The following is a 57,671-nucleotide window of genomic DNA, read 5'->3' as shown; positions in this document are numbered from 1 at the left end:
GTGTAGCCCGTGCCGGTGAGCGTGGCCGTGCCCTCGGGGGTCCACAGCCGTTCGGCGACCATGCGGCCCTCGGTCAGGGTGCCGGTCTTGTCCGTGGCGAACATCGTGACCGAGCCGAGCGTCTCGACGGCGGGCAGGTTGCGGACGATGGCATGCCGCGCCGCCATCCGCCGCGCGCCCAGGGCCAAGCCGAGGGTGACCACCGCGGGCAGCGATTCCGGGACAGCGGCGACCGCGAGGCTGATCGCGGTGACGGCCATCGACTCGGTCGGTTCACCGCGCAGCAGACCCAGGGCGAACACCACCAGACACAGGCCGACGACCACCGCGGCGAGCACACGTCCCAGATGAGCGAGTCTGTGCTGCAGCGGGGTCGGGCCGGGGCGGTCCTGCATCAGCGCTGCGATCCGCCCCAGGGCGCCGGCCGCGCCGGTGGCCGTGACCTCGGCGAGAGCGCGGCCACGCATGACCACTGTCCCACCCTGAAGCAGATTGTCGGCGGTTGTCTCACCCGTCGGATCGAGAGCGGTCTTGTCCACCGGTACCGATTCGCCCGTCAGGGATGCCTCGTCGACGAGAAGGCCGGATGCCTCGTACAGGACGGCGTCGGCGGGAACGATGTCCCCCTCGTCCAGCAGGACGATGTCACCGGGCACCAGATTCGCCGAGGCCACCTCGCTCTCCGACCCCTCGCGCAACACTCGCACGGCCGGTACGGACAGGTCCGACAGGGCGGTGACGGCCCGGTCGGCGCGGATCTCCTGGACGACGCCGACCAGGGTGTTGACGGTGACCACGAAGAGGATGACCGCCGTGTCCGCGAGATCCCCGGTCAGCGTGGTCAATAGGGCGGCGGCCAGAAGCACCAGAATCAACGGGTCGCGCAGTTGGGTCACCACGCGAATCCACACCGGTGTCCGCCGTGCCGGTGGCACGATGTTCGGGCCGTATTCGGCAAACCTCTCGGTCACCTGCTCCCGGGTCAACCCATACACGACAACGGGTCGTTCCGCGAGTGGAGCCGAGGACGCCGGAGGCACCCGGGGCGTGTCTGACACGGTAATTCGTCACCAATCAGTCGGATCGCCTGCGGTCCGAGGACGCGCAGGAGTGCTGGACGACAGCCTGGCCGCTCCCCGGAGCGACGGTGTGGCGCGGCCGGGCGGATCATGGTGTGCGCGAAAAGGGTCGACCCGGGTTCCTGTACCACGCGGTCGGACACTCTTGCGTGAACGTCAGTTTGCCTCGTCGTCACTCTCGCGCGGCACGACGACGACGGGACAACGGGCGTGGTGCACCAGCCCGTGGCCGACCGAGCCGAGCAACATGCCCTTGAAGCCGCCCAGTCCGCGGGTGCCGACCACCACGCACAGGGCGTGCTCGGACGCCTGGACCAGGGTGTGCACGGGGTGGCCGAGGACGACCTCGCGTCGTACTGGCACGTCGGGGTACTTCTCAGACCAACCGGCGAGCGTTTCCGCAAGACGGATCCGGCCCTCTTCGACCTCCTCCGCGTTTGTCACGGCGCCCACCACGGGGCTTGCGAAGAATGGACGAACCTGGACGGCCAGTACGGTCGCGCCGCGCAGCGAGGCCTCCTCGAACGCGAAGGCGACGGCCCTTTCGGACACGCGTGATCCGTCGACTCCCACGACGACCGTCCAGGGATCGTCTTCGACGTGTTCCGGATCGCGGACGATCACGACCGGGCAGGTCGCGTGCGCGACCACAGGAACGGCGATGCTTCCGGTGGTCAGCAACTCCTTGATCGACGACAACCGGCGCGATCCCAGGACGACCATGGCGGCGCTCGCAGCCTGCTTCCGCATGACGGCGCCGGGTTCTCCGTCGACCAGCAGTTCGGTGATGTCGAGTCCCGGATGGGCGCTCAGCGCGAATCTGCGCGCCTCTTCCAGCGTTTGCTGCCCGGAACGTCGAAAGATCCCACTCCAGGTCTCCCACGGCTTACTCATGTCCGGGTCGTGCTCGGCGCCGGGGGGCCAGTCCAAAGCGTGCACCAGGCGTAGCCGAAGTCCGCGGCGTTCGGCCTCGCCGGCTGCCCACAGGACCGCGATTCGGGCGGCGTCGGTGTTCTCGACCCCGACGATCACGGGCGCCGATTCTTCGAAGGTGATCACCACGCACTCCCTTCCGGGCGAGCCGGCTCGGCGCCGGCTCTTTGGACCGACTCTGCTCGCGCCGCCCGGCGTCGAGCAGGGCCGTTCGGCCCGGTCGGTTCGGCAAAGGACCCTTCGCCGAACGACCCGGGGCGCCACACCGCGACGACCGCGACCGCCGGCACGAGACGACACATAGCACCCGACCCCTGCGAACCGAGCGCTTCACGGCCGCTCGGCCCGCCACGGGCGGACGACTGCGGGCAAGTGGCGAGGATCGATTGCCGGCGAGAGGGTGGAGAAGTCTTCTCGTTTCCGACCCGGGAGGTCGTGAAACCTGCTTCGGAACCGCCATGAGGTCGCTTCGCCCGATGAGAGCACCCGTCGGTGAGGCCCCGGCTCCCATCCGGCGCATCGAAAAGGACACGTTCATGTTCCACCACCGCGTCGAATCCCAGATGACCGCCGATGTGGTCACCGTCCACTCCGACACCCCGTTCAAGGAGATCGTCCGAGTCCTGCGTGAACACCGGATCGCCGCAGTCCCCGTCCTGGAGGGAGACGAGGTCGTCGGCGTCGTCTCGGAGTCAGATCTGTTGCACAAGGAGGCCGATCGGGAGAGCGCCCCGCACTTTCCCTTCCGGGTGATCGTCCGCCGTACCGAGCGGGTGGCGCGAAACAAGGCCCGGGCGGCGACCGCGGGGTCGCTGATGACCTCTCCCGCCGTCGTCGTGGAACCGGACGCGTCCCTTTCGGATGCCGCCCGGCTGATGGAACGCCACCACGTCACGCACCTGCCGGTGGTGGACGGGTCGGGCCGACTGCGCGGCATCGTCGGCCGCAGCGACCTGTTGCGGATATTCCTGCGCGCCGACACACGCATCCATGACGAGATCCGCGACGGCGTGGTCCGGGACACGATGTGCGTGGATCCGAACACCGTCGGCGTCGGCGTGACCGACGGGATCGTCGACCTATCCGGCCAACTGGAACGCAAGTCGCTCATCGCCATCCTGGTCCGCCTGTGCCGAGGCGTCGAGGGTGTCGTGGATGTTCGCGAACACCTCACCTACGCCCGGGACGACATGCTCATACGTCCTCCCATGGTGCCTCCGCTCAACGGCCCCGAACCCCACCGGGCCTGACCGACCGTGTCGGGACAGGCCCGGTCGCAGGAGGCCGTCGGACACGTCGGAGCCCGTGATGTCGGGGGCCATTCGGCCCTGTTCCATGTGTGTGCGCGGCGCAGACTGGGTGTGGCAGATGGAAGCCGTCGAACCGGAGGTGAGCCCGATGGTTGCCGCAAAGCACTGGACCGTCGACATCCACCTGAGCGAAAAGAGTGGCCCGGACGACTTCGAAGGCGGCGAATCGGTACGTACGTTCGCCGAGGCACGGTTGCACACGCGGGACGACACATCGGTTCGCGGTTGGGGACACGCCCGCAAGAACCCCAAGGACCGGGATGTGCCGGAGATCGGCGACCACCTGGCCGCCGCCCGGGCACTGTCCGATTTGGCACACCGCCTGCTCGACCTGGCCGCCCGCGACATCGAGGCGGTCACCGGGTCGCCTGCGGCCGTGCACGATTGAGCACCCTCCCGTGACGACACCGCCGACGGGCGTGGCATCCGGGCAGGCGATGTCGGCGTCGGTATCCTCCGGGGAACGTCGTCACGACAGGGAGGACGCTACGACCGAGAATCCGACGACGAGGGAGCCGGTGGCGTGGATGCACCGGAGAGCCGACACCGTAGGTGATTTCTTCACGAGTGGTAGCGCGGGTGACCGGCTTACGGTACGTGTGTGCGTCACACAGTTGTGCACACCGTGCTCGGCATCATGAAGCCCTCCTCACGAAGGAGGCCCATGCCGCAGCCTGCCGCCATTCTCGGGGCGATCGGTCGACGCCTGGCAAGGGCGGCGCCCGGAGCGGTGGCGCTGCGAGGGTACGAGCCGAAATACCTGCGTGACGACTTGTTGGCCGGTGTGACGGTCGCGGCCTATCTCGTGCCGCAAGTCATGGCCTATGCCACCGTCGCGGGCCTCCCGCCCGTCGCAGGCCTCTGGGCCATTCTGCCCGCGATTGTGATGTACGCCCTCCTCGGGTCGTCGCCCTTGCTGTCGGTCGGTCCGGAGTCGACCACCGCACTGATGACCGCGACGGTGGTGGGTCCCCTGGCCGCAAGCGACGCCGGGCGCTACGCGGTCCTTTCCGCCACCCTCGCCATTCTGGTCGGGATCCTTGCCCTCGTGGCGTGGCTGGTGCGGTTCGGCTTCGTCGCCGACCTGCTTTCGCGTCCGGTGCTGATCGGATACCTGACGGGACTGGCAGTGATCATGATGGTGGATCAGTTGCCTGTACTCACCGGTGTCCCCGTGGAGGGCGACGGGGTCGGTCCCAAGTGGCGTTCGTTCGTGACGAACTTGTCCGTTGTGCACTGGGAGACGGTCGGCATGAGCGCGGCAACGCTGGCCTTCCTCTTCGGCGTGGCGCACTTTGCCCCCCGATTCCCGGCCCCGTTGCCTGCTGTTGCGCTGGGCACCGCGCTGGTTGTCGCCTTTCGCCTGACGGATCACGGGATCGACGTCGTCGGCGATGTACCGACCGGGTTACCCGACGTCTTCACACCCGGCTTCGGCCAGACACGTGACTTGCTGGCGCCTGCGGCCGGCATCCTGCTCGTCGGGTACACCGACGTGATGCTCACCGCGCGCGCGTTCGCCTCAACCGGTGGCAAACCCCGCCTGGATCCGAATCAGGAGCTGCTCGCCATGGGCGCGGCCAACCTCGGTTCCGGTGTGTTCCAAGGTTTTCCGGTGAGCAGTAGCGCCAGCCGCACCGCGCTGGCCAAGTCGGCCGGTGCCCGGACGCAGCTGTACGCGCTCACCGCCGGGGCGGTGGTCGTCGCCGTGCTGCTCTTTCTCGGGCCCCTCCTGACGAACATGCCGACAGCGGCTCTCGGTGCACTGGTCGTCTTCGCCGCTGTCCGGATGATCGACGTGGCGGGATTCCGGCGCCTGATGTCCTTCCGACGGCGCGAGTTCCTCCTGGCGTCGGCCTGTCTGGTGGGCGTCTTGGCGCTGGGCATTCTCTACGGCGTCCTGGTGGCCGTCGGCCTGTCCGTTGCCGAGTTGCTGAGCCGCGTGGCACGACCGCACGACGCCGTCCAGGGAATCGTGCCGGGCATGGCGGGCATGCACGACGTCGACGACTATCCCGGAGCCCGAACCATCCCCGGTCTGGTGGTATATCGATACGACTCGCCGCTGTTCTTCGCGAACGCGGAGGACTTTCGGCGCCGCGCGCTGGCCGCGGTGGCCGAGGAGACACACCCGGTGTCGTGGTTCGTGCTGAACACCGAGGCGATCGTCGAGGTCGACATCACCGCCCTGGACTCCCTCGAGTCCGTGCGGGAGGAACTGGACAAACGCGGTGTGATCGTTGCCCTGGCACGGGTGAAACAGGACCTGCGCACGCAGTTGGACGCCTACGGCCTCACCGCATCGATCGGTGCGGATTGTTTGTTCCCCACACTGCCCACCGCCGTCGACGCCTATGACCAATGGTGCCGCGAGCACGACGGCGGGCGGCAAGGGTAGGCCTCGAGGCTTCGAAAGGGGAATCCACGTGCGACAGGAGAGTTCCGTTTCCGGAGGAATCAGACATGGTCGGTGAGTGCGATCACCAAGTCGGCGAAGTCCTCCGGTGTCTCGGCGTCGGCGTAATCGATTTCGTCGAAGCGCCCGCCTGCCCGTTCGCTCAGCGCCTCCAGGAAGCCCAGGAAGTCGAGCGAGTCCATGTCGAGTTGCTCGCGCAACGACCTGTCGGGTGTCAATGCGGACACGTCCGCTCCCGGGACCGCCGCCTGGGCCGACTCCCGAACGAGTGCCAGCGCTTCCATTCGGTTCACAACGCCTCCGGGTGCTTCAACAAGCGGTCGACCGCGGTCAGGAATCGGGAGCCGGTCGCCCCGTCCGTCGCCCGATGGTCCGCGGAGAGCGACGCGGTCACGGTCGGGTGCACACCGAGGAGACCATCGACCGCGACGGGTCGTTCGGTGACCCTGCCGAAACCGACGAGTGCGACCTGAGGTGGGTAGATGACCCCGAAAACGGCCTCCGCGCCCTGCTCGCCGAGATTGGTGACCGTGATCGTGGGATCGGCACTCTGCGTGCTGCGCAGGCGCCCGGCGCGAGCGCGCTCGACGACCTCGCGCAGTGCGGCCATCAGCTCGGGAAGCGGCATCCGGTCGGCCTCCTCCAAGGCCGGGGCGACCAGGCCCCCACCGCGCAGGGAAATCGCTACTCCCAACCGTACCGTCGGGCCGGGCACGAACCTGTCGTCGATCCAGAACCCGTTGAGTTCCGGCACGCGACCTGCCGCGACAGCAGTTGCCTTGAGCAGCAGCGCGGCCGGCACCACATGCTCGGCCACCGGTCGGCCGCGGTTGTAGGCGCGCACCCAATCGACGGCCCCGGCCAGGTCGATGGTCGTGGACAGGTAGTAGTGCGGGATCTCTCGTTTGGCGCGGCTCATGAGCGCGGCGATCGCCGTCCGCATGGTCCCCGGCCGGCCACGTACGGGCGTGGCGGGCGCCGCGGCCGTCGCACGCCCCACGCTCACGGGAGAGTCCTTCTCCCGTGCCGCCGCGCGTACATCGTCCGCCTTGATCGTGCCATGCCTGCCACTGCCGTTGACGGCGCGCAGATCCACTTCCAGTTCCCGTGCAAGCCTGCGTGCCAACGGCGACGCCGCCGGACGTTCGTGCGCGGCAGTGCCCTCTCGCGCGTAGTCGGCAGCCTCCCGGACGTCCGCACGGGTCACCCGCCCACCCGGACCGGAACCGTGCAGCGCGGCCAGGGGTACCCCGAGTTCGTCGGCCATGTGCCGTACGAGCGGTGACGTACCGATCGGTGAGGTGCCACGAGAGAGGGGTGACTCCGCTTCGGCTGCCGTGCGCCGATCGTGTTCGGGGGGCGGCGACCCGCCGGGCTTCGACGGCTCGCCGGCCGGCAGGGACGCCACGGCCGGGGTGCTCGGCTCAGGAGACGGTTCCCCGGACGTCTCGATCACAGCCAGTGGAGTTCCGACCGGCACGGTTCGACCCGGCTCCACGAGCAGGCGCGTGATGGTTCCCGCGTCGAAGCACTCGACCTCGATGGCGGACTTCGCGGTTTCGACGACCGCGACGACGTCGCCGCGGGCCACCCGATCGCCTTCGTGGACCAGCCACTCCGTGAGCGTGCCCTCGTCCATGTCCGCGCCCAGGGACGGCATCGTGAACTCCGGCATTCAGCTCACCGCCCGGTGCACGGCCGCGACGACGTCCTCCACCTGGGGGATCGCGGCCTGTTCGAGCTGGTGGGCGTACGGAATGGGAACCTCCGCCGTGCAGACGCGTTCGATCGGGGCGTCGAGTTCGTAGAACGCAGACTCGGCGATCCGCGCCGCCACTTCGGCGGCGAGCCCGCCGCTGCGCCAGCACTCCTCGACCACGACCGCACGGTGCGTGCGGGCGACTGTGGCCAGGATCTCCGTAGTGTCGAGCGGACGCAGGGTGCGCAGGTCGAGTACGTCGGCGCTGATGCCCTCCGCGGCCAATGTCTGCGCGGCCGCCATGGTCCGGGGCAGACAGCCCCCGTAGGTGATGAGCGAGACGTCGGTACCGGATCGGCGCAGCCGTGCGGAATCGATGTCAACGGCAGTCCGATCGGGATCGAGGGCGTCCGCGAGGTTGTACAGACCGGTGTGCTCGAAGACGACCACCGGGTCTTGGCAGGCCAGCGCGGCGGCCAACATGTGACGTGCGTCCTCCACGGTCGCGGGCGCGATCGCGCGCAGCCCCGGGATGTGCGCGTACCACACCTCCAGGCTGTGCGAGTGCTGCGCACCGAGTTGGCGTCCGGCACCGGTTGTGGTGCGGATGACCAGCGGTACCCGGATCTGCCCGCCGGACATGTGCTGGATCGCGGCGGCCGTATTGAGGATCTGGTCCATCGCCAGCAGACTGAAATTCACGGTCATGATCTCGACGATCGGCCGCATCCCGGCGATGGCCGCGCCGATGCCCGCTCCCACGAACGCCGACTCGGACAGTGGCGTGTCGCGGACGCGGTCGGGACCGAACTCCTCCAGCAAGCCCAGGCTCACGCCGAAACAGCCGCCATACGCGGCCACGTCCTCACCCATCAGGAATACCCGGTCGTCGCTGCGCATGGCTTCACGCATGGCCTCGCGCATCGCCTCGCGGTACGTGGTCCGGGCCTCCTCGTCGGGCTCGGATCCGTTCTCCCGCGACGCGGGCGCGGCCTTGACCTCGCGCTTGTTCCCGGTCGCCCCCTTCGAGCGCTTTCCGGCCCGCTTCGGTACGGCACCCGTCGGTTTTCGGCCCGTCATGTCCTCACCTCCGGCGGGGTGGTGACAAAGCGCAGAAGATCGTCGACCGGTTCCTCGGGTGCTTCCTCGGCGGCTCGCACCGCGTCGGACACTTCCTGAGCGACCCGATCCTCCAGGTCGTCGAGGTCGGTGTCCTCATGCGCCCCGGCTGGCCGCAACCCTGCGGCCAGCATGGGAATGGGGTCGCGGGTCTTCCACCACTCGACCTCTTCCTTCTCGCGGTAGCGGTCCGGGTCGTACATCGAGTGCGCCCGAAACCGGTAGGTGCGGGCCTCCAGGAAGTGTGGGCCCGCGCCCCCGCGGATGGACGCCACCGCCCGTCGCGTCGCGGCTTCCACCGCCACTACGTCCATGCCGTCCACAGCCCACGCGGCCATGCCGTAGGAGGCGGCGCGCATGGCGAGGTCGGTCTGGGCGTGTTCGCGGGCCAGGGCAGTGCCCATCGCGTAGCGGTTGTTCTCGCAGACCAGGAGCAGCGGCAGGCCCCACAGGGCCGCGAGGTTGGCGGTCTCGTGGAATTCGCCTTCGGCGAAGGCCCCGTCCCCGAAGAAACAGCAGGTGATGCCTTCCTCGCCGCGCATCTTGGCGGCCAGAGCCAAGCCGGCCGCCAGAGGCAAGCCCGCACCGACGATGGCGTTGCCTCCGTAGAACCGCCGCTCGGCATCGAAAAGGTGCATCGAGCCGCCTCTGCCACGGCTGCATCCGGTGATCCTGCCGAACATCTCGGCCATCACGGCCTGCGCCGGAACACCCTTGGCCAACGCCTGGCCGTGTTCGCGGTAGGTCGCCACGACCGCGTCGTCGGGCGCCAACCCGGCGTTCACCCCCACCGCGACGGCTTCCTCACCGATGTACAGGTGCACGAAGCCGCGGATCCTGGCCGAACTGTAGAGCTCGACACAGCGCTCCTCGAAGCGGCGGATGAGCAGCATCCGGTACAGCAGGTCCCGAAGGTGTTCGCGATCGTTCATCACGGCCTCGCCAAGGTCGAGACGTCGCCCTCGGGCAGGCCGAGTTCGCGGGCCCGCAACAGCCGCCGGACGACCTTGCCGCTGTTGGTCTTGGGAAGATCCTGGTCGAACTCGATCTCTCGGGGGGCGACCGCCGGGCCGAGCCGGGCGCGTGTGAAGGCGAGCAGTTCGCGTCGCAGCCCGTCGGTGGGCGCGAAACCGGGGCGAAGGGATACGAACGCTTTGACGATGGCTCCGGCCAGCGGGTCCGGGCGGCCGACGACGCCGCTCTCCGCGACGGCGGGGTGCTCCAGCAGCGCGCTCTCCACTTCGAACGGCCCGATCAGATGGCCCGCGGATTTGATGACGTCGTCGGCCCGACCGACGAACCAGAACCAGCCGTCGGGATCCTGCCGGGCCAAGTCGCCGGTCAGGTACCAACCGTCGGCGAAGCATCCGTCGTACCGGTCGGGTTCGTGCAGGTAGCCGCGGAACATCGAGGGCCACCCGACGTGCAACGCCAACTCTCCTTCGATATCCGGCTGGTCGAGCACGATGACCTTCCCGTCCGTGACCTCGACGCGGCCGTCCGAGCCGCGTCTGAGGACTGCCGCGGTCACTCCGGGCACGGGCCTGCCCATGGAGCCGGGTCGAATGTCGCACGCGGCGAAGTTGGCGATCATGATGCAGCCGGTCTCGGTCTGCCACCACGTGTCGTGAATGGGTTGCCCGAGCACGTCCCGTCCCCACAGGACCGCCTCGGGGTTGAGCGGTTCGCCCACACTCGCCACGAAACGAAGCGCGGACAGGTCGGTCCCCAGGGGGAGATCGCCGGGCCGCTGCCGTGGCGTCGTGCGCATCAGCATCCGAATGGCGGTCGGAGCCGTGTACCAGACGGTCACCTTGTGGTCGGTGAGGATGCGGTACCAGCGGCGGACGTCGAAATCCCCTTCGTCCACGACCACTGTCACTCCGCAGGTGAGCGGCGCGATGATGCCGTACGACATCCCGGTCACCCACCCCGGGTCGGCCGTGCACCAGTACACGTCCCCCGGGTGCAGGTCCAGCGCCGTCAGTGCCGTCGCGTGGTGGGCGACGACCGCCTCGTGGACATGGACGGCGCCTTTGGGAGTGCCGGTGGTTCCGCTGGTGAAGTGGAGCAGGGCCATGTCCTCGGGGCCGGTCGGAGCTACTGCGCCACCTGCGTGGGCGGCTCCCGTCAGCAGGTCGTAGGAGAAGACGCCGTGTGCCTGCGGGACGTCGGGCCCGACGATGAGCACGTATTCCAACCGCGGCAGTTCATGGCGCCGAGCGGCGACCTTGCGCTGGTACAGCGCCGTCGTCGTCACCAGCACGCGAGCGTCGCCGAGCCGCAGGCGTTCGCACACCGGGTCCGGACCGAAGGCGGAGAAGAGCGGACACAGGACACTTCCGTTGCGCAGCGCACCGAGCACCGTCGCGAATAGTTCGGGGCAGCGATCGAGGAGTGTGAACACTCTCTCGCCTCGCCCGACCGCGAGCTTCGTCAGCACATCGGCGAACCGGGCCGAAGCATCGCACAGCTTCGCGTACGTCCAGGTGCGGACTCTTCCGTCGCGCGCGACGACACGGATCGCCTCGTGGTCTCCCCTTCCCATCGCCACATGTCGATCCACTGCCTCGTAGGCGATGTTCAGATCCCCCGACGGCCGGCCGCCCAACTCCGCGCGCGCCGTCCCCCAGTCGAACCGCCGTACCGCGGCCGAGTAGTCGGGCATGTTCGGCACGACCGGGAAGAGGCCGGCCTTCGGGCTGATCGGCGCCGTCATGACCGCGCCCGAACCGGAGCACCGACCAATTGTCGGCAGCGACCGATCCGCCGCCCGTCGGGATACCGGCGCAGATCGCTTTTCGTCCCCGAGCGCTGGGCTGCTCGCGCAGTACGCATGGCTCACTTCCGAAGAGTCGTGCCCTTTACTCCACCCTGCGACGCGGAGGCGGCCGACGCCAGCGGGCGAGTCATAGGCGGCGGCGCACCGGCGGTTCCCGGAGGTGGGCCCGATGACGGGTTTCGTGTTCGAACGCGCGGACGTAGGCAGTTCACAGGGCCGAACGACCCTGTGCGCGAAGCGGTCATGAGCGGCATCCTGAGTTTGGCGGATCGCGGGAGCCCCGCCACCGCCGTGGACCACGGAAGCCACAAGGGAGCGGCGTCATGAAGGCACAGGTAGGCGACTGGGTGGTAGTCGAGTCTCCGCACGTGGGTGAACCCCGACGTGTCGGCTTGGTGATCCGGGTGGATCACACGGACGGTACGCCGCCCTACATGGTGCGCTGGACCGAGGACGATCATGAGTCATTGTTCTTCCCCGGCCCCGAAACGCACGTCGAGAAGCCCGAGGCGATGCTTCGGCCGGTGACGCGTCGATGACATAGGGTTCGACGAGCCTCTGCCGACGTGGCTCAGGCTCTACGGCGTCGCCGGCCCGTCCGACACGCCGGCGGCCCATCGGCGCAGGATCAGGCCCCGGGGCTCCGACCGCGGTGGCCGAGGCACGGGAGCAGGCGGTCGGCGCGTGGCCTGACCCCGGAAATTGCCCGGAGCTGTGGCGGAGCAGCTCGGTATACCCGAAACGGGACGACGACCGACTGTCACACTCGGGATGGGAGAGGCGACATGCACCACCGAACGGTTGCGGAATGTATGACCAGAGAGGTTGTCCGCGCGCGGCCGGACATGCCGTTCAGGGAGATCGTTCAACTGTTGACGGACAACGACGTCACCGCAGTGCCTGTGGTCGACGAGTTGGGCCGTCCCATGGGTGTGGTGTCCGAAGTCGATCTGTTGCGCAAGTCCACCGCCCGGGCCGATCTGTCCGGCGTGAGCCCGATTCCGGATCTGGAGGCCTGGGAGCGGGCCAAGGCAGAAGGGATTCGGGCCGAGGAACTGATGTCGGCTCCCGCGGTGTGCGCGCGTCCGGACTGGACCGTGGTCGAGGCGGCTCGCCTGATGGCAGTCCAGAACATCAAGCGGTTGCCCGTCGTGGACGAGGCGGACAGGCTTCAGGGCATCGTCAGCCGTGCTGACCTGCTGCGCATCTTCCTGCGAGGTGACGACGCCATCCGGGAGGAGATCGAACAGGAGGTGCTGCGGCACACACTGCGCCTCGAGCCCTCGCAGGTGACGGTCGAGGTCGACGAGGGTCAAGTCACCCTCGGTGGATCCGTCGAGTTCAAGAGCCTGATCCCGGTCATCGAGCGGCTGTGCCGGAGCATCGACGGTGTGGTCTCCGTCGTCGAGCACATCGCCTACCGCACCGACGATGGACCAGGTTTCGCCGGCGGCACGTGAGACACACCGGCATCGGGCGGAACCGGGGCCGTCGGGGCTTGCGCCGATCGGGCCGCTCCGAAGGTGTGACCCGCGCGTATCTCGTTCGAAGGCCGGCGGACACCGGCACTTTCGGCCCATGCGCGACTCGCCGAGCTGGGCCACAGTGGAAGGACGAGCGCGCGGTTGTGCCGCGAGGATGCCCAAAAAGCCCGGCACGTGCCACACCCGACGGGTGTATCGGTATCGCCGGACCGGCGACCGATGGACGCCGCAGCCGCCGGAGGGCCGTGGTTCGGCTGGTGCCCCGGAAGGGAGTCGCAAGTGACGAACGACCCTGGCGATGGATGGCAGTTCTGGATCGACCGCGGCGGTACCTTCACCGACATCGTGGCTCGACACCCCGATGGTCGACTGTCGACGCACAAGCTCCTGTCGGAGAATCCCGACCGCTATCGCGACGCCGCGGTCGAGGGCGTGCGTACGTTGCTCGGACTGTCGCCGGAACAGGAGGTTCCGGGCGGCCTGGTGGACTCCGTGCGCATGGGTACCACGGTGGCGACCAATGCCCTGCTCGAGCGCACCGGTGAGCGGACCTTGCTGGTGATCACGCGCGGTTTCGGGGACGCACTGCGGATCGGATATCAGAACCGCCCCCGCATCTTCGACCGACGGATCATCCTGCCCCGGCCGCTGTACGAGCGGGTCGTCGAGGTCGACGAGCGCATCACGGCCGACGGCACGGTGTTGCGCCCGCCAAATCTCGACCTTCTGGCCGTTGAGCTGCGTCGTGCGTACGACGATGGCCTTCGTGCCGTTGCCGTCGTGTGTTTGCACAGCCATCTGCACCCGGCGCACGAAGAGGCGATCGGAGACCTCGCGGAGCGCATCGGATTCCCGCAGATATCGCTGTCCAGCGAGGTCAGCCCGCTGATGAAGGTTGTGCCGCGTGGGGACACCGCCGTCGTCGACGCCTATTTGTCTCCGGTGCTGCGCCGGTATGTGCGAGAGGTGGCGGACCGACTGCGCGGCGTCCGCCTGATGTTCATGCAATCCAACGGTGGCCTTGCCGAAGCCGGGCATTTTCGGGGCAAGGACGCGATCCTGTCCGGCCCCGCCGGTGGCATCGTCGGCATGGCGCGGATGTCGCAACTGGCCGGCTTCGACAAGGTCATCGGCTTCGACATGGGGGGCACCTCGACCGACGTGTCGCACTTCGCGGGCGAGTACGAGAGAGTGTTCGCCACGCAGGTGGCGGGTGTACGCCTGCAGGCCCCCATGCTGGACATCCACACCGTCGCGGCCGGGGGCGGTTCGATCCTGCACTTCGACGGCAGTCGCTATCGAGTCGGTCCGGATTCGGCGGGCGCAGCTCCGGGCCCGGCCTGCTACCGGGGCGGTGGACCGCTGACTGTCACCGACGCCAACGTGATGCTCGGTCGTATCCAGCCCGCCTACTTCCCGCATGTGTTCGGGTCGGGCGGCGACCGGTCGTTGGACCGCGCCGTCGTGCGCCAACGGTTCACCGAAGTGGCCGAGGACATCCGGGCGCACACCGGTGACCGACGCTCGCCCGAGCGGGTCGCCGAGGGGTACCTGCAGATTGCAGTGGCCAACATCGCGGAAGCCGTCAAGCGCATCTCCGTGGAAAAGGGACGCGACATCACCGAATACGTGCTCACCACATTCGGCGGTGCCGGCGGGCAGCACGCCTGCGCGGTGGCCGACTCCCTCGGCATCCGCACGGTCCTGGTACCACCCATGGCCGGGGTGCTCTCCGCGCTCGGCATCGGCTTGGCGGACACCACGGCCATGCGCGAGCAGTCTGTGGAGGTTCCTCTGGAGGAAGCGATGGCGCGAGTGCGTCCGGTCGTCGATGAACTCGAAGCGGCGGTTCGCGCCGAACTCCTCGACGAGGGCATCCCGGCCGACCGGATCCGAGTGTCGCGGCGCGCGCGGTTGCGATACGACGGCACCGACACCGCCCTGCCCGTCGAACTGGCCGATGTGGCCGCCATGACCGAGATGTTCCAGGCGCGCCACCGCGCGGCGTACTCATTCCTCATGGAGCGTGCGATCGTCGTCGAAGCGCTCCTGGTCGAAGCGATCGGCGCCACTCAGCCACCCGACCTCGGCCGCCTCGGCGAGACGATCTCGAGCGACGAGGCCGAGGATCCCGATACCGTTTCCCTGTTCACGGACGGGGCGTGGCGTGACGTTCCCCTCCATCGACGGGAACGGATGGGCTCCGGCGACAGTGTGACCGGTCCGGCGATCATCACCGAGGCCAACGCCACCACCGTCGTGGAGCCGAACTGGCAAGCAACCATGACCACCAACGGCCACTTGGTCGTCGAGTGTGTGGGCGCCCGGGCCACGGCCGGCTTCGGAACCGGCGCCGATCCGGTCCTGCTGGAGATCTTCAACAACCTCTTCATGTCGATTGCCCGGCAGATGGGAGCGCGACTGGAATCGACCGCCCAGTCCGTCAACATCAAGGAACGGCTCGACTTCTCGTGCGCACTGTTCGACCCGGACGGCAATCTCATCGCCAACGCCCCGCACATCCCCGTGCACCTGGGATCGATGGGCACCACGGTCAAGGAGGTGATCCGCCGCCGGGCCGGAGCGATGAAGCCCGGTGACACATACGCCGTCAACGATCCCTATCACGGTGGCACCCATTTGCCCGACATCACCGTGGTGACCCCGGTCTTCGAAGAGCGAAAAGACCCCGCGGACGCCGCCGTCAGGAAGATCCTGTTCTTCCTCGCCTCCCGCGGCCACCATGCGGAGATCGGGGGAACGACTCCCGGCTCCATGCCCGCGAACAGCCGTGAAATCCACGAAGAGGGCGTCCTCTTCGACAATTGGCTACTGGTCGAGAACGGCAGACTTCGCGAGGCCGAGACCCGGCAACATCTTGTGGAGGCCGCCTATCCGTCCCGGAATCCGGCCACCAACCTCGCCGACCTGCGCGCCCAGATCTCCGCCAACCACAAAGGCGTCGAAGAAGTCGGCAAGATGATCGACCACTTCGGTCGCGACGTGGTCCAGGCCTATATGCGCCATGTCCAGGACAACGCCGAGGAGGCGGTTCGCCGAGTCGTCGACACCCTCGACGACGGCGAGTACCACTACGAGATGGATTCCGGCGCGTTCATTCGTGTGAGAGTCTCGGTGGATCGCGAACAGCGCACCGCGACAGTCGACTTCACCGGAACCTCGGGGCAGCTCGACACGAACTTCAACGCACCGACCTCGGTGGCGACCGCTGTCGTCCTGTACGTCTTCCGGACGCTCGTCGCCGATGACATCCCGCTCAACGACGGCTGCCTGCGTCCGTTGCGGATCGTCATTCCGACCGGCTCGATGCTGGCGGCGTCCTACCCGGTCGCGGTCGTCGCGGGCAACGTCGAAACGTCCCAGGCGATCACCGGCGCGCTCTACGCCGCCATGGGCGTCCAGGCCGAGGGATCGGGAACGATGAACAACGTTACGTTCGGCAACAGGCAGTACCAGTACTACGAGACGATCGCGTCCGGGTCCGGGGCCGGGGCGGGGTTCGACGGCGCGTCCGTCGTGCAGACCCACATGACCAACTCACGGCTGACCGATCCCGAGATCCTCGAATGGCGCTTCCCGGTGCTGCTCGAGGAATTCGCCATTCGGCACGACAGCGGTGGTGCGGGACAGTGGCGCGGCGGCGACGGCGCCGTACGCAGGATCCGCTTCCGCGAGGCGATGACCGTGAGCACCTTGTCGGGCCATCGTCGGGTGCCGCCGTACGGCATGGCCGGCGGGGCGCCGGGCGCTCTGGGTACCAACCACGTCGAACGAGCGGACGGAAGCACCGTGCCGATGGCCGGCTGCGATTTCGTCGATGTGCGGCCCGACGACGTCCTCGTGATCGAAACACCCGGCGGGGGTGGATACGGGCCCGGTCGAATGGGGGAACTTCCTCCGACGCCCTCTGCGGTCAACGCTCGCGTCGTCGTGGATCGGTCGTGATGAGCGAGGTCACCATCCGGCTGACGTCCGACGCGGAAAGGATTCCGACGAGCCGGATGCCGTCGACGACCAGTATCCGGTGCTCGGGCCCCGGCTCCAGCCGGAGCAGCAGGTCGGACAGCGGATCGTCCGGAGCGGCGACGGCCACCCGAGACATCGGCAGCATGATCCGACCCACGGTGACCGAGTCCCGATCGGTTTCCGGCACGTGTTGTGCGGCACGCAGCGTCAGCAATCCGACCGGGGTCTCGGCGTCGTCGGTCACCGGGAACGCCGAGTGCCGGTACCGCGTGCCGCGCAAGAACTCGGCAACCGTGAGTCGCTCGGATATCGTGACAGGCTCCCGCGACATGGCGTTGCGCACCGGAATCCCGGAGAGAGTCTCCCGTAGCTGGGCTTGGCGTCCCTCCGCCGTCGAGGCCGCGATGAGGAACCAGCCGATCAGCGCCAGCCACAGTCCACCGAACGTATCGCCGTATACGGCCAGGAACAGGCCAAGGAAGATCAGGACCCAGCCGAGTCCCCGGCCCGCCGCGGCAGCTCCGGTCGTCGCGCGCAGTCGGTTGCCCGTGCGCCACCACAACAGCGCACGCAGCAGTCGGCCGCCGTCGAGCGGTGCGGCGGGAATGGAGTTGAACAACGCCAGCAGGACGTTGACAACCGCGAGCCAGGCCAACGCCTCGACCAGCGGATTCGCGCCGGAGACCGTGTTGAGCAGCCACGCGGCGAGGCCGAAGAACACGCCCAGAATGAGGCTGACCAACGGACCGACGCCCGCGATCCGCAACTCGACGGCGGGCGTGGATGCCTCCCCTTTGAGTCGGGACACGCCGCCGAGCAGCCACAGAACGATGTCCTCCACCTCGATCCCGTTCCGCCGGGCGACCACGGCGTGCGCCAACTCGTGGGCCAACAAGGACGCAAAAAACGCCAGGGCGGTGATCACACCGACCGCCCAGTAGACAACCTGCGGGTGCCCGGGGAGGGCATCGGGGAGACGGGTACGCGCGAGCCCGACCGTGATCGCCGCGAAGATGACCACTACGCTCCAGTGCACCCCGATCCGGACCCCGGCGAGCCGCCCCAGTGGGAATGTCGCCCGCACGGTGTTCTCCTTCGTCGTACGCGGCTCGAACAGGACGCACTGTCTTCGGAGACGGGGTCGTTACCCGGTCCGGCGGATCCTGATCGCGCGGTGCGCGGTGTTGCTTCGCCGCCGCGTCCTCCTCGCCCGATTCGATTGAACCGCGCCTTCCGGAAGAGGGAACAGGGCCGAACGGCCCACCCGCCCCCTGCGGACACCATCCTTTCCTGGTGGGGTGCCACGAGGAGCGGCCATGCGATGAAGAAGCGTGGGAGTTCTCCGCGATGATCGAAAAGTCCGGTACTGCGGCCAAGAGTTCCGCGAAGAAGGAACGCACGACCGCAGCCCCGCGAACTCGCCGACCGCGATGAAGTCGTCGAAGACGCCGTCGGCCGAGAAAGGGGCGAAACGGTCGAGATCTCCGTCGTTGAGGGCTTCGAATACCGCGCGTGCCACCGCGGCGGATGTTCGCGGCGCTTCGGAGGCCCTCATGGCTGCTCCGGTCGAGGTGAACGCAATAAGGCGACTCTGTGCGTCACGACACTTCCGGCATCACGCGGTTGCCCGACCGCGCCATACGGGTCCAGGATCGCGAGGCGTCCCAGCGGAGCCGTGGCCGTTGAAGCTCGCCATGTTCGGGCGCGGCGGGCGCGATTCCCAGTAGTGGCGTGCCGTCTGTCGGCGGCGGCTCGCCCCCGGCACGCAGGCTGCTCACGGTTGAGCAGCATCCACGCTCACGGGACGATGGGGAGGTGAGCGTGACGACGATCACGGGCATCGTGTCGGTGTCGGACGAACGGCCGGAGCCGGCGACGAACGACACCGACGACGGATGTGGTGGTGTGGGCGGTACATGCCTGACAGAGCGGCCCCGGTGACGTCCGCCGGCACGCGCATGGTTGTGGCTGCCCGGAGACCACCAGGCTCGAGTCCGATCTCGCCGAACGCCGACCATGAGGGGCCCGCGGAGGTCCGATGACTGACCCAAGCGCGCAAATGCCGGACCCGACGTCTGCAACCGGATCGGGACCGTCGGCCGGCTCCGCCGAGCCGGACCCTCGCGAGCCGCTCCTGCGACTGCTCCGTGATCTGCGATGCGGCACGGACGGTGTCAGCGAGCGCGAGGCCGCCCGGCGCTTGGTGGCGTACGGCCCGAACAGGATCAGACGTCGGGGCAAGCGCTCCTGGTGGCGCGACCTCGGGGCCCAGTTCGTGCACCCCCTTGCACTGCTGTTGATCGGTGCGGGGCTCTTGGCGTTCGCGGCGGGGACGCCCGCGCTGGCCGGCGCGATCCTGGCCGTGGTCGTTCTCAACGCCGCGTTCGCCTTCGTTCAGGAACGCCAGGCGGAGCAGGCGGTGGAGGCACTCGGCCGCCTCCTTTCCGAGCAGGCCCGGGTCGTACGGGACGGGGTGTCCAGGTCCGTGGACGCCGCGTCGGTTGTTCCCGGTGATGTCGTGCTGCTCGCCGAAGGCGATCGGGTCTGCGCCGACGCGCGCGTCGTCGAGGGTTTGGTGGACGTGGACATGTCCACGCTCACCGGTGAGTCCGTGCCGGTGACACGCGGCTCGCAGCACGCCGTGGGTACTCCACCTCTGCTCGAGGCATCCGATCTCCTGTTCAGCGGAACCGCAATTGTCGACGGCACGGCTCGCGCGCTCGTGTATGCCACGGGCGACCACACCGAACTCGGCCGGATCGCCGCTCTCAGTCACCGCGTGAAGCGTGAGAGCAGCCCTTTGGAAATGCAGGTCAAGCGAGTCGCCTGGATCATTGCCGCAGTGGCGACAGGCGTGGGCCTGGCCTTTCTGCCGTTGGGTCTGTTGGCGGGACTCTCCCTGAAGGACGCGTTCCTGTTCGCGGTAGGTCTGCTGGTGGCGAACGTGCCGGAAGGGCTGTTGCCGACCATCACTCTCGCGCTCGCCGTCGGCGTGCGGGTACTCGCGCGTCGGGGCGCGGTGGTGAAGCGACTGAGCGCGGTCGAGACACTCGGTTCGACATCGGTGATCTGTACCGACAAGACCGGCACCTTGACCGAGAATCGCATGCACGTGTCCCTCGTTCGCGGTGCAGTGGCCGCAGCAGACGTTGTTCCAAGGCCGGGGTTGCCCCAGGAGTACCGGCACCTGCTGCAATCCCTCGCCACCTGTACGACGGCTGCGGTGGCCGTCGGCGATCGGCCGGCGATCGGCGATCCGATGGAACTCGCCCTCCTCCGAGCCGCAGCGCACGGTGACACGCGCGTGGATGAAACCGTCCGGGATCGCGATCGGCTCCGCCTGTTCCCCTTTACCCCCACGCTGCGACTGATGTCCACGTTGACGCCCGACGCCGACCACAGGCGGCTGGACGTCAAGGGCGCTCCCGAGGCGGTACTTCCCCGCTGTGCCACGATCGCCGACGATGGCGTATTCCGGATACTGACGGACGAGGATCGCCGGCGTACCGAGGCAGCGCTGGCGGAATTCGCGGGACGGGGACTGCGTGTCCTGGCGTCCGCGGATCGCGTCTTCCCTGCGGATGGGCCTGTTCCCGAGCACCGGGAGGACGCGGAGCACGACTTGTGCTTCCTCGGGTTGGTCGGGTTGGTCGACCCGGCCCGGCCCGAGGTCCCGGAAGCCGTACGCAGATGCCACGAGGCGGGCCTGAAGGTGCACGTGGTGACGGGAGATCACCCGGTCACCGCCACCAGCATCGCCCGTGAGGTGGGCATCGGTACCGAGGGCCTTCGTACGGTGACGGGAGAAGAGCTCGAGGCGATGTCCGAGGCGAGATTGGACGAACTCATCGGGAGTGGTGACGAGATCGTCTTCGCGAGGTCATCGCCCGAGGCGAAGCTGCGTATCGCGGACGCGCTGCGAGCGGTGGGACATGTGGTGGCCATGACGGGCGACGGCGTCAACGATGCGCCGGCACTGCATCGTGCCGATATCGGCGTGGCCATGGGGCGAAGTGGGACCGATGTCGCTCGCGAGGCGTCGACGATGGTGCTCACCGACGACAATTTCGCCACCATCGTCGCGGCGATCGAAGCCGGTCGCCGCGTCTACGACAATGTCCGCAAGTTCATTCTCTACATCTTTGCCCACCTCACTCCGGAAGTGGTGCCCTTCCTGGTGTTCGCATTGTCCGGCGGGAAGATTCCACTACCGCTGACCGTCTTGCAGATCCTCGCGATCGACCTGGGCACCGAAACCTTGCCCGCACTTGCCTTGGGGCGAGAGCCGGCCGAACCCGGCCTGATGAACCGGCCACCGCGCTCGCGCAAGGAGAGCATCATCCGCGGCAATCTGCTCTTCAGGGCTTGGGTGTTCCTCGGGCTCATCTCCGCGGCGTTGGTCATGGTGGCGTTCTTCTACGTGTTGTGGCGTGCCGGTTGGGAGCCCGGCGATCCCACAGGTTCGGGACATCCGTTGCACGACGACTACCTCCGGGCCACCAGTGCCACCTTCGCGGGCATCGTCGCCTGCCAGATCGGCACGGCTTTCGCGGCCCGCACCGAACACGCCTCGCTGCGCTCGGTCGGGGTGTGGTCGAATCCACTGCTCCTATGGGGGATCGCGTTCGAGATCGCCTTCACCGCGGCCTTGATCTACATCCCGCCGTTCCAAGCGCTTTTCGGCACATCGGCACTCCCGGCGGACGTTCTGGCGCTCATCGCGTCCTTCCCGTTCATCGTGTGGGGCGCCGACGAATCGAGGCGTGCCAAGCGTCGACGTCGTTACGCCACCGGCGGGGGCGTTCGCTGAGGTGAGCGGGCAGAACGGCCCATGCGAACAGCCTCGTGTTCGAACTGCTGCGTAGATCTCGGCGGCACGTGCTCGCGCGGCGGGACGGCCAGGCTTTGCCGATCGGTTGCTCACCGGATGGCAAGCGGCGGTGCGGTGACGCGCCACCGGGACAGCCGGGTCGGGCTCGTATGTTGTCTTCGGCGAGGTTTCCCTTCACGTCCTGCCCGGCGGCAGCACGGCCACAGGGCAATGCGCGTGGTGGAGAACGCCGTAGCTGACGGAGCCGAGCAGCATGCCCCGGAATCCGCCGAGCCCGCGGGTACCGACCGCCAAGAACAAGGCGTGCTCGGATTCCCGCACCAGAACGCGCACCGGGTGCCCCAACGCGACCTCGCGACGCGCCGTTACGCCCGGGTATTTTTCGTGGTATCCGGTGAGCGCCTCCTTCAGCCGATGCCGTCCCTCCCTGATTTCGTCGGCGTCGGCCGCCGCGGACGCCACGGACCCCGGATGCGGGTTGCGGACATGTACCGCGAGCACCTCGGCACCACGCAGTGAAGCCTCTTCGAAGGCGAACGCCATGGCGTGTTTCGACAACTCGGAGCCATCGACGCCGACCACGATCGTCTCTGCCACACCCGAGACGGGCTCTGGGGCCCGAACCACCACGACAGGGCACGGAGCGTGCGCCACGACCGGTACGGCGATCCCACCGGTGGTCATCAACTCTCGCAGTGAAGACAGCCCGCGCGAGCCCAGGACCACCATGCTCGCGGTACGTGCTTCCGCACGCAGGACATCGGCCGGAGCGCCGTCGACCAAGGCTTCTTCAACGCGCAGTGCCGGATGCAGCCCGACAGCCAGCGCGCGGGTTTCGGCGAGCGCGCGTCGCCCGGGGTCCTCGAATAGTCGGCGCCATGTTTGCGTCGGCTGCCGCTCGGCCGGGTCCCGATCCGCATCCGCCGGCCAGTCGAGCGCAGATACCAGACGAAGTGGCAGTCGGCGTCGATCAGCCTCGTCCGCCGCCCATACAACGGCCGCGCGTGCGGAGGGGGTCGCCTCGACTCCCACGACGATCGACTCGCGTCCCTCTGAGGTGGACATGTCGTACTCCTTTCACGGCGGCCGGTCCAACACGGCCCCGCCTTCGACCCTGCTCCGGGCGACCCGGATCGAACAGGGCCGTTCGCCCCATGAAATCCGGACTCCCGGGAGTCTTGGAACGGGGGACATGAGCCGCTCGGCTCACGGCAAGACGACTGGCATGGGACCTTCGGCCCTGATCCGGCGCCACTCGGCCCTGTGGCTCAATGTCCGGGTGCGCGACGGTGAACGTCGAAGGCAAAGGCATCCGGCCCGGCCGGACGGGCCCGAACCCCTCAGCCGCGGAGCGAAAGCCATGAGCGACACTTCAGCGATCGGGCGCAACGCGGGGCACTCTTGGGTGGTGGGCCGTCCCGGGCCGATCGACACCCAGCCCCTCGATTTCGTGGAACGCGAGTGGGCACAGCCGGGTCCGGGCGAGATTCTGGTGCGGGTGGAGGCATGTGGTGTCTGCCGTACGGACCTGCACCTTGCGGAGGGTGATCTGAAGCCGCATAGAGCGAACACCGTACCCGGGCACGAAGTGGTCGGCGTAGTCGAGTCTGTGGGGATGGACTCGACGCGCTTCGTCACCGGCGATCGCGTCGGCATCGCGTGGCTCCGTCACACCTGTGGAAGGTGCTGCCGCTGTCGGAGCGGCGCGGAGAATCTTTGTCCCGATTCGAGGTACACCGGTTGGGACGCAGACGGCGGATTCGCCGACCGGCTTGTGGCGCCGGAGGATTACGCCTACGCGCTTCCCGTCGATCGGGCCGCCGAGTACTTGGCGCCGCTGCTGTGTGCGGGGATTATCGGCTATCGGGCCCTGCGGCGCGCCGACCTGCCACCCGGGGGCAGGCTGGGCGTCTACGGTTTCGGTGCGTCCGCCCACCTCGCCGCACAGGTCGCGCTTGCGCGAGGTGCCTCCGTACATGTGATGACCCGCTCTGCGGAGGCCCGCCGACTGGCTCTGGAACTCGGGGCCACCTCCGCCGGAGATACCTACGACAAGCCCCCCGAACCATTGGACTCCGCCATCGTGTTCGCTCCGGTCGGCGAGATCGTGCCGACCGCCCTGGCCGCGCTCGACCGGTCCGGAACCGTGGCGATCGCGGGTATCCACCTGACCGACATTCCGCCGCTGAACTACCAACGGCATCTGTTCCACGAACGCAACCTGTGCAGCGTGACCGCCAACACCCGCCGGGACGGGATCGAGTTTCTCCGTCTTGCGGCGGAGATCGACCTTCAGGTGACGACGACGCCTTACCTGATGAGCCAGGCCGACCGAGCGCTCTCGGATCTCGCGGCCGATCGTGTTCGCGGCGCGGCGGTCCTGCTCGCCGGTTGATCGGATATGGGAGGAAAACCCGTGCCTACCATTCCTCGTTACCTTCGGAAACCGGGTGGCCGACAATGCGGTCGACCGGACAGGGCCGAACGGCCCCGTCGAATCCCATCGTCCAGAGCCGATGGCCCCTTTGCGGCGAGCGCGTTTACGGCCGACCCTGGAATCCTCGACAAGAAAGAAGGAGCCGACAGCCAGGCAACCCACTCGAAGGCGTGCACCTCGACGGGGGCGAACGTACTCGGCCTTTTGACGATCTCGCGCACGACATCCGACCGGAACGGGTGAACCATGTCCACGACACACACACGCCCAGGAGAACCGACCCACATCCCGACGGCTCGAGAGGCGATGCACGGCCCGGTCGTCGGGGTCGCCGCCCATGACACCCTGTGGCAGGCGATGGATCGCATGCTCACCGCCCACCTGCGGCATGTCGCCGTCGTCGAAGACGGTCGTGCCCTGGGTCTGCTGAGCGACCGCGATCTTGCGTCGGTCTGGGCCCTCGACCCACTCGGTCTGAAGCACCGCATAGCACGCGATGTACTCGGAGTCGACCCCCCCTTCATCGCCCCCGATCTGGATGTGATCAGCGCGAGTCGACGCCTTCTCGAGGCCGGGATCGACGCCCTTCTGGTCGTGGACGCGACGGATCGCGCCATTGGTGTACTGACAGACCACGATCTGCTCGCAGTGATGGTGGATCTTTACCAGGGCCGGGAAGGTCATGGCGACCATACGGCCAGGCATTCGATGATGTCGCCCGACTGAACCCGGTGGGAGGACGTCGGCATCGACTGCCCGATTCGGGCCGCGCACGCCGCTCCACGCTTTCTTGAGCGCTATCGCCGACGGAGACCGCGCAAGTGGAGCGCGCGGCACGAGACGCCCGTGGGGGAGTAACGCCCATGAATGAGGACCGCGTCCTCGTCGTCGACGCCGGATCATCGACTGTGAAACCGTCCATGCTCGACCCGCACGACATCGTCGCGTGCACGTCGGCCGTCGAGTGTCCGGACATCAACCCGGACGGTGCCATCTCCGGGTTTCTGCGTTGCCTCGAGTCCATCGACCGACGAGTCGGACGCGCCGATAGCGTCCTGTTCACCCAGGAGATCGACCGGGCCTGACCGAGTTCGACGGCGTCGGACCCGATGTCGCATGCCGCGAGTCTGCGGCACTCACACCGGGCGGCATTCGTGGTCGATCTGCGTGATGCGCCGCATCCGCGCGGGGTACGGTATCGCGGGGCAGCACTTCGGCGAATTCGCTTGGGGGTGAGCGGGCTTTCGGCGTACCCCGGGTTGTCGGCGACGCACCGATTCCGAATCACCGGGCCACATGGCCCTGTTCGAGGATGAGCCCGCCGTGCTGTCCTGGTATCCGGCGACGGCTCTTCTCTCGCCGGCCGCGTTGGCGGGCCGGTGGAAACCCAGGAGGTGGCAGCTGTGCCACGCATCAGGATGGCCAAGAAGACGGCGCGTCGGCGGACTGTGCCGGCGCCGGACTTGCGCACCCCTTCGGGACGACTTCTGTCTTTTTGATGGGCACGAGTGCCGTCGGGCGCCTTTCTCCGCTGGTGGCCTCGGCCACCGCGAGTCGCCTGAGCGCCGCATGCTGAGCGCCGCCCTCAGGCTGTGGCGATCATGCCGCGACAGCGCCGGAATTCCAGGCCGAGGCGGAATGCGATGCGCCTTGCAGCCAGACGAATACGTCCTGTACAGGGCGCGTCGCTGCCGGAGTCTCGATACGCGATCCCGTGCCGTTCGCCCGAGTGCGGTCGGCGCGGACCCGCAATCCGGCCACCCAGCGGCCGGCGGTTGCGTAAGAGCCAGTACGGGCGGGTCTCTCCGAGCCGGATGACCCGCCCCGTAACCAAAGCAGGAGCGATCATGACCAAGAACACGCTCGATCCCATGGCAGAAGACATCTCCCAACGCCTCGACGCGGCCGAAGCGCGTGTGCAAGCCCTTGCCCAGGCGCTTCGTGCCTTGGCCGACGGCCTGGAACAGAAGCTCACCGAGGAGCCCGAGCGCGACGCCATGACACGTGGGGCCCGGCTGGCGCACGAGATTCTGCTTGCTCAGGGGCTGTGAAAGGAAGGAAAGACCGTGAAGGTTGCCTTTCCGCACCGCCGCACGCCCGGCCCGGCCTTGGTCAGCGCTTGCCGACACTTGTCCAGCCGAGCGCGCGCCAGCGGCGTCGTCGATTCCTCAGGAGGCGACAATGGACATCCTCGTCGCGTATGCGACCTGCCACGGGTCGACCCGCTCGGTCGCCGAGCGCATTGCCGCACGGTTCGTCGAAGCTGGCCATCGGGTCGATCTCCGGCCTGCGGCCGATGCTCCGCAGAACTTGCGGTACGACGTGGTGGTGGTCGGTAGCGCCATCCACAACGGCGACTGGCTAGAGGACGCCGCCGAGTTCCTCCACCGCTACGCAGCCGAGCTTGCGAGGCGCCGCGTGTGGCTGTTCAACGTGAGCCTCGCTTCCTCCCTCCACGGGCGGCGGGGACGCTGGCTCGCGGCGCACGTGAGGGAACCCCCGGCGGTCGCCAGGGACCACGTCGTGGTCGACCCCCAGGACGTGCACTCGTTCGCAGGGGTCCTCAAACACGAGCACGTTTCCGCACTGTCGCGCCCGCTCCTCTGGGCGTGCGGCGGTCGTTTTGGAGATTTCCGGGACTGGGCCGCGATCGATGACTGGGCCGTCGGAATCGCGGCGGAACTGGTCAGGCCCGTATCACGGTAGGCCTATGCCATGATCTCGCGTGCGCCTTCCGGCGACCTCTGTGGTGAGCCGCGGGGGACCCGATGCCTACCGGACCGCGGGACGCGACCTACACACTCGACGCGCCGTCCCGGAGGCCCGCGACATCGGCGTCATCCGACATCGCCACACATTGTCCACGGTGTTGGTTACGGGCGCCGCCTCGACGCGCGACACCGGGTCGACGTACCCCCAGGGGGTATTATGCAGCATGCGTCCGCGCGGAGCGGCCACCTTCCGATACCCACACATGCCTACCGATAGGGATGACGCCATGCGCTACGACCGGACCGTCCGTCTCGATGCGGACTTCGCCACCACCGTCACCGCCGTCCGCGAGGCCCTTGCCGCGCAGGGCTTCGGGATCCTCACCGAAATCGACGTCACCGCCACCCTGAAGACCAAGCTCGGCCACGACATGGAGAATTACCTGATCCTCGGCGCTTGCAACCCGCCGCTTGCCCTCCGAGCCTTGGACACGGACCGCACCGTCGGCCTCCTCCTGCCTTGTAACGTCGTGGTCCGTGCCGATGGCGAGCACACCGCGGTTCAGGCACTGGATCCCGGCGTCATGGTCACTCTCACCGGCCTGCCCGACCTCCGGTCGGTCGCAGAGGAGGCCACCCGTCGCCTCGATACCGCCCTGAGCAGTCTCGAAGCCACCGGATGAGCGTCGTCGGTGAATGGCGGCGGTGACGCGAAACCGGGCCGCGGACGCCGCTGGGCGTCACCGCTCGGCCGTGCGTACACGCACCTTGGGCGCGGGATCGCATTGCAGGACGTGATCGGCAAGAAACGTCACGCCAACGGAGAGTAACGCCACACCTCGCGTGAGCACGCCATCTCCCTGCCCTGACAGGGGCGTTCTGCGGTCGAGGCCCCGAACCGGGTCCTGTGCAGCCCTCATACCAGGCCGTTTTTCGGAACTGCTCGATGACTCGATGAGCAGGACGTTGTCACGATCGGCTCCGGCCGACGCGGTGGTCGAACGCTCCCGACGGATCAAGTTGCTGCACGAGATCGAGGCGGAGATGACCGCCGCCGCGCGCCGCGAGGTGATCGCGGCCCGGAGCCGGCGCGGAGTGGCCGGTGCACAAGGCCCAGATGACGGCGATCACGACGACGCAAACCTCTGCCGACCAGCGAGCGCAACCGGCAGCATCCGCACCATGGTCAGGCTGATCAGCGCGTAGACAATCAGCCGCCGAGTCGGATGCTGAAGTGCCGGTCCCAGGATCATCGCGCCGAATATCAGAAGACTCGGGGGGCGAGCAACAGGCCGAGACGCTCGGTGAACTCCATGCTCTGCCCGGGAGTTGGGACTTCCGTCGAAACGCCCCGGACCGAAGGCCCCCGGCGCAGATGGCCGCCGAAGGCGAGGCCGGCGGCCCAGGCGCCGAAGAAGTTGCTGCCGTCGGCCGCGACGCGCACCGCGTAGGTGATGCCCGGAACGGCAAGTGTCAGGAATGGGCGCCAGTTCGGTCTGCTCCAGCCCCGCGCGGCACCAGGCCGTCGTTCAGGCCCGACTCGACCGCTAGGCCGCCGCGGACCAGTGGCGGGACGCGCTCGTTGGAGAGGGCCTGCTGCGTTGGGATGCCGGCGGAAGACGGCGATGCGGAGGATCTCATCCGGGCCGACCTCGAGGCCGGAGGGCGCCAGGTCCGCGACCAACGTGCGGTCTCCCTCGCCCGGGCATGAGTCACCGAACCGCCCGGGGGAGCGCACGCACACGCATGGAAGCTGCCTCTAATCCGGCTCCATGTGGGAACGGCGGAAGGTCGAGGCTCGGTCGTCGGGGCTGTGTGGACGTACGGCCGCCAGAGCCTGGGCGACTGCGGTTTCCAGGCTCCCACCGGTATCGATCCCCACGGCCTCTGTCCACGGCGGCTCGATGGCTGCCATGGCGGTGGCCACGTCGAGGTCGGCGTCGGACGCACCGGCCGCGCGGGCGGTCAGGCGCGCCGCCGACACCTCGTTCGGAGCCTGGCAGTGCAGAGCCACCAGGTCTGCGTGGGCGCGTTCCGCCATGTCCACGGCGGCTTCGCGTTGTCGTGCGTCGGACCAGGTGGCATCCAGGACCACGGACTCGCCGCGGGACAGCAGGGCGAACGCGCGGCTGAGCAGGGCCGCGTAGGTCGTGGCGGTCCGCTCGGGCGTGTACAGGCCTTCGCCATAGCGGGCGGCCGCGGCCTCCTCGGGTGGAATGCCCGCGAGTTCTTTACGGAGGCGGTCGCTGCTGAGCAGCGTGACGCCCAGGCGATCGGCCAGTGCGCCGGACAGCGTGGACTTCCCGCTGCCGGGAAGTCCGCCGACGAGAGTCAGGCCGACGACGGAGGCGCGCAGGTGGCGCAGTGTCGTCGAGACCAGTCGCTGTGACGCGGCAGCCGCACCTGGCGCGCCTTGTCGTGCCTGGATCAGGGAGACCTTGGCACGGACGAACGCTCGGTAGGCGACATAGTGGTGCCACAGGGACGGTGGTGCGGTGTCACCGGAGTACTCGCTGTACCGGGTGAGGAAGAACGCCGCGGCATCCGGAGCACCCAGCTGTTCCAGGTCCATGGCGAGGAAGGCGGCGTCGTCGAGACCGTCGACGTAGCGAAGGCGGTCGTCGAATTCCAGACAGTCCAGGACGCGGGGGCCGTCGTCGAGACAGAAGATGTCCTCGGCCAGCAGGTCGCCGTGGCCATCGACCACCCGCCCCTGCTGGATACGCGCGTCGAACAAGGGTTCGCGGCCGGCGAGGTAGCGGTGCACCAACCGCTCGACCTCCTCCACCCCGTCGGGCACAGGACCGTCGGCGGCCAGCGCGCGGACCTGCGCAAAGCTGTCTGCCCAGCGAGACGACAGGGATCCTCGCGTGCCCTGTTCGTCGATCTCCGGGCCGTGTGCCGCTTCCGCGTGACGGGCGGCGAGCAGTCGGGCGACGGCGCGCAGGACCTCGTCGACGTCGACTCCCTCACCCACGAGCCGGGAGAGGCGCCGTTCCGCCGGCATACGACGCATCACCACGAGGGGTTCGGGCATCTCCGCGTCCGGGCTGTGAAATTCTCCCACGCCCAAGTAAACGTCCGGGGCGAAGCGACGATTGAGAGCGACTTCCTGTTCACACGCGTCCCGCCGTGCCGTCCGGGTGGTGTAGTCCACGAACCCCAGGTCGACCCTTTTCTTGAGCTTGTAGGCGCGGTCACCTACGAAGAACAGCACTGCGGTATGGGTTTCCCGCACGTCGGCGCGCGGGACCGGCGAAGCATCGAGATCGGTGCCGGCCCGGACGGCGGACGCCTCGGCCCGATGACCGGACACCACCGGCCCGCTGCGGTGGTCGGGCTCAGTCATGAGGGAGGACGTTGATGGCGCGGTGCGCGTGACGCACGGTGGCCGTGGGACCGGGGTGTGACGGCAAGCCGGGAAGGTTTCGGTGTGCTCCGGCATTGGCCCCGCTTCGGGCGGTTGCAGTGAGTCCGCGTCGCTCGACGTCGTCGGTGATCCCGCGGACAGCGGAAAGGATCCCGGCTGAGCCGTCAAGATCTCCGGTGGTGGCTGGTGCCATGGCGACTGTCTCCGCTTCTTGGGAACTTGAAAGTCATGGTGAGATCGGCCCTCATCCGAGGATTGCGCGGTTTCTCCCGTGGCGCACGTCGACCTCGACACAGCGGTACCGCGATGCGCGCCAATCCGTGCGCCCTATGGCCCGGAGCCACTGTTCGGCAACTTGGCCACCGGTCGCGTGCCGGCGGCGTCGGAGGGACGGATCCGGCGGGCTGGAGAGTCCCTGATGGAAGTGATCGCGCTGTCGCGGGCGTAGTTGGTCGAGACATACGTGCTCGATCAGCTCAGCCATCAGGCGTTGACCGCCTCCGAAATCGCCCGATAGGCGTGTGAGCTGCGGTCGGGGAGCACGTCGTTGCCGGGACAGTCGTGCGGCATGGGTAGCGCGTTGGTGAGGGGTCACACTTTGCCGGGAGGGATTTGCCGCTGACGTCGGAGGAGGTCGTGCCCGAACCGTGCGCCGGAACGTCTGTCGCCGAATCGGGCGAGGGCGTTCCGATTGGGCTCGTGCCCGGCAGAGGCGGGCGTTTTCCGCTTCGGATGGCCCGACACTTTGGCTCTTGTCGTCCGCAGGAGTGGTGCGAGACTTGAAGGGAGGTATGGGACACGGCGCACGTTCAGGTGGTCGCCCTCACGGTCGGCAGAGGCCCCCCTCGCGGACGCGGTCGGCGGCAAGGCCGTGTTTTGGAAAAGGAGTTGGCGTATGTCCGAGATTGGCCGGTACCGGTCGGGTCGGCTGGTCGCAGACCTGGCCGGGATGATTCGGCTCGCGCACAAGGCGCTGACCGAAGCCACCGCCGCCTTGCTCGACATCGCCGACACGGCTGCCGAGTGCACAACGGCCGCCGAGAAGGCGCTGTACGAGCTTCGTGAGGAGATCGAAGACGACGCTTCGGCTGTGCTGTCGGGCGGCTTGCCGGCGGCTGACCCGCGCGCGATCGTGGTCGGCGTCCACGTCGGCACCGACGTGGAATGCCTGGCGACTCTTGCCCGACAGTTGGTCGAACTGGCCTGGGCACGGCAGTCGAGGCGGCCTTTGCCCGCTCGGCTAAGGCTCCCCTTGCGGGGAATGGGCAATCTGGCCCTGACCATGGTCGGCAAGGCGGGTGGCGTGCTGGAGTCCAGCGAATCCGAGGTCGTCGCGGACCTTTTCGGAGACCTGCACGAGATTGCCCAGCGCCAGCGGCTGCTGTACCGGCGAATGCTCTCCGAAACCGACGAGGCCGAGCCCGGTGATGTTGCCGACGCGACGTTGCTGAGTTGTTGTTACGAGCGCTGCGCGAGCCATGCCGTGTCCATTGCCCGCCACGCGGCCCTTTTTGCCGACGGCAGTCCGACCGGCTGAGCAACAGTGGTGTCCGATGCCCGGTCCTGCTCGCCTCGCACGCTCAAAGGTTGAGTTCGCCCGCTCAAAGGTTGAGGGAGGGACGTGACAGGCATCGTCCACCGCGACGAACGCCGTGACCAGGGGCGTCAACCGGAGCGGGGACTAGGGCAGACCAGCCACGGCGGTCGCATCGAGGATCAGTTGCCGGGTGGGAGCGTGGAGGACGCTGCCGTGGTGGGTCACCACGATCGCGGCCTGTAGGGGGTCGTTCAGATCAATCATCAGGGACCCGCCGTGCATGAGGCGTTCGAGCAATTCGGCGACATTGTGCGCGTAGGCGGTCGACGCAGTCGTCGGGACCTGTGATGGCAGGTTGCCCGCGCCGACTACCGTGATGTGCTCGTCACCAACCAGGGCCGTGGTGTCCGGCTCGACAGCCTCGACGTTCCCGCCCGCTGGGCCGGCCGTGACGTCGACAACGACCGAGCCGGGGCGCATTGTCCGGATCGCCCGGGTGGTGATCAGGGGCGGCGCGGGCCGGCCCGGAGGCTCGACAGGCTCGACAGTCGTGATGACGATGTCGAAGCGGGGAAGCACCTCACTCAGGCCCCGGCGTAGCGCGGCCTGGTTGGTGTCGAGCGCCCGAGCGAAATCGACATCGTCGACTGCCGTCCAGAGATCGGGGAGATCGAGGAAGGTGCCTCCCAGGGCGGTGATCTCCTCCTGTGGATGGCGACGTAGGTCGTGGGCGTGGACGAGCGCACCGAGGCGGCGGGCGGTGTCGATCGCTTGCAGGCCGGCGGCTCCGGCACCGACGACAAGTACCCGTACGGGTTCGAAGACCGCTGCCGCCGAGCCCCACGGCGGTAGGCATCGACTCAGGAGGCCGGCCGCCAGCAGGACCGCCCGGTAGCCGGCGATCCTGGCCTGGGACGCGCCGGCGTCCACCGGGTAGTACGCGGCGCTCGATGCGTGCGGGACCAGGTCGAGGCTGATCGCGGTGAGCCCCTCGTCCGCCCAGTGGCGGATCAGGAAGGGGATCCGGGTCGGCCGGAGGAGTGCCACCAGCGTCTGCCCGTTCTGGAGAGGGTCGGGGAACGCGACGTTGGGGGCATGGATCCCGATGAGGATGTCCGCATGTCGGAACAACGCGTCGCGCGGGACGATGTCCGCACCGGCTCTCGCGTAGTCGTCGTCAGGGAACCAGGCCGCCACGCCTGCTCCGCCCTCCACCATGACGTCCAGACCGATGGCGTTGACGGTGCTGATGAGTTCGGGCACGAGTGCGACTCGCCGTTCATCCGACGCCGTTTCCCGATAGACGCCGATCGTGGTGGCGGCCATGGCTCTCTTCCCTCCGTTATGGAGTTTCGATACATCCAAGTATGTCGTTTTTCGAGAGAGTGCGGATGGGTGCGACGGTGGGCACCGCCACCAACGCTTTGGTGGAATGCAAAGACGAGTGGACCGCCCTGGCCTCTGTGACATCACAGGAGTCGACCGTCCACCAGCTGATGACACCTTGCATACGAGCCGATTTCGGGTGCACCGGACAGGTGAGTGCGTTGCCGCCGCAGCCGTGCAGACCTCGATCCGGGCCAGTCTCCGCGGCGCAGTTCCGGCAGCCGGATCGCAGCGGCGGCGGTGAACAACACGAGGATCAGCCGCACGTCCTGGTCCCCAGGACTTCGCGCAACAGCAGCACGGCCCGCTGCTTGGCCGGTAGATGCTGGAGCGCGTTGTCGGCGCCGGCGTGTCGGTGTCGTCGAGGGCGGCGAGCGTCGCGCGCGCTCGTTGCAGGGCGCTGTCGACCGCCGCGACGGTGGTCTCCAGGAGGTCGGCGGCTTCACGTGCCGAGAACCCGGGCGTCGGGGAACGGCTCGACCAACACCCTCTCGTCCCAGGCGACACCGGGGCCGGTGGCGCCGCCGACCGCAGAGGCCAGGTCCATCGGGCGCGCCCGGCGCCGACCGGCATGCAACACGTCGAGGCAGACGTTCGTCGCTATCCGGTAGAGCCAGGTACGCGGGGAGGAACGGCCCTGGAAGCGGTCGGCACCGCGCCACGCCCGGATGAGGGTCTCCTGCACCGCGTCCTCGGCCTCGAACACCGATCCCAACATGCGGTAGCAGTGCCGGATCAGCTCCGCGCGATACGCCTCGAACTCCTCCTGCGTCACCGACCGCTCGGTCTCCGGCATGCGGGTCCCGCTCGCCCTTGGCTGTCATGGCCGGCCATCGTAGGCACACGTACCGCAGGGCAACAATCTCGTTCGTAGGCACCCGCGAGGAATCACAGAGAGTCACATTCGGATCTGGCCGTACGTGGGGCGCGTCCGCGATCGCACTCGTCGTTCCAGACAACCGCCCGTCACCCGCGCCACCCGAACGCGCCACGACCGAACACCCGCGCAATAAGCGCGCGGCGCCCCCGCCCGCCGGGACGCACTCCGCCGCCGCCTCGACCGCGCGTTCGGCGGGCAACTCCCGGACGGAGGCGAAGACGGCGTCGGCGAACACGACGAGGACGAGCGCGGCGGCCACACGACCAGAACGCGGATCCGCCGCAGGTGGGAACCGCGACTGGCCCCTCCGCGACAACCACATGCCGTGTCGTCCTGATCGTGTGAAGCCGGCGGGGAGTGGCAAATCCGCGTGGCGCAGCATGTGTTCACCGGCGTCCAACGCGTCGGCCTCGGACGACGCGAATGGCTGTTCATGTGCCACGATCGTGCCGGTGGTACGACATTTGAGACCCAGGGGGTCCGACGCCCACAGGGCGGCGAGATCACGGTCGCTGATCAGACCGACGGCGTGGGTTCCGTCGATGGCGGCGAGGTGGTGAAGGTTGGCCGGGAACATGACATCCATGGCGCTCCCCAAGGTGTCCTCGGCGGTCCCCGCCACGATCGGCGCGTGCATCGCCTCGCGAACCAGAGGGCATGCGGTGGACATCGCCGAGCCTGAAACCGAGGACATGGGCACACGCGCCCGCTCGGTGACCGGTTCGGCCAGCGCCGAACCAAATGCAATGAGGATGACGCGCCATTCCACCGCGGGACCGCACTGCCGAACCTTCACTGCGTGCTCCCTGGTCCGGCCGAAGGGGCGGACTCGGCGGTGAGATGGGGCTCGATGTCCACGACGCCCTCCACGGCGCGTACAAGGCGCACGGCAACCGGGATGAGTGAGGCATCCCCGATGTGTCCGCGGAGAGTTACGACTCCCTCGTGCACGTGAACGCGGATGGTGTGGCTGAAGGCCGGGAAGAGGTAGGAGACCACGGTGCGTCGGACCTCCTCCTCGATGTCCTCGTCCGACCTCAGGAAAACCTTCAGCAGATCGGCACGGCTGATGATGCCCCGGAGCACGCCCCCGTCGTCCACCACGGGCAGACGTCTGACGCGCCTCATGGCCATGATCCTGGCCGCCTGGGCCAAGGTGACGCCGGCGCGGACTGTGATCGCGGGAGTGCTCATGAGTTCCTCCGCTGTCACCGCCCCTGCCTTGGCCGGGTCGGACAGGCGCCAGCCTTCCTCGTAGTAGTTCGGGTCGCCGTCACGGAACTCCTCCTTGGGGAGCAGGTCGGCCTCGGAGACGACGCCGACGACACGCCCGTCGTCTTCCAGTACCGGCAAGGCACTGACTTTCCACTGCTTCAGGGTCCGGGCGATCTCCTTGAACGGCGCGTCGCGACGGACAGCCACCACTCTCTGAGTCATTACATCGCTGACGATATGCGGGGTATCCGGCATATCAACCACCTCATCTCGCTTCGTCTGTCCACCTCGTCCACGCCGCAGGGGCGCAAACAGGTCCGGATGCGGGCGTCTCGTCACGGGGCCGAGGCGGAGGCCATGTGCCGGGGCTGATGCATCCGGCGCTCTTCCTTCCGGCCGCATGCCTCCACCATCGCCGCAATGCGGCGTGATGCAACCCGGGCCCCGTCAGTGTTGACCTGCAGGATCCCGAGCCCATCGAAAAGGGGGTCGATCTTGTATGGAGCATGTCTCCGCATCCTCGAATACGTCGGCCTCAACGCCCACGAACTCCACCGCCCCGCGCACCGTGAGGTGTTCGCCACCCTCGCCACCCTGCGCGCCAACGGCCACAGCACCGACATCGAGGACATCGCTTGAGACCTCGACGACAAAGGCCTGCTCCGCCGGTGCGGCGGACGCCCCTACCTGTGCTACCTGTGCACCGTGATCGCCGCGGCCTCCCCGCCCGGCCACGCGGAACACCACGCGTGCCTCGTCCGCGAGAACGCCGGCGTGGGCGCTCCTCGGCCGAGGGCGTCGCGTCGCCGCCCACAACGTCGGACGCCGAGTGGCCGGTTCACGACGGGCGGGGCGTGGAAGCGTTCCGGTCGAAGGGCCCTGACGACGTGTTCCCGGACGACATGGCATGGGCGAGGTGCAGGCGCGTTCACAGGCTCGGGTGTCCCGCTCGACGTACCGGACGCGGCCGAACCCCCGTGCGGGCCGCATCCGATACGTCGATTCGGCCCGCCGACGGGGGGTGTGACAGCGGGCCGATTCGGGCCGTCGGACCCGGACGGGAGGGCAAGTTTCCGACGACAGTGCCGTGACGCTACCGATCCCCACCGACAACACCGCGCGGGCCGCCGGCCTCGCGATGCCGGGATCGACACGGTGTCTTCGTGAAGCCCAACCAGGGAAGCCCCGCCGTCATGCAGCAGGCGTGAGCAATCCCACCGGTGATATCCGAGAATGATCTCGTCCAGGCTCCATCACCCCGACGGCAAGGTCGAGACCACCGGATCGCCGCGGTCGACAGCCCTGCGCATCAACTCGGGCGAGTCGTTCGGCGTCGAACGCCCGCTCGCGAACCGTGGCGACAGCGCGAGGTGGTGTCTTGCACAGACCCGAGGACCGAGGTATTCGGCGGTGCCCGCTCGGCGTCGTGTCGACGCGAGCGGGCGGCGGTCCCAGCGGTGACGAAGGCGCGCAGCGCCGCCGGGCCGCGCGTGCTGTGGCGTGGCCCGGCGGTCGCGGGTGTCGATGGGCAGCGAGGGCCCGGGGAGGATGGGGATCGTTTTGCATCGGTGGGTCTCCGGGAGATCGTCATGGACGTGGGTGAGGTGTTCGGTGCTTCCGTCCTTGGGCTCGGTGTGCGGGCGGGCAACCTCGCGGCGAGGGCGCTGTACATTTCCGCCGGTTTCGTACCCACCGGCCAGACCTTCGGCGACGAGGCGATCTTGGAGCTTCGCTCGTCCGCCGAGGCCGGAATCTGACGATTTCGCATTGTCCGGGCACGGACCGTGCCCGATACCGACTTGGCCGCCGCGACGTTCGTGCCCGCGACGTTCGCGGAGACCGTCGCTCGCCGCCGCGAGTTGTCCGCAGGGCGTCCGGGCGTTGTCCGCCAGGCGTCCGGGCCGCCGTACGGTGTCCGACCCTGGTGCTTGTCGGGCGCCTTGCAGTCGGTTACGCCACGGGTGCGGTGCTGCGGACACCGGAGTGTGGGGTGTACCACCCGCCGACGATCGGGCCCGCCCGTCGATCCCTTGGAACGCATCGCGACCGACCTCGCCCACACTGTCAGGGATCTCCCCATGATGCCTGGGGGTATGGCCGTTCGCGCGGACGGGTACCCGCGTCGCGACCCGGCGACCGAGAACCGGGCGATCGGTCCCAGGAGGCCACCCGCATGGACTCGCAGAACCAGGATGTCACCCACCGACGCTCCGACGCCCCGCACGACGCCAAGGACGCCCAACTGGAGCAGTACCGCGTCCATCCCACGGCCAAGCACCTGACCACGAACCAGGGCGTCCGGGTGGACGATGACGACAACTCGCTCCGAGCCGGGGTCCGCGGTCCCACGCTCCTCGAAGACTTCCACTTCCGTGAGAAGATCACGCACTTCGACCACGAGCGCATCCCCGAGCGCGTCGTGCACGCCCGCGGGGCGGGCGCGTACGGTTTCTTCGAGGCGTACGAGTCGATGGCGGACGTCACCCGTGCCGCCTTCCTGGCCGAACCTGGCCTGCGTACACCGGTGTTCACTCGGTTCTCCACCGTCGCCGGCTCGCGCGGATCCGCCGACACCGTACGCGACGTACGCGGATTCGCGGTGAAGTTCTACACGGAAGAGGGCAACTTCGACCTCGTCGGCAACAACATGCCGGTGTTCTTCATCCAGGACGGAGTGAAGTTCCCCGACTTCGTGCACGCCGTCAAACCCGAGCCGCACAACGAGATTCCGCAAGCCCAGTCGGCGCACGACAGCCTGTGGGACTTCGTCCGCAACCAGCCCGAGACCACACACATGATGATGTGGCTCATGTCCGACCGCGCCATTCCGCGCAGCTACCGGATGATGCAGGGATTCGGCGTCCACACCTTCCGATTCGTCGACGCCGACGGCCGTGGCACGTTCGTGAAGTTCCATTGGAAGCCCAGACTCGGTGTGCACTCCCTCGTCTGGGACGAGACGCAGAAGATCGGCGGCCTGGACCCGGACTTCAACCGCCGGGACCTGTGGGAGACCATCGCGGGCGGCGACGCCCCCGAATGGGAACTCGGCGTACAACTCGTTCCGGAGGCGGAGGAGCACGCCTTCGACTTCGACCTGCTCGACTCCACGAAACTCATCCCCGAGGAACTGGTGCCGGTGCGTCCGATCGGGCGCTTGGTCCTGGACCGCAACCCGGACAACTTCTTCGCCGAGACCGAACAGGTGGCCTTCCACACCGCCCACGTCGTGCCCGGCATCGACTTCACCAACGACCCACTGCTCCAGGCCCGATTGTTCTCCTACCTCGACACCCAGCTCATCAGGCTCGGCGGCCCCAACTTCGCGCAGATCCCGATCAACCGCCCGGTCGCCGACGTGCACAACAACCAGCGCGACGGCCACCACCAGATGCGCCTCGACCGTGGCCGCAGCAGCTACAGCGAGAACAGGCTCGGCCGGGGCTGCCCGATCGTCGCCGGCCCGGACCACGGCGGCTACGAGCACCATCAGGAACGGGTCGAGGGCGCCAGGATCAAACAACGCAGCCCCAGCTTCGACGACCACTTCGGGCAGGCGGCGCTGTTCTGGCACAGCATGAGCGACTGGGAACGCGACCACATCGTCGGCGCCTTCCGCTTCGAACTCGGCAAGTGCGACGCCCACGACATCCGGGAGGACGTCGTCGCGCTGCTCGCCAACGTGGACACCGAACTCGCACGCAGTGTCGGAGCCGGCCTGGGCATCACCCCACCGACCCGCACACCGGCACCCGTTCCCGAGCCGTCCCCGGCACTGAGCATCGCCAACAACCCGGGCGAAGAAGGCATCCACACACGCAAGATCGCAATCCTCGCCGCCGACGGCGTCGACCGCGCCCACGTACGCACCGTCGCGACCCACCTGACCGAACACGGCGCGACCTGCGAGGTCGTGGGCCCGCGCCAGGGTCCCCTGCGCGCATCCGACAACGAGGAGATCGAGGCGCGGCGCTCACTGCTGACCGTGGGATCACCGCTGTACGACGCGGTGTACGTTCCCGGCGGCGCCGAGTCGGTCCAGGCACTGCGGACCGACGCCGACGCCCGGGAATTCCTCGTCCAGGCGTATCGCCACGGCAAGGCGATCGGCGCCACCGGCGAGGCAGACGCATTCCTGAAGCACTGTGTCGTGCCCGCCGACGCGCCCGGGGTCGTCATCGTTACGAACGTCTCCACCATCTTCGTCGACGCGTTCACGACAGCCATCGCCGCCCACCGCCACCACGACCGCGCCTGACCAACAGCGGCGATCGCCGACCTTCGCTGCTCGTCGCGGCGACCCTGCCCGCATTCCTGGTGGCCGATGCGGAAAGTGGGACCTCACTCCGGAGGTGAGCAACCCCGACCCCTCGACCCCGCCGACACCCACGGCGGTCACCGCCTACGGGACGAGGTCACAGCCGGTCGGGGTCGGGGCGCAGGCGGCCGCGAGCACCGTGCCAACGCCCGTCTCCCGCGTCCGGGCCGGAAACCCCGGCGCCGGGGGAGCGTGACAATCGTCCGGATCGACGCCGTAGGCAATCGATGGAGCGGTTCGAAGGGGCGGAGACCGGAAACGGAGCGTGGGTCACCGCGCCTGCCCCGAACCCAATCGCCGGTTTCAGGGGGCGTGAATGTTCGCTTCGGCAGCGCCGGGGCATCGCAGGCTTCGTTGGGGTGATGGACGATCTCCGGGGGTGAGGCGGTCGGCTTCGTCGAGCAGGTGGCGGCGCAGCCGGGTGTGGGCGAGTTCGTTTCCCGCGGAGGCGGTGCGGCCCATCGGCGCAGCACCCTGCGCCTGAACGGCTGTGACCGCGCCGCCAGGGACATGCGGGTCATCCCGACACCGGCGGGGAGGCCACGGGACCCGTTGAAGGCGCCCGCCCTCGCCCCCGTGTGTTCTCGGCCAGGACGATCCGGTCCAAGCCCAACCGCTTCATCCCAACTCGCGCGACCGTGTCCCCAGGATGTGCGTGCTTTTCCCGACTCGCGCCGTCTCTCCCCGCGGGGCCGTCGCACTTGCCGACTCCTACTTCCGCACGTCAGGGAACGCGGTTGCCGGCGGGTGGGATCACGACTGCCTGTCGATGTGTTCGGTGTAGAACTCGTTGAACGCCGCGAAGGCCCGTGCACCGTAGATGGTGGCGGGCCCGCCGTTCATCAGGAAGGTGACGCCGAGGGTCTCGGCCGCTTCCTGCACGGTGGCGCCCTGAAGCACGGCCGCGTGCGCGTGCGCGGCGATGCAGCCATCGCACTCCTTGCTCACCGCGATGGCGAACGCGAGCTCCTTGACCTTCCCGTCGAGGGCACCGGAGCGAAGTGCCGCGTCGTGGAGCTCCTTGTAGCCCTGGTAGACGTCGGGAATCGCATGTCGCAGCTCACGGGTGAGGGGGCGTAGTTCGTCTCGAACTGCTTTTCCGTGGCTTGTACTCATCGGAGGTCTCCTGTCTGCCGCACCGGCTGCCATTTGTCAGTTGCACACGGCCCCGCCGGTGGGGTCGGTGCGTGCCGGGGTTTCTTCCGCGCCGGCCGGTCGGGCCGCCGGGCCGATCCCTCACAGCGGTCGGGTTGTGTCTTCGACGCGGTGCGGCATGGTTGCCCGAGCCTGGGCGATGGTCATGGTCGGAATCCCGCGTCTGCCGGCGATGCGCCGACCTCTGCGGCGGGCGCAAATTTCGTGTCGCATATCATCGCCCGGAGGGACGTCGGACATCCGCAATTCGCCGGAGGGATTGCCCGCCCGCCGACCCGATTCCGACTCTTCCACCGTCCCTCGCGGGCACGAACGTCGCCACCGGATCGGTGCTCTGCCGTTCACGAACAGGGCCGTTCACGGGTGGACGCCGTGGTCTCCCGATGAACGAGCGAGTCCGGTTTCCGAGGGTCGCACCGCACAACGCGGCGTGGTCCGGCTGCGGGCCCGTAGCCGGACCACGCGTGTGTGGGGCGTCCTCCGACGTCGGGAGTCGCCCTGGCGGGTCGCTGCGATGGTTGTCGATGCGGCGGCGCGCGAGGCGCCCGACCTCATAGACCCACCGCCCTCTCGAAGCGCGGGCCCACACGGGCGGCCCGCGCTTCGTCTTGTCGCCGCTGTTGGAAGGGACCGGATGCCGTTCTCACGTGCTCCCGCGATCCGGCTGGGAGCCGACGGGCCCGTCGGCGTCAGGGTTCGAGGCCGACGACCGCCTTGCCGTCGAGTGTGTCCAGCGGCACGGAGACCTGGTCGTCCGTGATCAGCCGATCGCCGTCGATCTTCCCGCCGTCTCGTCGGGCAGCGTGTCGCCGAGGCGACCGAAGGCGTGCGTGAACGCCACGTCCTCGCCCACGGTGGGCACCCAGATGGCGCACTTCGCAGGTAGTCGATGGCGTCCTTGAGGACGTCGGGGATGAAGGCGCTTTGGCGCCTTGCCCCTCCGAAACGCCGTGGCGATTCGATGACCAGGACGACGCGAGTCGTGTATCGAGCGACTGTTACGCACGGTTTCGCGAGAGCCGGAGGGTGAGACTCCCTGCGGCTACCCGGCACAAGGTTCCCCCGGCCGCAGACGTCCGATTGCTCCCGAGCATGATTCGCCGAGCCCATCAACCACTGCCGTCCGGTGTCTACTCCGACGGGTATCGGACCCTGGTGAGAATGGGCACGTTCGAGATTCCGATCAAGAGCAGGACCAGGCCCGAATTCACCCAGCGCCCACGAATGCGATAGATGAGAAATTATATGAATGGGAAGAGCGTTCCTATTCTTTGCAACCCCAGTTGGTCCGAAACTCCACCCGGATCCACCGTATTCGGATCGAACTTGTAAACCATGTCGAATACGAAAAGCGCGCCGATGTGTATCAGCAAAGCAATCGTAAAGGAGGTCCTGTAGCCGCAGTCGCGGTGGCGCCGCCGTTGACGCCCGGATGGGTGGTGGGCAGCGGGAACCGGCGCAGGGTGCGGCGGCCGTCCAGTCGTGGCAGATCGTTCCGCCGGCCAGGCCGCCCCGGGCGGGAGGTAACTGCGGGTCCCGGCGGGGGTGGTGACGGTCTCGGGGCTGAAGGTCAGGGTGCTGCCGCTGAACGAGGACAGTGCCGCGCGCGGTGTGCGCGGAGCCGTCGAGCCCGTAACGGGTCGTCAGCACGTTGGGTCCGCCGGAGGCGCTGGTGCACACGCCGTCGGCGTGCCCGGCGGTGCCGTAGGAGACGAAGGCGTCGTAGGTGTAGTAGGCGCTGGTTGGCCGGCGGTGTGCGGGGTGCAGCCCGCACCTACGACGCCACCTCCCGCTGCGTGATCGGCCTTGGCGACGCGGGCTAGCTGTTCTCCCTCGACCCGACGACCGGCGCCGGACCCTGCGTGCACAGCGGTGCGAGCGTCGCGCTGAAGCCCGCCGACTTCCACTGCGACGGCGGCAGCGGAAACATCCAGGGTTACACTCGGGCCCGGTTGACCGGCCTCGACCTCACGCACGTCGACTTGGCCGCGTCCCGCGCGACCGTCACCGATCCCGACGGCACCGCGATCGCCCCCGGACTGGGCCGCCGACGGTACCGTCGACCTGACCGGCAGCGACCTCGTCGCGCACCTCGCGACCTCCGTCAACGACGCCACAACACCCGCGTGCCGGCAGCGTCACCCTCGCCGCCGGGAGCAGCCGCCAGGTCTACTGCGACTCCCTGCTGCCGGCGCTGCCGCTGATGAACACCGCGTCCGCGGGTTTCGTCGCCGCGAACTCGCCGGCCGGCATCCCTCGCACCACCACCGCACCGTCTGAGCTTGATCTTTAACCCCGGCAAGACCAACCTTGCCGGGGTTAAAGATCAAGCTGAGGCGGTGGCCTGCTCGCTGCTGTGCATCCTGGCGGTGCCCGGCAAGGCCTGATCCGCTTTCGCTTGCCCTCGACCCCTCCCCGCCGCGGCTGCCTGTCGGGCGGAGAGGGGTCGTCGGGGCTGGGCGAGGGCGAAGTCGATGGTCGCACGCGCTTGACGAAGCGCACCTGCGAAAACGCGTCGACCGCCGTCGCCGCACGAGTACGTGTGCGCGAGACCGACGCGGTCCGGTGGCGGGGTCGGGTTCGCTGTTCGCATCCGCTGACCGCATGGTCCGAACGCGGGGCGTTCGTCCGGGGGTTTGTACGCGCCCGCGCGGGTGGCGCGTATGGGGCGTGGCGCGTATGGCGGCGCGCACCGGTGTGGCGATCCCTTCGCGCTTCGTGCGCCCTACCGGAGCCGTCGGATCGTGGTGATGATGAGCGAACCGTAAGTGGCCCAGGCGACTTTGCGCACCGGCTCATGGCGGGCGCGTGAGGTGGAAGGAGTCCGCGTTGTTGCTTCTCATCTCCCCCGACAGTGTCGAGGAGGCCCTTGATTGTGCGAGGGCGGCGGCACATCTCGACATCGTCGACGTCAAGAAGCCCGACGAAGGCTCGCTCGGCGCGAATTTCCCATGGGTGATTCGGGAGATCCGTGAAGTGGTTCCGGCGGACAAGCCGGTATCCGCCACGGTTGGTGATGTCCCGTACAAGCCGGGCACGGTGGCCCAGGCAGCGCTGGGTGCGGTTGTCTCCGGAGCGACCTACATCAAGGTCGGTCTCCACGGATGTACGACGCCCGAACAGGCCGTCGAGGTCATGCGTGGGGTTGTTCGGGCCGTGAAGGACCACCGGCCGGACGCGTTCGTCGTCGCCTCCGGCTATGCCGACGCTCACCGGGTCGGGTGCGTGAATCCGCTCGCGCTCCCCGACATCGCCCATCGCTCCGGCTCCGACGCGGCCATGCTCGACACCGCGATCAAGGACGGGACACGGCTGTTCGACCACGTTCCGCCCGATGTCTGTGCCGAGTTCGTACGGTTGGCCCACGAGGCCGATCTGCTCGCCGCCCTCGCGGGCAGCATCAAGGTCGGCGATGTCGGCGAACTGACCGCCATGGGCACGGACATCGTGGGTGTGCGCGGCGCGGTGTGTGTGGGCGGCGACCGTACCAGGGGGCGGATCGACGCACGGTTGGTGGCCGACTTCCGGGCGGAGATGGACCGGCAGGCCCGCGCGCATGCCGCCGCGGGCGCGGCCTGAGGGCCGTGGTGGCGATCGAGGTTCCACACGAGGTGTCCGAGCGCGGCAACGGGCGCTTCCCCGTCGTGGACCCGGCAACGGGTGAACCCTTCGAGAAGGCCCGCGACCGGCGGTCGCGGGAACTGGACGCCGTCGTCGACCGGGCCCACCATGCCTGGCACGCATGGCGAGCCGACTCTGCCGCACGGGGCGTCGCGCTGCTCGCCGCGGCCGACGCGGTGGCGGCGGCCGCGGGCGACCTCGCTCCGCTGCTGACGCGGGAACAGGGCAAGCCGCTGGCCGAGTCGCACGCGGAGGTCACCCGCACGGTGGCACGTCTGCGCTATTTCGCCGCGCTGGATCCGGGCAGGCAGCCGATCGTCGACGACCGGCCGGTGCGCGGCGAGATCCGCTGGCGCTCGCTGGGGCCGGTGGCCGCGATCGTCCCGTGGAACTTTCCCCTCCAACTCGCGTCGGCGAAGTTCGCGCCCGCACTCGCCGCGGGCAACACGGTGGTGCTCAAACCCTCCCCGTTCACCCCCCTGGCCACGCAACTGCTGGGATCCGTCGTCTCCACCGCCCTGCCTGAGCACGTCCTGACGGTCGTCACGGGTCGAGAACCGCTCGGCGCGTGCCTCGCGGCCCATCGGGGAATCCGGCACGTCACGTTCACCGGTTCGGTTGCCGGCGGACGGGCCGTCGCGCGCGGCGCGGGCGCCTCTCTGGCGCGCGTGACCCTGGAGTTGGGCGGCAACGACGCCGCCGTGCTGCTCGACGACGTGGACGTGGACGACATCGCGGATCGCCTGTTCTGGGCCGCGTTTCGCAATTGCGGGCAGGTCTGCATGGCGATCAAGCGGGTGTACGCTCCGGCCCGACTGTACGCGCGGGTGGTGGAGGCCCTCGTGGATCGCGCGAGGGCGGTGGTGGTCGGCGCCGGGCTCGACCCGGGTACGCAGATGGGGCCGCTCAACAACCTTCCCCAACTGGCACGGGTGGAGCGGTACACGGCGCGGGCGCTGGGTGATGGCGCGAGAGCGGCGGCGGGCGGTCGGCGCCTCGACCGGCCTGGCTACTTCTTCGCTCCGACCATTTTGGCCGATGTCCCGCCGGACAGCCCGGTGGTGGTGGAGGAACAGTTCGGACCGGTCCTGCCGGTGTTGCCGTACGACAACCTCGACGAGGCCGTGGCGGCGGCCAACGGCACCGGCTTCGGGCTCGGCGGCTCGGTGTGGAGCACCGACCTCGACCGGGCGGAGGCTGTGGCAGAGCGACTGGAGTGCGGGACGGCGTGGATCAATCACCACGCCGAGTTGTCCCTCGCGCAACCCTTTGCGGGGACGAAGGACAGCGGCGTCGGCGTCGCGGGCGGGCCCTGGGGGCTGTATGGGAACCTCAGACCGTTCGTGGTGCACAGGCCCGCGCCGGAGAGGGAACCAGCGGCCGAGGAACGACAGGGCCGGGATCCGGACGGACGCCGGCAGGACGGGAATCCACCGCGGAGGGAGCGCCCGTGAGGTTCGACGCCGCGGTACTGCGCTCCTACGAGGGCCGGTTCGCCATCGAGACGGTGAACCTGGACGGCGGCCCGGGGCCCGCCGAGGTGTTGGTCGAGATCGCGGGGTGTGGGATGTGCCGGACCGATCTCGCGGTGCGGCACTCCGCGGGCCGCTCACCGCTCCCGGCGGTGCTCGGTCACGAAGGGGCGGGGGTCGTGGTCGAGACGGGGGGCCCGGATACCGGGTTGAACGTCGGCGACCATGTTGTACTGAGCTTCGACTCCTGCGGACACTGCCGGAGTTGCCTGGGCGCATCCCCGGCCTACTGCGACTCCTTCGCCCCGCTCAACCTCTATGGCGCACGACCACAGACCCCGGCACGCTTCACCGACACGGCAGGGGACCGACTGGCGCCGCAGTGGTTCGGCCAGTCCGCCTTCGCCCAATATGCGATGGTCTCGGCTCGAAACGCGGTCAGAGTCGACCCCGCCCTGCCCGTCGAACTGCTCGGACCGCTCGGATGTGGATTCCTCACCGGTGCCGGCGTGGTGCTCAACTCGTTCGGGATCGGCCTCGGCGACACCCTCGCGGTCTTCGGTGCGGGAGCGGTGGGCCTGGCCGCGACGATGGCGGCCCACGCCGCCGGGGCCTTCGTCGTGGCGGTCGATCGTCATCGCGAACGGCTGGAACTCGCCGAACGATTCGGCGCGCTCGCGTTGCCGGCCTCGACAACCGGCCTGCCCGACCGCATCCGAGGACTGACCGACGGAGGCGCACGCTACGCGTTGGATACCACGGGCTCCGGGCAGCTGATCAACGACGCGCTGGGGGCCCTGCGCCCCACCGGCAGGCTCGGCCTGGTGGCCCGCCTACACACCGCGTTGTCGCTCGAACCGGGATCACTCGACCGAGGCCGCGGGATCTTCCACATCTGCGAAGGCGATGCGGTCCCCGCGCTGCTGATTCCTCGACTGACGGCACTGTGGCGGGCCGGGCTTTTCCCCTTCGACCGGTTGATCCGCACCTACCCGCTGGCCGACATCAACCACGCCGAACGGGACTGCGACGCGGGCCTGGTGGTGAAACCCGTCCTGATCCCGTAGGGCGCGAGGAGTGAGCCGGGCCGGTCGGACAACGACGGACAGGCAGATCATCCCGCGGGCTTGTTCGCGAAAACCCAGCGGTTGCCCGCCAGCGCGTCGTTGTGTTCGGGCAGCGGACCGCGCCCGTGCCGACGGGTGAATTCGAACGGGGTGTGGATCGAGGTGGACCAGCCCTTGCCGGCCAACTCGCCCGCGGAATCGGGTCGCGAGTCGCGGGCGAACAAGTCGAGCAGGTCGATGCCGATCTGGTGCTTCGTCGAGGTGTAGATCGGACTGTCCCGGTACTCCCACAGATCCTTTTCCAGCTTGACCTCGAACGCGAGAGCGCTGCCTCCGATACTCAATCGATCCACAGCGTCGATCAGATACGTCTCGGTGACGCGGGGCAGGTAGAACAACAGCCCCTCGGCCAACCAGACACTGGGAGCGGCCGGTTCGAATCCGGCATCGGTCAACGCACCGACCCAGTCGCCGCGCAGATCGATCGGAATCGGCACACGGGCCGACTTCGGCACGGCGGACAGACCGCCGAGCACATCGTGCTTGAACGCCAGTACACCCTCCTGGTCGATCTCGAAGATCACACAGTCGGACGGCCACTCGAGTCGAAACGCACGAGCATCCAAGCCCGCCCCGAGCAGGACCACTTGGCGCACGCCGGCACGCACCGACCGAAGAAGGAAGTCGTCCAGAACCCGCGTTCGCAGACCGAAGTAGCGCGCGAAGCGCCCCCACAAAGGGTTCTTGTCCCCGTCCGGGACCTGCTCCATGCGCACCGGCCATCCGGCGGACGCCGGGGCCGCGAGCACGAAGTGCTCCGCGTAGACGTCCCGCGCCAGGCTGTCGTGGCGGTGGGTCTCGATCGCCCGTGCCGCGGCCACCATCAGTGCGGTCAGACCGACACCCCCTCCCACACCCTCCGCGTGGATGTCCCGACGCACGACGCCGACCATGAGTCCCCCTGAGAAGAGCCGTGTCTCTGAATGATGAGGACGACGAACCCGGGCCGCCTGTCGAACCGGAACCCGGAGACGAGCGAACCCGGATCCGAACCGAGCCGGAGATCGGACGCGGACATCGTCTTCCCATCCACCATCGCGCCAGGACTCCTCCGCACACGCGGGTATCGCCCCGATTCCCCCGTTGGAGTGAATCAGTGGTGCAGGATGGTGGGGACGGTCTCGCCGCTCGGGACGGACATGGTTGCCGTTGGAGCGATGTAGCGGGTGTCGTCGCGCGTTCGGCAGCACGGCGGACGTCCGGTCTCTGCGGGGTGCTCATGCGGATCGCGGGTCAGGGTGCGTGAAGGCCGACAACGGTTGATTCGACACCGCGTTGGCCGAGGCGGTCACGGCACCGGCATCGAAGCGTGCTCCTTCGCCCGGCCGATGAGGGCCATGGCCGAAGCGGGCCGCGGCCGAGTGCTCGCCCGCCGGCTGCGAAAACCCGACCGGCCATGGCCGCCCCCGAGCGTCATACGGCGTTGTCGCCGTACGCGCGCGGCGGCGTGCGGCCCGCTTCCGCATCCGCGTCGCGCCGGCCGCGATCGCTCTCGCGGTCGCCACGACGATCACGGTCGTCGGGGTCCTCGCACGGCCGGACGACGAATCCGCAGGGTCCTCACCGAGCACGACCCCGCGTGCCGATCCCGCCGCGGTCACCGCTCCGGCCGGCCGGCGGCAGACGTCCGCCTGGTCGCGGTCGATCGCGCCGCCGGCAGCCGGTCGGCCGAGCGTGGCGGCACTTGGGGGCATGCCGGCAGTCCTCACACCGGACCGTCGGGTCGCCCTTCTCGACCCGCACGACGGGCGGATCGATGGGGGCGGCGACCCGCTGCCGGCGGGCAACACCGTGCTGCACGCGACCGGCGACCCGGCCGCACCGGTGCTCGTCGCCGAGACCGCGGGCCGACTCGTGGTGCGGGCCCCACAGCGCGCTTCGCGACCCCTCGCGTCCGCTCACCACCATCGAACTCGCGCCCGGCGCCCGCGTCAGCCACGCGGGCGCCCTCCCTCTGGTGACCGGGGCCGACGGATCGGCCGCCGCTCTGCGTGGCGATGTCCTCGTCCCGATTCGGTTGTCTCCCGGAACCGTTGCGATGGCCGCCGACGCGGCGCACGTTCTCGCGGGACGCACCGTCGGACCCTGGGAGTTGCTCGGCTTCGACGGGCGGACACGCGTGGTGACTCCGCTGCCTCCGCGCCCCGGTGCGCGCATACTGCGTATGGCCGGCGGCGGGTACGGGACGGTCGCCGTCGTGTGGTCCGGCCCTGGAGACGGCAGTGAGACACTCGCCCTGCACGACTCGTCCTTCCGGCCGGGTACTCGCCGGCACCGACGCCCCCGCCGGGTCCCTGACGAGCGCCTGGATCCGCGCGGACGGCGATACCCTCGTGGCTTTGGGACCCGTCGTCGTCGATCTCGCCGCAGGGCGCCCGTCGGTCACCCCGGGCTTCGTGGCCCGCTCCGTCGCCGGTGGTCGTGTATACGGCACGCGCGACCACCATCCCGTCGCGTGGACGACGTCCGGCGTCGTCGCGGTGCCCGACCATGCCGCCATCCCCTGGAGCGTCGGCGCCGGCCGCGCTCCTGCTCACCGGCGACGAGGACCGTGCGGTCCTGCATGCCGTGGATTCGGCGCCGTGATCGAAGGGGCTCGGACGTGTGGCCGCAAGCGAATCGGCCGAGACCGGGTTCTGCGCTTGCTCCGAGCCCAGGACGACGCAGCCGGCGTGAGCATCCTGGTCGCCTCGCGGATCGAAAGGCATTCGCTCCACGCAACAGCCTGAGCCCGCACCCGCGGGTCTACATCGCCGACTCCGCACCCGACCCGGACATCGACACCGCACGAGGGCTCCGCCAAGCGGTCGCCGCAGGCGTGGATCCCCAAGGACTCGGGAAAGAACCGGCGGCGGCGGTTCCCACTTCGGCCGCTGAACTCGTACACGACGTACACGCGGATCCACCACCCGGCTTCCGTGACCGCCTGCCCGATCTCGAGCAGGAGATCGTCGATCACGAAAGCGCGACGGCCGTTGCGCGAGGTCCGGGAGAGGACCGGTCCGCCCGATCAGGTCACATCGGGCTGCGGGTTTCGGCCCTGGGGTGCGACGGGGGCGGCGACACCGTGAGGCAGCTCGGGGACGGCCCGGATCCCGAGGCTTGGAGGACGCTCGCGTGGGATCAGGACCGCGAGTGGCGTGTCTTGCCCGCGGATCGTCCGGTCGGCCTCTTTGACGTGCGGCCGCGTCCGGGGCGGTCTAGCGTCGCACGCAGTGGCTGCGGTTGCGGTGGCCTACGAGTGAGGTGAGGGACGGCTGCCATGACCACTGCCTCCGGGGCCACCGGCGATATCCACGCGGAACTCGACCATCGAGCGGCGGATGTCGCGGACCGGGTGGTCGCTTGGCGCCGTCACCTCCATCGCAATCCCGAGCTGTCCAATCGCGAGGCGAACACGGCCCGGTTGATCGCGGAGCACCTGGGCACGCTCGGTCTGGACGAGGTCCGCACCGGCATCGCCGGGCACGGGGTCGTCGGGATTCTGCGCGGTACCGCGGCAGGGGGCGGGCAGGGGGCGGCACGGCGGGTCGTCGCGTTGCGCGCCGATATCGACGCACTTCCGGTGCCGGACCTGTGCGGCGCCGACTTCGTCGCCGAGGTCGTCGACAACGACTATCCGGGCGGGCCGTTCCCGGTCTCGCACGCGTGCGGCCACGACTGTCACACCGCGATGCTCATGGGTGCCGCCACCGTGCTGGCCGGCGTCCGCGAACACCTGGACGGCACGGTGATGTTCGTCTTCCAGCCCGCCGAGGAAGGCCCGCCCGTCGACGAGAACGGTGGCGCACGCCGGATGCTGGCCGAGGACGCGTTCGCCGACCCGACCCCGTCGATGGTCTTCGGCATGCACGTCGTGCCGTACCCGAAGGGCTGTGTGGGCTACCGCGTCGGCAACCAGTTCGGTGCGTCCTGCCTGATCAAGATCACCGTCACCGGGAAGCAGGTTCACGGCTCTACCCCGTGGGAGGGCATCGACCCCATGCCCGCAGCCGCCGCCATCACGACCGGCATCGGCCAGCTCTACCGCCGGGTCGACGCGTTCGACCCGGTCACCGTCACCATCGGGCACATCGAGGATGTCGGCCGCTTCAACATCATCGGTGAGACCGTCACCTTGTGGGGCACCATCCGTTGCACCGTCGAATCCGACATGGTCGACCTCCGGCGCCATCTGACCACCCTCGCCGAGAACACCGCCCGTGCGTATGACTGCACGGCCGCCATCGACTACCTGCAGCACGTCCCGGCGGTGCACAACGAGAAGCGCTGGATCGACGCCGCCCTGCCGACCCTGCTACGCGTCGTCGGCGGCGACAAGGTCGTCGAGACCGTGCCGACCCTCGGCTACGACGACATTTCCGAGTTCGTCAACACCTACGGCGGCCTCTACGTCGTCCTCGGCGTGCAGGACGCCCGACTCGACGCCCACGGGCGCCCCGAGCCCGTCCCCGGAGGTCGCGGCCTGGCCATGAACCACAACCCGCGCTTCTACGCCGATGACGCCCCGCTGGAAACCGGCGTCCGCCTGCACGCCCACATCGCTTACGACCACCTCAACGGACACCTCGATCCAACCCACTGAGCTCTGAAACCGGCGGTACCGACGTCGACCGATTCCACACGGGCCCAGTCGACGGTGCGAATGTCGGCGTGGTTCGGGATGTCCGGCCGGCGCCGGGGGAGGACTCGGGCCGCAGGTTGTTCGCAGCCGGTGGTGTCGTATTGGCGGTGCCACGCGACGGTCGCGTGGAGGACATCAGCGACGGCCAGGTCGACATCGACCACCCCTCGCACGCCGACATGCCGTCTGCGCACGGGGTCGGCGAACTGGACCGACTCGTCCGGCGGATCAGGGCCGAGGATGCCGCGATTCGCACCCGGTTCCGCGACCGCGGCCGCTCGGCCGGACGCCGGGTTGGGGCAGGTCTCCCGCACCCTGCGACGGCGCAGCGGCCGGGCGTTGGTCGAGATCGATCGGCTCACCGGTGAGATGGCCACGACCGTCCGGGTCACCTTGGTGGAACGACGCGTCGAGGTGGTCCGGAGCCGCGTTGACCGACTCCCGATCGCCGCGTGTCGTTGCCGTGTTCGGGGTTACTTCCTCGGAGTGAAGATCAAGGCCCGGTCCAGCAGGAGCGATGACAGGGCCGGGCGGGTGAGGGTGGCGGGTTGCATGTAGAGGCGGGCGACGAGCCGCATGGTGCTTATCACGGCGCATACCGACATCCTTCCGGTGGTGCGCCTGCGGGTGCCGCCCGCCGCGGTCGGGGAGCATCTGCAACGGCTGACCCTGGCCGTCCCGCTGGGCCCCGTCTTGGCCCGCACGCAGCCCGCCGACACCCGGCCGTCGGCGACCGCAGCCCTGCCACAACTGACCCTACCCACCCCGGACGCGGCGGGGGACTGGCAGTTCGTGACCCCGCCGCGCCCCGGTCGTGCGGGGTCCGTCGGACGCGGCATGGGACCACTACACGCTCGCGGCGGGCACGGCCGAGGCACGATTGACGACACAGGCCCCGGACGCGCGGAGCGGATATCGCACCCTGAAGCAGAAGCCGACGCAACAGTCCGGCGAAAGACAGGAGGGGCGATGACATGACGCGTCTCGCCGACAGCCCGCTTGATTCACCGACTTCGTTCCGAACCTCCCGCAGATCGCCCGCTACGGCTCCGTCACGGTGACCTGGCACGGACCGACGGGTGACTGTGGCTACGTGTGCTGTGGCGGTCCGATCGGCCGGGGTCGCCGGACCCGATCACGCCGGAGCGCACCGGATCCGCCTGCGCCTACGCGGTGGAGCACTTCACCCAGGCGGCGATCGCGTTCCTGCTCGTGGTCTCCGCTCCCGACAACGTCGAGGATCGGGCAGTGACTTCGGTGCCCGTCGACCTCTTGGTGCCGTATCCGCCGACGCCGAGTTCACCCTGACGCTGACGGGAGACAGGCTCAGGCCGACGTGGTCTGGTTCCCGATGGGCACCGGCGACCTGACCCCACACATCGGATGACGATCATGACCGTGGCCGATGCGACCACGCCCTGCTCGGCAACACGCTCACCCCCGACCATCTGGGGCGGCGGCCGGGCGGCGCAGATTTGCCGCGGCGCGAGCACCGAGCCCTTGTCTTGGTGAAATAGCGGCCGTCCCCGCCCGTGGGAAACGCTCCCGTAGCGCGCGAACCAGGAGTCCGTGCGCCTGTACATCGTGGCTCGTACGGTGCGCGACATGAACGCCTTCCGGGCCGGCCCGTATGGGCGTTGGTGATTGGCCTCAAGTTCGTCTATCCGTCGGTCAGTTCTGCAGGGCTCGCATGACGGCGTCGAGGTCGGTGGTGCGGGGCTGGTTGTGGGGGAGTTTGGCGAGGGCGGCGGCCATGCCGCAGGTGTTGGTGGCGGCGGAGAAGACCAGGCCGCCCCCGATGGCGGCGGACAGCCAGCGGGCTGGGCGCCAGCGGTTGCCAACGGCGAGGCCGAGGACGACGAGAGTTCCGGCGGCGAGGCGGACCTGGCGTTCCATGGGCCAGGGGGCCCGTGCGTTTTCGGGGCGGTGGAGGGTGTGCCCCTCGCCGGCCCAGGCGGTGGTGCCGCCGGTGAGAGTGGTGGCGGGGATGTCGGCTGCGGCGAGTTCGGCGCAGGCGGTGGTGGAGCGGTTGCCGGAGGCGCAGACGATGAGGAGGTTGCTGCGGGCGGCTGCTGACTTGAGGGCGGGCAGGGCGGCGTGGAGGTGGTCGAGGGGGATGTTGTGGGCGCCGGGGAGGTGGCCGGCGGCGTATTCGCCGGGGGTGCGCACATCGATGACGGTGTATTCGTCGAGGCGGGCGGCGGCCTGGGCGGGGATGAGGGCGGTGGAGATGCTCATGCGGGGTGGTCCTTCCGTGGCGTTCCGGGGCGGGTGCCCGCACCCGGTATGATACCCCTAGGGGTATCTACTCGGTGGAGGTGGATGGTGAAGCTTGAGATGGCGGCCGATGAGCTGAAGTCGGTACTGAACCGGCTGCGGCGGGCTCAGGGGCAGATCGGGGGGATCATCAAGATGATTGAGGAGGGTCGGGACTGCGAGGATGTGATCACGCAGCTCGCGGCGGTCTCCCGCGCGTTGGATCGGGCCGGGTTCGCGATCATCGCTACCGGGCTGCAGTACTGCATGGCCGAGGGCGGGCAGGCGGCCGGTGACCGCGACCAGATGCGGGCCCGGCTGGAGAAGCTGTTCCTGTCCCTGGCCTGACGGCGGTGGTGGCTGCCGTGTTCATGTGATCACGTCGATGAGCATGAACGCGGCCACCGCCAGCAGCACGCCGGCGAAGACCTTTTGAAGGCTGTTGCCGGAGACCTTGGCGCTCAGGCGTTTGCCGTCCCAGGCGCCGAGGATCGCCGCTCCGGTGAAGGGTCCGATCAGCGCCCAGTCGAGGCCGCCGCCACTTCCCGCGCGGGCTGTCAGAGCGGCGAGTGAGTTGACGGTGATGACGAGCAAGCTGGTGCCCACCGCCCGTCGCATGGTCAGCCCGAGCACGCCCACCAGGGCTGGGACGGCGAGAAATCCGCCTCCGACGCCGAGGAATCCGGTTACCGCGCCGAGACCGGCGCCTGCCCCGACTGCCTTGCCGGGCCGTGTCCGGCTTGCCGGCTCGGACGGGGAGGGACGGAGCATGCGCAGGGCCGCCAGTGCTGCAATCACCGCGAACGCTGTGGTCAGGGCTGCTTCGGGCACGTGACTGGAGGCTGCTCCGGCGAGGTAGGCGGGGATGATGCCTGCGGCTGCGAAGAGTGATCCGGCTTTCCAGGCGACGTGGCCGTCGCGTGCGTGGGCGTACAGGGCGGTGGCGGAGGTGGCGGCCACGATGATCAGGCTGGCGGTGGTGGCCGCCGCCGGGGTGAAGCCGAGCAGGTAGATCAGCGCGGGTACGGCCAGGACGCTGCCGCCGCCGCCCAGGGCTCCGAGAGCGAGGCCGATGACGGCTCCGGCGATGAGGGCGAGAACGAGGGCACTCACGCTATCCGGCCGCTGTTCCCGCGTTCGTCGCTGACCGGGTATCCGCAGGCGACCCACGCGTTCATGCCGCCCTTGACGTCCACCGCTCGCTCTCCGCGCCGGATAAGGAGTTCGGCCGCCTGCTGGGAGCGGCGTCCGCTGCGGCAGATGGCCACCAGTGGCCGGCCCGATGCTCCGGGCGGCAGCTCGCCGCCGGCGACGAGCTGCGACAGCGGGGCGTGCACGGCGCCCGGGGCGTGGCCGGCGTTCCACTCCGGCCTTTCGCGGACGTCGAGCAGGATCGCGTCGGGGGCCAGGCCACTGGTGCGGCTGCGGGCCTGTTCCGCGCTGACGCGGCGCTGGTTGCGGCGGAAGGGGAACATGACGTTCTCCCCTTTCTCGTGCGGTGCTGGGGGTGGGTGTCAGCCGGTGGTCAGGGGCAGGCCGGCGTTGGTGGCGGCGTCGAAGCCGTCGTCGACGGCGACGACATTCCGGCCTGCCGCGTCCAGCAGGGATGCGGCGATCGCGGCGCGCATGCCGCCGGCGCAGTGCACCCACACTTCTCCCTTCGGTACCTCGGCGAGGCGGCCGCGGAGTTCGTGGATGGGGATGTGCACCGATCCCTCGATCCAGCCGTTCGCCCGCTCGGAGTCGCGGCGCACATCCAGGACGACCACGTCGTCGATGCCGCGGTCGGCGAGTCCGGCGAACGTGGAGCGCGGGAAGGAGACGGGTTCCTCACCGGCGGGCAGCCAGACGGCGGGGCCACCGGTGGCAGCGGCGGCCGGCCGGTCGATACCCACCCGCACCAGCTCACGCTGGGCGTCGGCGAGCTGCTGGGCCGATTCGGCGAGCAGGGTGACCGGCTTGCCCCAGGGGATCATCCAGGCGAGATAGGTGGCGATCTTGCCGTCGGCCTCGAAATTGAACGACCCGGCCACGTGCCCTTCGGCGAACGCCACTCGGTTGCGCAGGTCGACCACCCACTCCCCGGCGGCAAGCCGCGTAGCGATCTCGGCGGGGTCCGCGAGCGCGGGCGGGGTCAGATCCACCGGCGCCGGGCCTGCGGCATTCGCCGGGCCCATGTACGCGTAGTAGGCGGGCACATCCTCCAGCCCGGCCAGCAGGTCGGCGACGAAGGTGTCCACATCGACGGTGAGAGCCGCATTGGCGCTCTTCTCCTTGCCGATGGTGGTTTCCTCCTCCTCGGACTGGGCCGAGGAGCAGAAGCTGCCGAAGCCGTGCGTGGGCAGCACCGCGGTGTCGTCCGGAAGGCCGACGGCAAGACGGTGAGCGGAGGCGTGCTGGGCGCGGGCGAGCGCTTCGGTCAGGCGCGGCTCGACCAGGTCCGGCCGGCCCACCGTGCCGATCAGCAGCGACCCGCCGGTGAAGACGACCACCGGGCGCCCCGCCTCGCGCAGCGCGTAGGAGGTGTGGTGCGGGGTGTGGCCGGGGGTCGCGATCGCCACCAGCGTCACCCGGCTGCCCGTGTCGATCTCCACGGTGTCGCCGTCGGCGACAGCCACCCGCGCGAACGGGACGTTCGCACCGGCCGGTACGAGGTACCGGGCGCCGGTGATCCGGGCGAGTTCCAGGCCACCGCTGACGTAGTCGTTGTGTATGTGGGTCTCCACCACATGCGAGATCCGCACGCCGCGCCGGGCGGCTGCCGCCAGGACCTGGTCGATGTCACGTGGCGGGTCCACCGCCACCGCCGCGTCCTCACCGCCGGCCAGGTAGCTGCGGTTGCCGAGACCTTCCAGCTCGATGGTGTCAACGAAGAACACTCGGATGCTCCTTTCGCACTAAAAATTACCCCAGGGGGTATCCATTTCCACTGTAACACCCGTACCCCCGGGGGTATATTCCGCGGGTCGGTCGCCGTGCCCGGACGGGTATCCGGCGGCTTCCGCGCCCAGCGGGACCAGAAGACGAGGAAGAGGTGATGACGATGACCCACAGCCGCACCGTGCACGTGGACGGCGACTTCGAGGAGACCGTGAGGGGCGTACGCGAGGCCCTGGCCAAGTAGGGCTTCGGCATCCCGACCGAGATCGACGCGCAGGCCACGCGGAGGGAGACAATCGGCCACGACGTGGGGACCTACCTGGTCCTCGGCGCCCGCGAGCCCCCCTGGCTCACCGGGCGATCGAGGCGGACCGCTTCATCGCCTGCTACTGCCCTGCAACGTCCCCGTCCGCGCAGAGGGCGACGCGTACGCCAGTCAAGGCCTCGGATCCCGCCGCGATGGCCACCATGGCCGGCCGGGAGGTTCTCAAGCCCGTCGCCGACAACGCCCACCCGCCGGTGCCCTTGGTGGGCTCGTGCCGCGCCGGTAATCAACCGTCGAGTAACCGGCGGCGGACGAGTGTGCCACGAGCGCGATGGCGCTTCATCCGCAGTCACGCAACCGCTGGGCGGTTCCAAGACCTGACACGCCGCCACGATGTTCTCCCGGGTGGTTGCGGCACTCTTGCCGGAACCTCCCGGCGGAGCCTCGTCAACGGGCTGGTGGACCTCGAACTCTCCGAACGGATCGCCGCCGTCGACGCCCGACCTGCGCGGGGCCGCAGTCCGGGTGTCGATTCCGAGTCGACCCGACTCGCCGGGTGGCGCCCTCGGCGCGACGATCGGGGCGACGGCCCGTCCGGTCCCGGGGTGCCCGGCCGCCGTCCGTGTCAGGCGAGCGGCGGGCGGCGGGCGATCGTGTCGTCCACGCTTGTCGCAACCCAAGCGTTGCTATACATTTATGGCAACCCGACGATTGCCATCCAGGAGGGGCTCGTGACCATTCCCGATCGAATCGAGCGCGTGCTCGACCTCGCTCATC

Annotated in this window: 44 protein-coding genes and 2 pseudogenes (1 of these 46 running past the window's edge); 26 read left to right on the top strand and 20 right to left on the bottom strand. The window is 68.8% G+C overall.

What is annotated here, in order from left to right; all coding sequences use genetic code 11:
* Together ACIBSV_RS46425 and ACIBSV_RS46420 are read right to left on the bottom strand one after the other, a co-directional pair.
* Positions 1-995 carry the 5' portion of a cation-translocating P-type ATPase gene (locus ACIBSV_RS46425; protein ID WP_395873585.1) on the bottom strand. 1,570 nt of this gene lie to the left of the window's left edge, so 995 of the gene's 2,565 nt are visible here — the first part of the coding sequence; the start codon lies at positions 993-995; its stop codon lies beyond the left edge, outside the window.
* A 240-nt stretch (positions 996-1,235) separates the two neighbouring features.
* Complete coding sequence (locus ACIBSV_RS46420) at positions 1,236-2,138, bottom strand: universal stress protein (RefSeq protein ID WP_395873584.1); 903 nt, start codon at positions 2,136-2,138, stop codon at positions 1,236-1,238.
* Between the two features lie 410 nt (positions 2,139-2,548).
* Between ACIBSV_RS46420 and ACIBSV_RS46415 the strand changes: the two genes are divergently transcribed.
* From ACIBSV_RS46415 to ACIBSV_RS46405, 3 genes are all read left to right on the top strand, one after another.
* Entirely contained in the window at positions 2,549-3,262 is a 714-nt protein-coding gene (locus ACIBSV_RS46415) for a CBS domain-containing protein (protein WP_395873583.1), read from the top strand.
* 148 nt (positions 3,263-3,410) lie between these two features.
* Positions 3,411-3,710, top strand: coding sequence for a DUF1876 domain-containing protein (locus tag ACIBSV_RS46410; RefSeq protein ID WP_395873582.1), 300 nt, complete (start codon positions 3,411-3,413; stop codon positions 3,708-3,710).
* A gap of 276 nt (positions 3,711-3,986) precedes the next feature.
* Positions 3,987-5,720, top strand: coding sequence for a SulP family inorganic anion transporter (locus ACIBSV_RS46405; protein WP_395873581.1), 1,734 nt, complete (start codon positions 3,987-3,989; stop codon positions 5,718-5,720).
* Positions 5,721-5,779: 59 nt separating this feature from the next.
* Here the strand turns inward: ACIBSV_RS46405 and ACIBSV_RS46400 are convergent, their stop codons facing one another.
* Genes ACIBSV_RS46400 through acsA form a run of 5 tightly spaced genes read right to left on the bottom strand, consistent with a single transcriptional unit; the run spans position 5,780 to position 11,275 of the window.
* Complete coding sequence (locus ACIBSV_RS46400; protein ID WP_395873621.1) at positions 5,780-6,022, bottom strand: acyl carrier protein; 243 nt, start codon at positions 6,020-6,022, stop codon at positions 5,780-5,782.
* A 5-nt stretch (positions 6,023-6,027) separates the two neighbouring features.
* Positions 6,028-7,413 (bottom strand): dihydrolipoamide acetyltransferase family protein, encoded by a 1,386-nt coding sequence (locus ACIBSV_RS46395; protein WP_395873580.1) that lies wholly within the window; start codon positions 7,411-7,413, stop codon positions 6,028-6,030.
* Positions 7,414-8,517, bottom strand: a complete 1,104-nt coding sequence (locus tag ACIBSV_RS46390; RefSeq protein ID WP_395873579.1) for an alpha-ketoacid dehydrogenase subunit beta — start codon at positions 8,515-8,517, stop codon at positions 7,414-7,416. It lies immediately after the preceding gene.
* Positions 8,514-9,488 carry a pyruvate dehydrogenase (acetyl-transferring) E1 component subunit alpha gene (gene pdhA, locus ACIBSV_RS46385; RefSeq protein WP_395873578.1) on the bottom strand — a complete coding sequence of 325 codons (975 nt, stop codon included), beginning with the start codon at positions 9,486-9,488 and terminating at the stop codon, positions 8,514-8,516. The genes ACIBSV_RS46390 and pdhA overlap by 4 nt, the downstream gene beginning before the upstream one ends.
* On the bottom strand, positions 9,488-11,275 hold the full coding sequence (gene acsA, locus ACIBSV_RS46380) for an acetate--CoA ligase (RefSeq protein ID WP_395873577.1): 1,788 nt from the start codon (positions 11,273-11,275) through the stop codon (positions 9,488-9,490). Before acsA ends, pdhA begins: the two co-directional genes overlap by 1 nt.
* A 386-nt stretch (positions 11,276-11,661) precedes the next feature.
* On the opposite strand from acsA, the gene ACIBSV_RS46375 reads away from it, so the two are divergent.
* The 3 genes from ACIBSV_RS46375 (at position 11,662) to ACIBSV_RS46365 (ending at position 16,788) form a co-directional block, all read left to right on the top strand.
* A complete protein-coding gene (locus tag ACIBSV_RS46375; protein WP_395873576.1) occupies positions 11,662-11,877 on the top strand; it encodes a DUF1918 domain-containing protein in 216 nt (71 codons plus the stop codon).
* 246 nt (positions 11,878-12,123) lie between these two features.
* Entirely contained in the window at positions 12,124-12,798 is a 675-nt protein-coding gene (locus tag ACIBSV_RS46370) for a CBS domain-containing protein (RefSeq protein WP_395873575.1), read from the top strand.
* A 303-nt stretch (positions 12,799-13,101) separates the two neighbouring features.
* A complete protein-coding gene (locus ACIBSV_RS46365) occupies positions 13,102-16,788 on the top strand; it encodes a hydantoinase B/oxoprolinase family protein (protein WP_395873574.1) in 3,687 nt (1,228 codons plus the stop codon).
* Here ACIBSV_RS46365 and ACIBSV_RS46360 read toward each other — a convergent pair.
* Complete coding sequence (locus ACIBSV_RS46360; protein WP_395873573.1) at positions 16,757-17,893, bottom strand: site-2 protease family protein; 1,137 nt, start codon at positions 17,891-17,893, stop codon at positions 16,757-16,759. The two genes, ACIBSV_RS46365 and ACIBSV_RS46360, sit on opposite strands and share 32 nt — an antisense overlap.
* Before the next feature lie 954 nt (positions 17,894-18,847).
* Here ACIBSV_RS46360 and ACIBSV_RS46355 point away from each other — a divergent pair.
* On the top strand, positions 18,848-21,619 hold the full coding sequence (locus ACIBSV_RS46355) for a cation-translocating P-type ATPase (RefSeq protein ID WP_395873572.1): 2,772 nt from the start codon (positions 18,848-18,850) through the stop codon (positions 21,617-21,619).
* 195 nt (positions 21,620-21,814) lie between these two features.
* Here ACIBSV_RS46355 and ACIBSV_RS46350 read toward each other — a convergent pair whose 3' ends face one another.
* The gene (locus ACIBSV_RS46350; protein ID WP_395873571.1) at positions 21,815-22,672 is read right to left on the bottom strand and encodes a universal stress protein; all 858 of its coding nucleotides are present in this window, start codon (positions 22,670-22,672) and stop codon (positions 21,815-21,817) included.
* A gap of 160 nt (positions 22,673-22,832) precedes the next feature.
* Between ACIBSV_RS46350 and ACIBSV_RS46345 the strand changes: the two genes are divergently transcribed.
* The 7 genes from ACIBSV_RS46345 to ACIBSV_RS46315 all read left to right on the top strand — a co-directional run bounded on the left by ACIBSV_RS46345 (position 22,833) and on the right by ACIBSV_RS46315 (position 27,994).
* The gene (locus ACIBSV_RS46345; protein WP_395873570.1) at positions 22,833-24,035 is read left to right on the top strand and encodes a zinc-binding alcohol dehydrogenase family protein; all 1,203 of its coding nucleotides are present in this window, start codon (positions 22,833-22,835) and stop codon (positions 24,033-24,035) included.
* A gap of 348 nt (positions 24,036-24,383) precedes the next feature.
* The gene (locus tag ACIBSV_RS46340) at positions 24,384-24,803 is read left to right on the top strand and encodes a CBS domain-containing protein (RefSeq protein WP_395873569.1); all 420 of its coding nucleotides are present in this window, start codon (positions 24,384-24,386) and stop codon (positions 24,801-24,803) included.
* Positions 24,804-24,940: 137 nt separating this feature from the next.
* Positions 24,941-25,162 (top strand): hypothetical protein, encoded by a 222-nt coding sequence (locus ACIBSV_RS46335; RefSeq protein WP_395873568.1) that lies wholly within the window; start codon positions 24,941-24,943, stop codon positions 25,160-25,162.
* A gap of 762 nt (positions 25,163-25,924) precedes the next feature.
* Positions 25,925-26,128, top strand: coding sequence for a hypothetical protein (locus ACIBSV_RS46330; RefSeq protein ID WP_395873567.1), 204 nt, complete (start codon positions 25,925-25,927; stop codon positions 26,126-26,128).
* Positions 26,129-26,258: 130 nt separating this feature from the next.
* A complete protein-coding gene (locus ACIBSV_RS46325; protein ID WP_395873566.1) occupies positions 26,259-26,783 on the top strand; it encodes a flavodoxin domain-containing protein in 525 nt (174 codons plus the stop codon).
* Between the two features lie 292 nt (positions 26,784-27,075).
* Complete coding sequence (locus ACIBSV_RS46320) at positions 27,076-27,471, top strand: DUF302 domain-containing protein (protein ID WP_395873565.1); 396 nt, start codon at positions 27,076-27,078, stop codon at positions 27,469-27,471.
* A 271-nt stretch (positions 27,472-27,742) separates the two neighbouring features.
* Positions 27,743-27,994 carry a hypothetical protein gene (locus ACIBSV_RS46315; RefSeq protein WP_395873564.1) on the top strand — a complete coding sequence of 84 codons (252 nt, stop codon included), beginning with the start codon at positions 27,743-27,745 and terminating at the stop codon, positions 27,992-27,994.
* A 58-nt stretch (positions 27,995-28,052) separates the two neighbouring features.
* Here the strand turns inward: ACIBSV_RS46315 and ACIBSV_RS46310 are convergent, their stop codons facing one another.
* On the bottom strand, positions 28,053-28,232 hold the full coding sequence (locus ACIBSV_RS46310) for a hypothetical protein (RefSeq protein WP_395873563.1): 180 nt from the start codon (positions 28,230-28,232) through the stop codon (positions 28,053-28,055).
* A gap of 315 nt (positions 28,233-28,547) precedes the next feature.
* Positions 28,548-30,026: an AAA family ATPase gene (locus ACIBSV_RS46305; RefSeq protein WP_395873620.1), complete on the bottom strand. Its 1,479-nt coding sequence runs from the start codon at positions 30,024-30,026 to the stop codon at positions 28,548-28,550.
* Between the two features lie 1,027 nt (positions 30,027-31,053).
* On the opposite strand from ACIBSV_RS46305, the gene ACIBSV_RS46300 reads away from it, so the two are divergent.
* Positions 31,054-31,695, top strand: a complete 642-nt coding sequence (locus tag ACIBSV_RS46300; RefSeq protein ID WP_395873562.1) for a hypothetical protein — start codon at positions 31,054-31,056, stop codon at positions 31,693-31,695.
* A gap of 144 nt (positions 31,696-31,839) precedes the next feature.
* On the opposite strand, the gene ACIBSV_RS46295 is transcribed toward ACIBSV_RS46300, so the two are convergent.
* From ACIBSV_RS46295 to ACIBSV_RS46285, 3 genes and pseudogenes are all read right to left on the bottom strand, one after another.
* A complete protein-coding gene (locus tag ACIBSV_RS46295; RefSeq protein ID WP_395873619.1) occupies positions 31,840-33,021 on the bottom strand; it encodes an NAD(P) transhydrogenase subunit alpha in 1,182 nt (393 codons plus the stop codon).
* Between the two features lie 408 nt (positions 33,022-33,429).
* Positions 33,430-33,877 (bottom strand): annotated as a pseudogene (locus ACIBSV_RS46290) (sigma-70 family RNA polymerase sigma factor); the annotation flags it as partial.
* Between the two features lie 876 nt (positions 33,878-34,753).
* Positions 34,754-35,431 carry a CBS domain-containing protein gene (locus ACIBSV_RS46285; RefSeq protein WP_395873561.1) on the bottom strand — a complete coding sequence of 226 codons (678 nt, stop codon included), beginning with the start codon at positions 35,429-35,431 and terminating at the stop codon, positions 34,754-34,756.
* Between the two features lie 240 nt (positions 35,432-35,671).
* On the opposite strand from ACIBSV_RS46285, the gene ACIBSV_RS46280 reads away from it, so the two are divergent.
* From ACIBSV_RS46280 to ACIBSV_RS46270, 3 genes are all read left to right on the top strand, one after another.
* Positions 35,672-35,815 (top strand): hypothetical protein, encoded by a 144-nt coding sequence (locus tag ACIBSV_RS46280; protein WP_395873560.1) that lies wholly within the window; start codon positions 35,672-35,674, stop codon positions 35,813-35,815.
* Positions 35,816-36,633: 818 nt separating this feature from the next.
* Positions 36,634-36,933 carry a hypothetical protein gene (locus ACIBSV_RS46275; protein ID WP_395873559.1) on the top strand — a complete coding sequence of 100 codons (300 nt, stop codon included), beginning with the start codon at positions 36,634-36,636 and terminating at the stop codon, positions 36,931-36,933.
* A 416-nt stretch (positions 36,934-37,349) separates the two neighbouring features.
* Complete coding sequence (locus ACIBSV_RS46270; protein WP_395873558.1) at positions 37,350-39,434, top strand: catalase; 2,085 nt, start codon at positions 37,350-37,352, stop codon at positions 39,432-39,434.
* Positions 39,435-40,247: 813 nt separating this feature from the next.
* Here the strand turns inward: ACIBSV_RS46270 and ACIBSV_RS46265 are convergent.
* Positions 40,248-40,610, bottom strand: coding sequence for a carboxymuconolactone decarboxylase family protein (locus ACIBSV_RS46265; protein ID WP_395873557.1), 363 nt, complete (start codon positions 40,608-40,610; stop codon positions 40,248-40,250).
* A 2,868-nt stretch (positions 40,611-43,478) separates the two neighbouring features.
* Between ACIBSV_RS46265 and ACIBSV_RS46260 the strand changes: the two genes are divergently transcribed.
* The 3 genes from ACIBSV_RS46260 to ACIBSV_RS46250 are packed head-to-tail and all read left to right on the top strand — an operon-like array spanning position 43,479 to position 46,809.
* Positions 43,479-44,228, top strand: coding sequence for a (5-formylfuran-3-yl)methyl phosphate synthase (locus tag ACIBSV_RS46260; protein ID WP_395873556.1), 750 nt, complete (start codon positions 43,479-43,481; stop codon positions 44,226-44,228).
* Positions 44,229-44,236: 8 nt separating this feature from the next.
* Positions 44,237-45,724, top strand: a complete 1,488-nt coding sequence (locus tag ACIBSV_RS46255) for an aldehyde dehydrogenase family protein (RefSeq protein ID WP_395873618.1) — start codon at positions 44,237-44,239, stop codon at positions 45,722-45,724.
* Positions 45,721-46,809 (top strand): NAD(P)-dependent alcohol dehydrogenase, encoded by a 1,089-nt coding sequence (locus ACIBSV_RS46250; protein WP_395873555.1) that lies wholly within the window; start codon positions 45,721-45,723, stop codon positions 46,807-46,809. The genes ACIBSV_RS46255 and ACIBSV_RS46250 overlap by 4 nt, the downstream gene beginning before the upstream one ends.
* Positions 46,810-46,856: 47 nt before the next feature.
* On the opposite strand, the gene ACIBSV_RS46245 is transcribed toward ACIBSV_RS46250, so the two are convergent.
* Positions 46,857-47,762: a class I SAM-dependent methyltransferase gene (locus tag ACIBSV_RS46245; RefSeq protein ID WP_395873554.1), complete on the bottom strand. Its 906-nt coding sequence runs from the start codon at positions 47,760-47,762 to the stop codon at positions 46,857-46,859.
* A 2,369-nt stretch (positions 47,763-50,131) separates the two neighbouring features.
* On the opposite strand from ACIBSV_RS46245, the gene ACIBSV_RS46240 reads away from it, so the two are divergent.
* The 3 genes and pseudogenes from ACIBSV_RS46240 (at position 50,132) to ACIBSV_RS46230 (ending at position 52,801) form a co-directional block, all read left to right on the top strand.
* A complete protein-coding gene (locus ACIBSV_RS46240) occupies positions 50,132-51,454 on the top strand; it encodes a M20 family metallopeptidase (protein ID WP_395873553.1) in 1,323 nt (440 codons plus the stop codon).
* A gap of 185 nt (positions 51,455-51,639) precedes the next feature.
* A pseudogene (locus tag ACIBSV_RS46235) lies at positions 51,640-51,889 on the top strand (ISNCY family transposase); the annotation flags it as partial.
* Positions 51,890-52,588: 699 nt separating this feature from the next.
* Positions 52,589-52,801 carry a hypothetical protein gene (locus ACIBSV_RS46230; protein ID WP_395873552.1) on the top strand — a complete coding sequence of 71 codons (213 nt, stop codon included), beginning with the start codon at positions 52,589-52,591 and terminating at the stop codon, positions 52,799-52,801.
* A gap of 363 nt (positions 52,802-53,164) precedes the next feature.
* On the opposite strand, the gene ACIBSV_RS46225 is transcribed toward ACIBSV_RS46230, so the two are convergent.
* A complete protein-coding gene (locus tag ACIBSV_RS46225; RefSeq protein ID WP_395873551.1) occupies positions 53,165-53,731 on the bottom strand; it encodes a rhodanese-like domain-containing protein in 567 nt (188 codons plus the stop codon).
* Between the two features lie 87 nt (positions 53,732-53,818).
* Here ACIBSV_RS46225 and ACIBSV_RS46220 point away from each other — a divergent pair, with 87 nt between their 5' ends.
* Entirely contained in the window at positions 53,819-54,097 is a 279-nt protein-coding gene (locus tag ACIBSV_RS46220; protein ID WP_395873617.1) for a metal-sensitive transcriptional regulator, read from the top strand.
* 21 nt (positions 54,098-54,118) lie between these two features.
* Here the strand turns inward: ACIBSV_RS46220 and ACIBSV_RS46215 are convergent, their stop codons facing one another.
* Genes ACIBSV_RS46215 through ACIBSV_RS46205 form a run of 3 tightly spaced genes read right to left on the bottom strand, consistent with a single transcriptional unit; the run spans position 54,119 to position 56,628 of the window.
* Positions 54,119-54,862, bottom strand: coding sequence for a sulfite exporter TauE/SafE family protein (locus tag ACIBSV_RS46215; protein WP_395873550.1), 744 nt, complete (start codon positions 54,860-54,862; stop codon positions 54,119-54,121).
* Positions 54,859-55,224: a rhodanese-like domain-containing protein gene (locus ACIBSV_RS46210; RefSeq protein ID WP_395873549.1), complete on the bottom strand. Its 366-nt coding sequence runs from the start codon at positions 55,222-55,224 to the stop codon at positions 54,859-54,861. The genes ACIBSV_RS46215 and ACIBSV_RS46210 overlap by 4 nt, the downstream gene beginning before the upstream one ends.
* A gap of 39 nt (positions 55,225-55,263) precedes the next feature.
* The gene (locus tag ACIBSV_RS46205) at positions 55,264-56,628 is read right to left on the bottom strand and encodes a rhodanese-like domain-containing protein (RefSeq protein WP_395873548.1); all 1,365 of its coding nucleotides are present in this window, start codon (positions 56,626-56,628) and stop codon (positions 55,264-55,266) included.
* Between the two features lie 724 nt (positions 56,629-57,352).
* Between ACIBSV_RS46205 and ACIBSV_RS46200 the strand changes: the two genes are divergently transcribed.
* Positions 57,353-57,671 (top strand): hypothetical protein (locus tag ACIBSV_RS46200; RefSeq protein ID WP_395873547.1); only part of this gene is annotated, 319 nt, incomplete at its 3' end.

The sequence above is a fragment of the Embleya sp. NPDC050154 genome, from assembly GCF_044460165.1.
GTDB lineage: Bacteria > Actinomycetota > Actinomycetes > Streptomycetales > Streptomycetaceae > Embleya.
This window is presented reverse-complemented; position numbering and strand designations above follow the sequence as displayed.

Excerpts from the sequence above, each read along its gene's own strand:
- ACIBSV_RS46415 (WP_395873583.1), top strand. The coding sequence starts at position 2,549 with ATGTTCCACCACCGCGTCGAATCCCAGATGACCGCCGATGTGGTCACC.
- ACIBSV_RS46410 (WP_395873582.1), top strand. The coding sequence starts at position 3,411 with ATGGTTGCCGCAAAGCACTGGACCGTCGACATCCACCTGAGCGAAAAG.
- ACIBSV_RS46405 (WP_395873581.1), top strand. The coding sequence starts at position 3,987 with ATGCCGCAGCCTGCCGCCATTCTCGGGGCGATCGGTCGACGCCTGGCA.
- ACIBSV_RS46400 (WP_395873621.1), bottom strand. The coding sequence starts at position 6,022 with ATGGAAGCGCTGGCACTCGTTCGGGAGTCGGCCCAGGCGGCGGTCCCG.
- ACIBSV_RS46395 (WP_395873580.1), bottom strand. The coding sequence starts at position 7,413 with ATGCCGGAGTTCACGATGCCGTCCCTGGGCGCGGACATGGACGAGGGC.
- ACIBSV_RS46390 (WP_395873579.1), bottom strand. The coding sequence starts at position 8,517 with ATGACGGGCCGAAAACCGACGGGTGCCGTACCGAAGCGGGCCGGAAAG.
- pdhA (WP_395873578.1), bottom strand. The coding sequence starts at position 9,488 with ATGAACGATCGCGAACACCTTCGGGACCTGCTGTACCGGATGCTGCTC.
- acsA (WP_395873577.1), bottom strand. The coding sequence starts at position 11,275 with ATGACGGCGCCGATCAGCCCGAAGGCCGGCCTCTTCCCGGTCGTGCCG.
- ACIBSV_RS46375 (WP_395873576.1), top strand. The coding sequence starts at position 11,662 with ATGAAGGCACAGGTAGGCGACTGGGTGGTAGTCGAGTCTCCGCACGTG.
- ACIBSV_RS46370 (WP_395873575.1), top strand. The coding sequence starts at position 12,124 with ATGCACCACCGAACGGTTGCGGAATGTATGACCAGAGAGGTTGTCCGC.
- ACIBSV_RS46355 (WP_395873572.1), top strand. The coding sequence starts at position 18,848 with ATGACTGACCCAAGCGCGCAAATGCCGGACCCGACGTCTGCAACCGGA.
- ACIBSV_RS46345 (WP_395873570.1), top strand. The coding sequence starts at position 22,833 with ATGAGCCGCTCGGCTCACGGCAAGACGACTGGCATGGGACCTTCGGCC.
- ACIBSV_RS46340 (WP_395873569.1), top strand. The coding sequence starts at position 24,384 with ATGCACGGCCCGGTCGTCGGGGTCGCCGCCCATGACACCCTGTGGCAG.
- ACIBSV_RS46335 (WP_395873568.1), top strand. The coding sequence starts at position 24,941 with ATGAATGAGGACCGCGTCCTCGTCGTCGACGCCGGATCATCGACTGTG.
- ACIBSV_RS46330 (WP_395873567.1), top strand. The coding sequence starts at position 25,925 with ATGACCAAGAACACGCTCGATCCCATGGCAGAAGACATCTCCCAACGC.
- ACIBSV_RS46325 (WP_395873566.1), top strand. The coding sequence starts at position 26,259 with ATGGACATCCTCGTCGCGTATGCGACCTGCCACGGGTCGACCCGCTCG.
- ACIBSV_RS46320 (WP_395873565.1), top strand. The coding sequence starts at position 27,076 with ATGCGCTACGACCGGACCGTCCGTCTCGATGCGGACTTCGCCACCACC.
- ACIBSV_RS46315 (WP_395873564.1), top strand. The coding sequence starts at position 27,743 with ATGAGCAGGACGTTGTCACGATCGGCTCCGGCCGACGCGGTGGTCGAA.
- ACIBSV_RS46300 (WP_395873562.1), top strand. The coding sequence starts at position 31,054 with ATGTCCGAGATTGGCCGGTACCGGTCGGGTCGGCTGGTCGCAGACCTG.
- ACIBSV_RS46295 (WP_395873619.1), bottom strand. The coding sequence starts at position 33,021 with ATGGCCGCCACCACGATCGGCGTCTATCGGGAAACGGCGTCGGATGAA.
- ACIBSV_RS46285 (WP_395873561.1), bottom strand. The coding sequence starts at position 35,431 with ATGCCGGATACCCCGCATATCGTCAGCGATGTAATGACTCAGAGAGTG.
- ACIBSV_RS46270 (WP_395873558.1), top strand. The coding sequence starts at position 37,350 with ATGGACTCGCAGAACCAGGATGTCACCCACCGACGCTCCGACGCCCCG.
- ACIBSV_RS46265 (WP_395873557.1), bottom strand. The coding sequence starts at position 40,610 with ATGAGTACAAGCCACGGAAAAGCAGTTCGAGACGAACTACGCCCCCTC.
- ACIBSV_RS46245 (WP_395873554.1), bottom strand. The coding sequence starts at position 47,762 with ATGGTCGGCGTCGTGCGTCGGGACATCCACGCGGAGGGTGTGGGAGGG.
- ACIBSV_RS46240 (WP_395873553.1), top strand. The coding sequence starts at position 50,132 with ATGACCACTGCCTCCGGGGCCACCGGCGATATCCACGCGGAACTCGAC.
- ACIBSV_RS46225 (WP_395873551.1), bottom strand. The coding sequence starts at position 53,731 with ATGAGCATCTCCACCGCCCTCATCCCCGCCCAGGCCGCCGCCCGCCTC.
- ACIBSV_RS46210 (WP_395873549.1), bottom strand. The coding sequence starts at position 55,224 with ATGTTCCCCTTCCGCCGCAACCAGCGCCGCGTCAGCGCGGAACAGGCC.